The sequence below is a fragment of the Nonomuraea sp. NPDC050643 genome, assembly GCF_040654715.1.
Taxonomy (GTDB): domain Bacteria; phylum Actinomycetota; class Actinomycetes; order Streptosporangiales; family Streptosporangiaceae; genus Nonomuraea.
The window spans coordinates 1-56,013 of the sequence record NZ_JBFAIM010000069.1 but is presented as its reverse complement, the minus strand read 5'-3'; the positions used below and the strand labels follow the sequence as shown (position 1 = coordinate 56,013).

At 72.0% G+C, this 56,013-nt stretch carries 55 protein-coding genes (1 of these 55 only partly in view); 32 read left to right on the top strand and 23 right to left on the bottom strand.

The annotated features are described in order from the left end of the window. The 3 genes from AB0I15_RS53420 to AB0I15_RS53410 form a co-directional block, all read left to right on the top strand. On the top strand, positions 1 to 963 hold the 3' portion of the coding sequence (locus AB0I15_RS53420; protein ID WP_358114983.1) for a dihydrolipoamide acetyltransferase family protein. The gene continues 390 nt to the left of window position 1, outside the view; 963 of the gene's 1,353 nt are visible here — the last part of the coding sequence; its start codon lies off the left edge, out of view; the stop codon is at positions 961 to 963. A 20-nt stretch (positions 964 to 983) separates the two neighbouring features. Further along, positions 984 to 2,036: a histidinol-phosphate transaminase gene (gene hisC / locus AB0I15_RS53415; protein WP_358114980.1), complete on the top strand. Its 1,053-nt coding sequence runs from the start codon at positions 984 to 986 to the stop codon at positions 2,034 to 2,036. A gap of 106 nt (positions 2,037 to 2,142) precedes the next feature. Then, positions 2,143 to 2,715 (top strand): sigma-70 family RNA polymerase sigma factor, encoded by a 573-nt coding sequence (locus AB0I15_RS53410; protein WP_358114977.1) that lies wholly within the window; start codon positions 2,143 to 2,145, stop codon positions 2,713 to 2,715. Here the strand turns inward: AB0I15_RS53410 and AB0I15_RS53405 are convergent. The 4 genes from AB0I15_RS53405 to AB0I15_RS53390 form a co-directional block, all read right to left on the bottom strand. Next, a complete protein-coding gene (locus AB0I15_RS53405; RefSeq protein WP_358114974.1) occupies positions 2,706 to 3,173 on the bottom strand; it encodes a hypothetical protein in 468 nt (155 codons plus the stop codon). The genes AB0I15_RS53410 and AB0I15_RS53405 overlap by 10 nt on opposite strands. A gap of 38 nt (positions 3,174 to 3,211) precedes the next feature. Further along, entirely contained in the window at positions 3,212 to 5,200 is a 1,989-nt protein-coding gene (locus AB0I15_RS53400) for a hypothetical protein (RefSeq protein WP_358114971.1), read from the bottom strand. Continuing rightward, positions 5,197 to 6,795, bottom strand: coding sequence for a hypothetical protein (locus AB0I15_RS53395; protein ID WP_358114968.1), 1,599 nt, complete (start codon positions 6,793 to 6,795; stop codon positions 5,197 to 5,199). The genes AB0I15_RS53400 and AB0I15_RS53395 overlap by 4 nt, the downstream gene beginning before the upstream one ends. Positions 6,796 to 6,872: 77 nt before the next feature. Then, a complete protein-coding gene (locus AB0I15_RS53390) occupies positions 6,873 to 8,102 on the bottom strand; it encodes a S8/S53 family peptidase (RefSeq protein WP_358114965.1) in 1,230 nt (409 codons plus the stop codon). A gap of 91 nt (positions 8,103 to 8,193) precedes the next feature. Between AB0I15_RS53390 and AB0I15_RS53385 the strand changes: the two genes are divergently transcribed. The 4 genes from AB0I15_RS53385 (at position 8,194) to AB0I15_RS53370 (ending at position 13,222) form a co-directional block, all read left to right on the top strand. Further along, complete coding sequence (locus AB0I15_RS53385) at positions 8,194 to 10,935, top strand: CHAT domain-containing protein (protein WP_358114962.1); 2,742 nt, start codon at positions 8,194 to 8,196, stop codon at positions 10,933 to 10,935. 70 nt (positions 10,936 to 11,005) lie between these two features. Continuing rightward, a complete protein-coding gene (locus AB0I15_RS53380; protein ID WP_358114959.1) occupies positions 11,006 to 11,461 on the top strand; it encodes a MarR family transcriptional regulator in 456 nt (151 codons plus the stop codon). A gap of 35 nt (positions 11,462 to 11,496) precedes the next feature. After that, positions 11,497 to 12,414, top strand: a complete 918-nt coding sequence (locus AB0I15_RS53375) for an ATP-binding cassette domain-containing protein (RefSeq protein ID WP_358114956.1) — start codon at positions 11,497 to 11,499, stop codon at positions 12,412 to 12,414. After that, complete coding sequence (locus AB0I15_RS53370) at positions 12,374 to 13,222, top strand: ABC transporter permease (RefSeq protein WP_358114953.1); 849 nt, start codon at positions 12,374 to 12,376, stop codon at positions 13,220 to 13,222. The genes AB0I15_RS53375 and AB0I15_RS53370 overlap by 41 nt, the downstream gene beginning before the upstream one ends. 9 nt (positions 13,223 to 13,231) lie before the next feature. On the opposite strand, the gene AB0I15_RS53365 is transcribed toward AB0I15_RS53370, so the two are convergent. From AB0I15_RS53365 to AB0I15_RS53350, 4 genes are all read right to left on the bottom strand, one after another. Beyond that, positions 13,232 to 13,690, bottom strand: coding sequence for a hypothetical protein (locus AB0I15_RS53365; RefSeq protein WP_358114950.1), 459 nt, complete (start codon positions 13,688 to 13,690; stop codon positions 13,232 to 13,234). Positions 13,691 to 13,799: 109 nt separating this feature from the next. After that, positions 13,800 to 14,912, bottom strand: coding sequence for an NAD(P)-dependent alcohol dehydrogenase (locus AB0I15_RS53360; protein WP_358114947.1), 1,113 nt, complete (start codon positions 14,910 to 14,912; stop codon positions 13,800 to 13,802). A gap of 95 nt (positions 14,913 to 15,007) precedes the next feature. After that, entirely contained in the window at positions 15,008 to 15,658 is a 651-nt protein-coding gene (locus AB0I15_RS53355) for a response regulator transcription factor (RefSeq protein WP_358114944.1), read from the bottom strand. Further along, the gene (locus tag AB0I15_RS53350) at positions 15,655 to 16,425 is read right to left on the bottom strand and encodes a histidine kinase (protein WP_358114941.1); all 771 of its coding nucleotides are present in this window, start codon (positions 16,423 to 16,425) and stop codon (positions 15,655 to 15,657) included. Before AB0I15_RS53350 ends, AB0I15_RS53355 begins: the two co-directional genes overlap by 4 nt. A 593-nt stretch (positions 16,426 to 17,018) precedes the next feature. On the opposite strand from AB0I15_RS53350, the gene AB0I15_RS53345 reads away from it, so the two are divergent. The 9 genes from AB0I15_RS53345 to AB0I15_RS53305 all read left to right on the top strand — a co-directional run bounded on the left by AB0I15_RS53345 (position 17,019) and on the right by AB0I15_RS53305 (position 25,757). After that, the gene (locus AB0I15_RS53345; protein WP_358114938.1) at positions 17,019 to 17,582 is read left to right on the top strand and encodes an ATP-dependent Clp protease proteolytic subunit; all 564 of its coding nucleotides are present in this window, start codon (positions 17,019 to 17,021) and stop codon (positions 17,580 to 17,582) included. A 1-nt stretch (position 17,583) separates the two neighbouring features. Beyond that, positions 17,584 to 18,201, top strand: coding sequence for an ATP-dependent Clp protease proteolytic subunit (locus tag AB0I15_RS53340; RefSeq protein WP_358114936.1), 618 nt, complete (start codon positions 17,584 to 17,586; stop codon positions 18,199 to 18,201). A 142-nt stretch (positions 18,202 to 18,343) separates the two neighbouring features. Next, a complete protein-coding gene (locus AB0I15_RS53335; RefSeq protein WP_358114933.1) occupies positions 18,344 to 19,357 on the top strand; it encodes an Lrp/AsnC family transcriptional regulator in 1,014 nt (337 codons plus the stop codon). Next, complete coding sequence (locus AB0I15_RS53330) at positions 19,354 to 20,241, top strand: polysaccharide deacetylase (protein WP_358114930.1); 888 nt, start codon at positions 19,354 to 19,356, stop codon at positions 20,239 to 20,241. Before AB0I15_RS53335 ends, AB0I15_RS53330 begins: the two co-directional genes overlap by 4 nt. Further along, complete coding sequence (locus AB0I15_RS53325; protein WP_358114927.1) at positions 20,238 to 21,521, top strand: MFS transporter; 1,284 nt, start codon at positions 20,238 to 20,240, stop codon at positions 21,519 to 21,521. Before AB0I15_RS53330 ends, AB0I15_RS53325 begins: the two co-directional genes overlap by 4 nt. Continuing rightward, the gene (locus AB0I15_RS53320; RefSeq protein ID WP_358114924.1) at positions 21,518 to 22,285 is read left to right on the top strand and encodes an SDR family oxidoreductase; all 768 of its coding nucleotides are present in this window, start codon (positions 21,518 to 21,520) and stop codon (positions 22,283 to 22,285) included. Before AB0I15_RS53325 ends, AB0I15_RS53320 begins: the two co-directional genes overlap by 4 nt. Beyond that, positions 22,282 to 23,280 carry a 2-dehydropantoate 2-reductase gene (locus tag AB0I15_RS53315; RefSeq protein WP_358114921.1) on the top strand — a complete coding sequence of 333 codons (999 nt, stop codon included), beginning with the start codon at positions 22,282 to 22,284 and terminating at the stop codon, positions 23,278 to 23,280. Before AB0I15_RS53320 ends, AB0I15_RS53315 begins: the two co-directional genes overlap by 4 nt. Beyond that, positions 23,277 to 24,434, top strand: coding sequence for a M20 family metallopeptidase (locus tag AB0I15_RS53310; RefSeq protein ID WP_358114918.1), 1,158 nt, complete (start codon positions 23,277 to 23,279; stop codon positions 24,432 to 24,434). Before AB0I15_RS53315 ends, AB0I15_RS53310 begins: the two co-directional genes overlap by 4 nt. A gap of 561 nt (positions 24,435 to 24,995) precedes the next feature. Further along, entirely contained in the window at positions 24,996 to 25,757 is a 762-nt protein-coding gene (locus AB0I15_RS53305; RefSeq protein WP_358114915.1) for a TSUP family transporter, read from the top strand. A 110-nt stretch (positions 25,758 to 25,867) separates the two neighbouring features. On the opposite strand, the gene AB0I15_RS53300 is transcribed toward AB0I15_RS53305, so the two are convergent. Beyond that, the gene (locus AB0I15_RS53300; protein WP_358114912.1) at positions 25,868 to 27,010 is read right to left on the bottom strand and encodes an MFS transporter; all 1,143 of its coding nucleotides are present in this window, start codon (positions 27,008 to 27,010) and stop codon (positions 25,868 to 25,870) included. Next, positions 27,007 to 27,759 (bottom strand): DeoR/GlpR family DNA-binding transcription regulator, encoded by a 753-nt coding sequence (locus tag AB0I15_RS53295; RefSeq protein ID WP_358114909.1) that lies wholly within the window; start codon positions 27,757 to 27,759, stop codon positions 27,007 to 27,009. The genes AB0I15_RS53300 and AB0I15_RS53295 overlap by 4 nt, the downstream gene beginning before the upstream one ends. A 44-nt stretch (positions 27,760 to 27,803) precedes the next feature. Here AB0I15_RS53295 and AB0I15_RS53290 point away from each other — a divergent pair, with 44 nt between their 5' ends. From AB0I15_RS53290 to AB0I15_RS53275, 4 genes are all read left to right on the top strand, one after another. Then, complete coding sequence (locus AB0I15_RS53290) at positions 27,804 to 28,775, top strand: YafY family protein (protein ID WP_358114906.1); 972 nt, start codon at positions 27,804 to 27,806, stop codon at positions 28,773 to 28,775. A 79-nt stretch (positions 28,776 to 28,854) separates the two neighbouring features. Continuing rightward, positions 28,855 to 29,466, top strand: a complete 612-nt coding sequence (locus tag AB0I15_RS53285) for a LysE family translocator (RefSeq protein ID WP_358114903.1) — start codon at positions 28,855 to 28,857, stop codon at positions 29,464 to 29,466. Further along, a complete protein-coding gene (locus AB0I15_RS53280) occupies positions 29,463 to 30,191 on the top strand; it encodes an alpha/beta hydrolase (RefSeq protein WP_358114900.1) in 729 nt (242 codons plus the stop codon). The genes AB0I15_RS53285 and AB0I15_RS53280 overlap by 4 nt, the downstream gene beginning before the upstream one ends. A gap of 3 nt (positions 30,192 to 30,194) precedes the next feature. Continuing rightward, positions 30,195 to 30,407, top strand: coding sequence for a hypothetical protein (locus tag AB0I15_RS53275; RefSeq protein ID WP_358114897.1), 213 nt, complete (start codon positions 30,195 to 30,197; stop codon positions 30,405 to 30,407). Between the two features lie 26 nt (positions 30,408 to 30,433). Here AB0I15_RS53275 and AB0I15_RS53270 read toward each other — a convergent pair whose 3' ends face one another. Next, positions 30,434 to 31,282: a LysR family transcriptional regulator gene (locus AB0I15_RS53270; RefSeq protein ID WP_358114894.1), complete on the bottom strand. Its 849-nt coding sequence runs from the start codon at positions 31,280 to 31,282 to the stop codon at positions 30,434 to 30,436. A 94-nt stretch (positions 31,283 to 31,376) separates the two neighbouring features. Between AB0I15_RS53270 and AB0I15_RS53265 the strand changes: the two genes are divergently transcribed. Further along, positions 31,377 to 32,114 (top strand): SDR family oxidoreductase, encoded by a 738-nt coding sequence (locus AB0I15_RS53265; protein WP_358114891.1) that lies wholly within the window; start codon positions 31,377 to 31,379, stop codon positions 32,112 to 32,114. Here AB0I15_RS53265 and AB0I15_RS53260 read toward each other — a convergent pair. Both AB0I15_RS53260 and AB0I15_RS53255 read right to left on the bottom strand, forming a co-directional pair. After that, positions 32,101 to 32,577, bottom strand: a complete 477-nt coding sequence (locus AB0I15_RS53260; protein ID WP_358114889.1) for an SRPBCC domain-containing protein — start codon at positions 32,575 to 32,577, stop codon at positions 32,101 to 32,103. The two genes, AB0I15_RS53265 and AB0I15_RS53260, sit on opposite strands and share 14 nt — an antisense overlap. Continuing rightward, positions 32,574 to 32,879, bottom strand: a complete 306-nt coding sequence (locus AB0I15_RS53255) for a metalloregulator ArsR/SmtB family transcription factor (protein ID WP_358115052.1) — start codon at positions 32,877 to 32,879, stop codon at positions 32,574 to 32,576. The genes AB0I15_RS53260 and AB0I15_RS53255 overlap by 4 nt, the downstream gene beginning before the upstream one ends. Positions 32,880 to 32,977: 98 nt before the next feature. On the opposite strand from AB0I15_RS53255, the gene AB0I15_RS53250 reads away from it, so the two are divergent. Continuing rightward, positions 32,978 to 33,319 (top strand): VOC family protein, encoded by a 342-nt coding sequence (locus AB0I15_RS53250; RefSeq protein ID WP_358114886.1) that lies wholly within the window; start codon positions 32,978 to 32,980, stop codon positions 33,317 to 33,319. A gap of 9 nt (positions 33,320 to 33,328) precedes the next feature. On the opposite strand, the gene AB0I15_RS53245 is transcribed toward AB0I15_RS53250, so the two are convergent. After that, positions 33,329 to 34,207, bottom strand: a complete 879-nt coding sequence (locus tag AB0I15_RS53245) for a hypothetical protein (RefSeq protein WP_358114884.1) — start codon at positions 34,205 to 34,207, stop codon at positions 33,329 to 33,331. Positions 34,208 to 34,325: 118 nt separating this feature from the next. Here AB0I15_RS53245 and AB0I15_RS53240 point away from each other — a divergent pair, with 118 nt between their 5' ends. Further along, on the top strand, positions 34,326 to 34,811 hold the full coding sequence (locus tag AB0I15_RS53240; protein ID WP_358114881.1) for a CGNR zinc finger domain-containing protein: 486 nt from the start codon (positions 34,326 to 34,328) through the stop codon (positions 34,809 to 34,811). Between the two features lie 111 nt (positions 34,812 to 34,922). Here AB0I15_RS53240 and AB0I15_RS53235 read toward each other — a convergent pair whose 3' ends face one another. Then, the gene (locus AB0I15_RS53235) at positions 34,923 to 35,291 is read right to left on the bottom strand and encodes a cupin domain-containing protein (protein WP_358114878.1); all 369 of its coding nucleotides are present in this window, start codon (positions 35,289 to 35,291) and stop codon (positions 34,923 to 34,925) included. 49 nt (positions 35,292 to 35,340) lie between these two features. Continuing rightward, a complete protein-coding gene (locus AB0I15_RS53230) occupies positions 35,341 to 35,916 on the bottom strand; it encodes a dihydrofolate reductase family protein (protein WP_358114875.1) in 576 nt (191 codons plus the stop codon). Positions 35,917 to 36,015: 99 nt separating this feature from the next. Here AB0I15_RS53230 and AB0I15_RS53225 point away from each other — a divergent pair, with 99 nt between their 5' ends. Next, positions 36,016 to 36,486 carry a pyridoxamine 5'-phosphate oxidase family protein gene (locus AB0I15_RS53225; RefSeq protein ID WP_358114872.1) on the top strand — a complete coding sequence of 157 codons (471 nt, stop codon included), beginning with the start codon at positions 36,016 to 36,018 and terminating at the stop codon, positions 36,484 to 36,486. Positions 36,487 to 36,526: 40 nt separating this feature from the next. Here the strand turns inward: AB0I15_RS53225 and AB0I15_RS53220 are convergent, their stop codons facing one another. Both AB0I15_RS53220 and AB0I15_RS53215 read right to left on the bottom strand, forming a co-directional pair. Continuing rightward, a complete protein-coding gene (locus tag AB0I15_RS53220) occupies positions 36,527 to 37,288 on the bottom strand; it encodes an SDR family oxidoreductase (protein ID WP_358114869.1) in 762 nt (253 codons plus the stop codon). Positions 37,289 to 37,418: 130 nt separating this feature from the next. Continuing rightward, the gene (locus tag AB0I15_RS53215) at positions 37,419 to 37,964 is read right to left on the bottom strand and encodes an EF-hand domain-containing protein (protein WP_358114866.1); all 546 of its coding nucleotides are present in this window, start codon (positions 37,962 to 37,964) and stop codon (positions 37,419 to 37,421) included. Positions 37,965 to 38,141: 177 nt separating this feature from the next. Between AB0I15_RS53215 and AB0I15_RS53210 the strand changes: the two genes are divergently transcribed. Both AB0I15_RS53210 and AB0I15_RS53205 read left to right on the top strand, forming a co-directional pair. Continuing rightward, entirely contained in the window at positions 38,142 to 39,176 is a 1,035-nt protein-coding gene (locus tag AB0I15_RS53210; RefSeq protein ID WP_358114864.1) for a LacI family DNA-binding transcriptional regulator, read from the top strand. A 211-nt stretch (positions 39,177 to 39,387) separates the two neighbouring features. After that, positions 39,388 to 41,661, top strand: coding sequence for an ATP-binding domain-containing protein (locus AB0I15_RS53205; protein ID WP_358114861.1), 2,274 nt, complete (start codon positions 39,388 to 39,390; stop codon positions 41,659 to 41,661). Positions 41,662 to 41,714: 53 nt separating this feature from the next. Here AB0I15_RS53205 and AB0I15_RS53200 read toward each other — a convergent pair whose 3' ends face one another. Then, positions 41,715 to 42,176, bottom strand: coding sequence for a MarR family transcriptional regulator (locus AB0I15_RS53200; RefSeq protein WP_358114859.1), 462 nt, complete (start codon positions 42,174 to 42,176; stop codon positions 41,715 to 41,717). Positions 42,177 to 42,282: 106 nt separating this feature from the next. Here AB0I15_RS53200 and AB0I15_RS53195 point away from each other — a divergent pair, with 106 nt between their 5' ends. The 3 genes from AB0I15_RS53195 (at position 42,283) to AB0I15_RS53185 (ending at position 47,074) form a co-directional block, all read left to right on the top strand. Continuing rightward, positions 42,283 to 45,555 (top strand): efflux RND transporter permease subunit, encoded by a 3,273-nt coding sequence (locus AB0I15_RS53195; RefSeq protein ID WP_358114856.1) that lies wholly within the window; start codon positions 42,283 to 42,285, stop codon positions 45,553 to 45,555. A 685-nt stretch (positions 45,556 to 46,240) separates the two neighbouring features. After that, positions 46,241 to 46,834, top strand: a complete 594-nt coding sequence (locus tag AB0I15_RS53190; protein WP_358114853.1) for a DUF1707 domain-containing protein — start codon at positions 46,241 to 46,243, stop codon at positions 46,832 to 46,834. Between the two features lie 3 nt (positions 46,835 to 46,837). Then, positions 46,838 to 47,074 (top strand): hypothetical protein, encoded by a 237-nt coding sequence (locus AB0I15_RS53185; protein ID WP_358114850.1) that lies wholly within the window; start codon positions 46,838 to 46,840, stop codon positions 47,072 to 47,074. A 562-nt stretch (positions 47,075 to 47,636) separates the two neighbouring features. On the opposite strand, the gene AB0I15_RS53180 is transcribed toward AB0I15_RS53185, so the two are convergent. From AB0I15_RS53180 to AB0I15_RS53165, 4 genes are all read right to left on the bottom strand, one after another. Beyond that, the gene (locus AB0I15_RS53180) at positions 47,637 to 48,029 is read right to left on the bottom strand and encodes a VOC family protein (RefSeq protein WP_358114848.1); all 393 of its coding nucleotides are present in this window, start codon (positions 48,027 to 48,029) and stop codon (positions 47,637 to 47,639) included. Between the two features lie 18 nt (positions 48,030 to 48,047). Further along, positions 48,048 to 48,569, bottom strand: coding sequence for a hypothetical protein (locus AB0I15_RS53175; protein WP_358114845.1), 522 nt, complete (start codon positions 48,567 to 48,569; stop codon positions 48,048 to 48,050). Positions 48,570 to 48,707: 138 nt separating this feature from the next. Next, positions 48,708 to 50,081 (bottom strand): S1 family peptidase, encoded by a 1,374-nt coding sequence (locus tag AB0I15_RS53170; protein WP_358114842.1) that lies wholly within the window; start codon positions 50,079 to 50,081, stop codon positions 48,708 to 48,710. 167 nt (positions 50,082 to 50,248) lie between these two features. Further along, positions 50,249 to 51,148 (bottom strand): CAP domain-containing protein, encoded by a 900-nt coding sequence (locus AB0I15_RS53165; protein ID WP_358114840.1) that lies wholly within the window; start codon positions 51,146 to 51,148, stop codon positions 50,249 to 50,251. Positions 51,149 to 51,425: 277 nt separating this feature from the next. Here AB0I15_RS53165 and AB0I15_RS53160 point away from each other — a divergent pair, with 277 nt between their 5' ends. The 3 genes from AB0I15_RS53160 (at position 51,426) to AB0I15_RS53150 (ending at position 55,923) form a co-directional block, all read left to right on the top strand. Next, complete coding sequence (locus tag AB0I15_RS53160) at positions 51,426 to 52,622, top strand: right-handed parallel beta-helix repeat-containing protein (protein WP_358114838.1); 1,197 nt, start codon at positions 51,426 to 51,428, stop codon at positions 52,620 to 52,622. 155 nt (positions 52,623 to 52,777) lie between these two features. After that, a complete protein-coding gene (locus tag AB0I15_RS53155) occupies positions 52,778 to 52,993 on the top strand; it encodes a hypothetical protein (protein WP_358114835.1) in 216 nt (71 codons plus the stop codon). Positions 52,994 to 53,151: 158 nt separating this feature from the next. Further along, positions 53,152 to 55,923, top strand: a complete 2,772-nt coding sequence (locus AB0I15_RS53150; protein WP_358114832.1) for a TIM barrel protein — start codon at positions 53,152 to 53,154, stop codon at positions 55,921 to 55,923. Positions 55,924 to 56,013: the final 90 nt, after the last annotated feature.

The window sequence follows — 56,013 nt, the reverse complement described above, 5'->3', positions numbered from 1 at the left end:
GCCCCGCAGGCCGCCCACCAGAGCGCGCCGGAGCCCGCCGCCCCGGCCCTCGCCGCCCCGGAGACCGCCTCCGCGCCGGGATACGCGCCCCGCGTGATCTCGCCGCTCGTCCGCAGGATCGCCCGCGAGCACGGGCTGGACCTGGCCACCGTCCACGCCACCGGCCCCCGCGGCGTGATCCTGCGCCGCGACGTCGAACACGCCATCACCGCCGCCGGCGAGGAGCCCCCGGCCGCCGAAACCGGAGCGACGCCGCCCGCCACCACCCTGGTGGCCGAGCGCATCCCCCTGCGCGGCCTGCGGCGGACGGTGGCCGACAAGCTGACCCGCAGCCGTGCCGAGATCCCCGACGCCACCACCTGGGTGGACGTCGACGCCACCGGCCTGCTCACGGTCAAGGAGGAGCTCAAGCGGTCCCGCCCCGACCTCGGCATCGGCCTGCTCGCCCTCCTGGCCCGCATCTGCGTGGCCGCCCTGCACCGCTTCCCCGAGCTGAACGCCTCGGTCGACACCGGCCGCGCCGAGATCGTCCGGCACGGCCACGTCAACCTCGGCTTCGCCGCCCAGACCGACCGCGGGCTGGTCGTGCCGGTGGTCCGGGACGCGCACCTGATGACCACCGAGCGGCTCGCCGCCGAGCTGACCCGCCTCACCGGCCTGGCCCGAGTGGGCGGGCTGCCGCCCGCGGCGCTGACCGGGGGCACGTTCACGCTCAACAACTACGGGGTCTTCGGCGTGGACGGCTCCACCCCGATCATCAACCACCCCGAGGCGGCGCTCCTCGGCGTCGGCCGCATCATCGACCGCCCCTGGGTGAGCGGCGGCGCGGTCGTGCCCCGCAAGGTAGCCCAGCTCTCGTTCACCTTCGACCACCGCGTCTGCGACGGCGGCGCCGCGGGCGGCTTCCTGCGCTTCGTGGCCGACTGCGTCGAGAACCCCGCGATCCTGCTCGCCCACGTGTAGCGGAAGGAAGTGAGATCCCCGTGGTGCACGTGCGCCCCTCCCTGATCGAGCTCCAGTCGTACGTGCCGGGGCACAAGGCGCCCGGCGCCGTCGTCCTGGCCAGCAACGAGTGCCCCTTCGGCCTGCTGCCCGGCGTCGCCGCCCGGCTCGGCGAGCTGACCGGCGGCCTGTCCCGCTACCCGGACATGGGCGCCCGCCGCCTGCTCGACGCCCTGGCCGCCCGGCACGGCGTCAGCCCGGACCGCATCGCCGTCGGCGCCGGCTCCTCCGAGGTGTGCGGGCAACTCCTGCACACGGTGGCGGGGCCGGGTGGCGAGGTCGTCTTCGGGTGGCGCTCGTTCGAGGCGTACCCGATCCTGACCACCGTGGCCGGCGGCGCCGTCGTCCAGGTGCCGCTGCGCGGCCACGTCCAGGACCTCGAGGCCATGGCGGCGGCCGTGACCGGGCGGACCCGGCTGGTCTTCGTCTGCAACCCCAACAACCCGACCTCCACGTCCGTCGGCGAGAGCGCCCTGCGCGCCTTCGTCGACCGGGTGCCCGAGCACGTCCTGGTCGTCGTCGACGAGGCCTACCACGAGTACGCCGATCCGGCCGCCGTGCCGGACGCGCTCGCGCTGTTCGGCGACCGCCCGAACGTGGTCGTCCTGCGGACCTTCTCCAAGGCGTACGCGCTGGCGGGGCTGCGGGTCGGCTACTGCGTCGGGGCGCCCGGGATCATCGCCCAGGTCCGCAAGACGCAGACCCCGTTCAGCGTCAGCGGCCTCGCCCAGGAGGCCGCCGTCGCCGCGCTCCAGGAGCACGAGGAGGTCGCCCGGCGAGTGGCGCTCACGGTCGGTGAACGCGACCGCGTCACCCATGACCTGCGGGCCCTCGGCTACGACCCGCCGCCCTCCCAGGCGAACTTCGTGTGGCTGCCGCTCGGCCGGGACAGCGCGGCGTTCGCCGGCCACTGCCTCGGCAACGGCGTGATCGTGCGCGCCTTCCCGGGGGAGGGGGTGCGCGTCACCATCGGTCTGCCGGAGGAGAACACGGCCTTCCTCGCCCTGGCGGCAACCTGGAGCACCCGGCTCTGACGTCGTTTCCGTGAGACGATGGCGCCTCCCGGGAGGTCCCGCGCATAGCATGAACCCGAGTGTCAGCCGGAGAACACGATGGGTGACGGCGCGCCTGGGAGGCGGCATGCGAGACGATCCGCAGGTCGTGGCACTGGTCGTCCAGGCCCGCGAGGGCGGGCAGGACGCCTGGGACGACATCGTCGAACGATATTCGCCCCTGGTGTGGTCCATCTGCCTGCGCTATCGCCTAAACAACGCCGACGCGCTCGACGTGGCCCAGACCGTCTGGTTACGCCTGGTCGAGCACCTGGCGCAGCTCCGGGAGCCCGCGGCGCTGCCCGGCTGGATCGCGATGGTCACGCAGCGGGAATGCCTGCGCCAGAGCCGCGCCGCACGCCGCAGGCAGGACACCGAGCTGGTGCTCGACGTCGATCTCAAGGACGACTCCGCCGTGGTGCACGAAGAGGTGGAGCAGGCCCAGCGGGACCTCGCGCTGCGCAGCGCCCTGGCCCACCTGCCCGAATACTGCCGGACGCTGCTCGCCTGCTTCCTGAGCGAGGCGCCCCTGTCGTACGCGCAGATCAGCGAGAAGCTGGGGGTGCCGATCGGCGGGATCGGGCCGCAGCGGGCCCGGTGCCTGGCCAGGTTGCGGCGCAGCCCCTACCTCGTCGGGTTCGTCGGCCCCGATCAGGGCTGAGCGGGGTCGGGCGGCACCCAGGCGGTCGTGAGGATCTGCCCGCCGGAGACGCAGCGCAGGCGGAACGTCCCCGTCGGAGGAGGGCTCAGCGCGAAACCGCCGAACGCGTCGATCGGCGCCTTCACCACGTCGCCGTCGGGGAGCTGACGCTCGACCGTGCCGGGCAGCGGCGGCACGAGCTGGCCCACCAGCACGTCGGGGCCCACCTCGGCCTCGAGCGTGAGCTCACCGCCGGTCTCGAAGATCAGCGTACGCGGCCCGCCCCGGGTGACCGACACGAGGTCACGGTCGTAGGCGGAGTCGTAGACCAGCGCCGCCAGCTCGGCGTCGGGATCGTGCCAGGTGTAGACGGCCTTGCCGATCGCGGTCAGCTCCGGCGGCACCGCCGCGGCGGCTCGCGCGGCGTCCTGGAGCGCGGCAAGGAGCCGATCGTCGTCGGCCCACGGTGAGGTCGCCATGTCACTCGTCCTGTTCCGGTAGCCCGTCGGGTGGTCCATCAGTACGCCCGTCCCGCGCTCTGCAATCCTCCTACGGGACGGGCCTGCGCGGGAAGCAGGTCGGCCTCCGCCAGCCCGTGCTGGAAGAGCCAGCGCCCGAGCGTGACGTAGGCGTCGACGTCGCGGGCGCGCAGGAACTGGTTGAGCGTGGAGTGGCGGGGGAAGCCGGTGCGGTCCGTGGCCAGCGCGACGAGGTCGCTGGGCATGTCCTGGGTGATGTGGGTGCGCAGCAGGATCAGATAGCCGGCGGGGCTGTCGGGGGTGTCGTCCGGATAGGTGAACCTGATGCGTACGACCGGGTCGTGCGCCTCCAGGAGCAGCCCGTCGGCCTCGAACTCGACGCCCAGCTCGGTCCGCGCCAGCGCGATCATCCGCAGCACGTTGCCGAGCCGGAACTCGTCAACCGAGGCGTCGACGGCGAAGATCGTACGGCAGCGGCGGCGCAGCAGCTCGACGACGCCCGAGTTGTCCCAGTGGCCGCCGTCGGAGACGAACAGGTAGCGGTGCCTGGCCGACAGGCCGCCGAGCGCCTCACGCCAGGTGGACAGCGGGCCCGGCTGGTGCCAGTGCTCGGCCAGCCACCGCAGCGGCTGCGGCCCGGTGTGCTCCCGGGGCTTGATCGAGGGGTTGCGGAACCAGCGTCCCAGGCGCAGGTTGATGAGCGCGAGGGCGATGCGGGTGGCCCGGCCGGTGTAGCGGCCCATGTTGGGAGCGACGGCGGCGCCGGAGGCGGCCACCAGCGTGGCGGCGTCGAGCCTGCCGGTGAAGGCGGCCGGGTCGTGGTCGAGCGCGGGGCTGCCGACGTAGTCGGAGGAGAAGACGAACGACGCGCAGCCCTCCCCTTCCGCGGACTCGCTGGCGCGCAGGTTGACGGAGGCGCAGACGAGGAGGCGGGGCAGCCCGGCCGCGTGCAGCTCCTTGAGCGGCACGTGGGACAGGCGGATGGGCCTGCGGCCCGCCTCGCCGTCGCGGGTGCCGGCCGCCCGCACCACGTAGGCGCGGTCGAGGCGGCGCAGGTAGGTGTCGTGCAGCGAGGTGCGGTTGGCGTGCGCGGCGACGTGGAAGGCGAGCAGGATCAGCACCGAGGCACCGCCCACCGCGGCCGTCGTCTCGTACGGAAGCTGGCTGGCCTGCCCGACCGCCAGCAGCAGCGGCAGCACCAGGGCGGCGACCATGGAGATCGAGAACAGCGCCCGCAGGACCTGCAGCAGCAACTGGCGGACCGGCTTGATCGCGAAGCTCCACTGCGTGCGCATCACCGCCGCCGCCACGACGGCCAGCAGCGCGGCGAAGATCGCCAGGCGCGCCCCGGACGAGGCGTCGAACATGCGCGCGTCCAGCACGTGCGTGGCCAGGACGACGGCGTCCGGCAGCAGCAGCACGCCCACCACGGCGAGCACCACCCACCGCGCCCGGCGCTCGGCCAGGCCGAACCTCTTCTCGAGCAGCACCCCGGCCACCGCGACGACCGCCGCAAGTGTCCAGCGCTGCACCGTGAGATGCGCCGACAGCGCGTCGTCCACCGGCGCGAGCGCGTGAACGCTGCGGTAGAGCGAGCCCAGCAGGCAGCCCACCAGGACGGTCACGGTGACGAACGGCACCAGGTTGACCAGCAGGCTGAGCACGTAGCGGGTCAGGCCGAGGAACAGGTCGGAGAGGTCCTCACCGAGGTAGCGCAGGTTCCTGCGCAGGTGCTCCTCCTCGGCGGAGCCGCGGCTCCACGGCGGCGTCGCCTGCTCCTCGAGGGGGTTGCGCAGCAGCCACGCCCGCGAGGACAGGAACGCGGTCGCCATGTAGCTGCCGCCGGAGACCGCCGACACGTAGCGGGCGCGGGCCAGCACCCCCGACTCCTCGGCGACCTGGAGCGCGCCGAGCGCCAGGCAGGCGGCCCGGACGCCGCCGCCCGCCAGGGCGATCCCGATCTCGTCCACGTCGCCGGGGGCGTGGAGGTAGCGGTAGCGCGAGTAGGAGCGCGGCGGGGCCGTCACAGTGACACCTCCTCGACGCCCGAGGGGTAGACCGGCTTGATCCCGTGGACGCCGGGCAGCGCGTCGGGGGAGCTGTAGTGGCGCACGAACAGGGGGTGCAGGCAGTAGTCGCGGTCCGGGGACAGCGTCATCTGCCGGTCCACGGTGTAGGCGAACTCGGCCCGCAGGTAGTGCTCGGTCTCGCCCGCGTACTGGCCGAGGATGCCCAGGTCGGCCAGCATCTCGCGCATCTCGACGTAGTTGAGGTCGAAGTTCTTCCTGATCCCCGCGTGGTTGTACATCTGGTGCAGGAACCCGTCGTCGAAGCGGAAGGGCAGGTAGGGGATGATCCGCCGGGTCACGTCGGGAGCCCGCGGATAGCGGAAGCTGTGGGCCGAGAAGACCTCGGGGCACAGGACGGCCTCCGCCTCGGCGACCGCGCTGACCACGTCCATGGCGCGGATGCGCGGCCGGCCGGTCTCCACGATCGCCTGGTGCAGCGCCTCGCCGAAGATGTAGAGCACCTGGCGGGGCAGGAGCTGGGTGTGACGCAGGATGTAGGGGATCGTCTTCTCGGGGACGCCCCGGGTGTTGGTCAGGCTCGACGGGAGCACGCGTCCGAGCAGCCGCTCGTGCTCGTCGGGGCCCATGCCGCGCAGCTCCGCGGGGAAGTGGCGGGCCAGGAAGATCCGCAGGCGCATGCCGACCACCCGGAGCAGGTCGCGCCACTGCCAGCGCAGCATCAGCCGGCCGCTGAAGTCCTTGGGCGGGTTGGTGGACACCCGGTTCAGGGCCGGCCACAGCTCGCTCGGGAAGCAGCACTGGATGCGCACCGGAGACTGCGCGCTCCAGTACCCGGCCTGTCCGACCAGGTGGAAGAGTCCCTGCAGGATCCGCCTGATGTCCTTGGTGTGCTCGCTCTCGTCGTCGCGGATGTGGTCGCCGATGTTCTCCAGCGAGTCGATCAGCACGAAGACCGGGGTGGCGCGCGCCCGCAGGATGTCGGCGGCGGCCTCGATCACGTCGTTCCACGGCCGTTCGGCCAGCTTGAAGCCGTTGAGCAGGCTCTCCAGGCTGACGATCCGGACGCGGTCCTCCATGTGCTCGATCAGCCGGAGCGCGGCGTAGTCGAGGGCGTGGTCGGCCGATCCGTCGGCGGTGCGGCGCAGCTCGGCCGTCTCCCGCCACAGGATCTGGAACGCGCGGCCGGGATCCTCCGGACGCCGCTCCGACAGGACCAGCCGGGTGGCGATGGGCGCCCACAGCAGCGCCTTCCACAGCCGGGCCACGCCCTCGACGGGCAGGAACATCGACGCGCCGATCTGCCGGGTGACCGCCTGCATCCCGGCGAAGGCGTCGTCCGCGCTGAGGCGCACCGACAGGTTCTCGGGATGGAACTCGCGCGACAGCAGCAGCGCGGTCTTGCCCGAGCCGCGGCGCCCGACGATGAACGTCGGCGGGTTGTCCTCCGATCGCAGGTGAAGCTGCACGCGCGTGTCGTACAGGGCCTTCAGCACCTGGGTGTTCTGCGAGTCGGAGACGGCGATGGGGCCCAGGGGTTTCTGGATGGTGAACAGGCGGTCGATGTCACTGCCGTTTCCGTTGCCACTGGTCATCGTCCGTCACCCTCGATTGTCGGTGTGCTCACTCCTCCGGAGCGGGTGACGCGGGCGTTGATACGTGGCGCGGGCGCTTATAGCTGGAGGAGAAGGGCCTGGCCGACGCCCGGCACGAGGGTCGCCTGGCTCAGCACGGCGTTCTTGGCCTCCTCGGGGGTCCCTCCGTGCGCGGACAGGTGCCCGGCGATCATGCCGGCGACCAGGGGAGCGGCGAACGAGGTGCCGTCCCACCTGCTCATTCCCTTGAAGACCTGTACGGCGGGGGCCTTCGGGGGCTCCTGGTAGACGTACTCGCCGTGCGCGTAGGCGTTGACCATGCCTTCGCCCAGGGCGTAGACGTCCACCCAGGAGCCGTAGTTGCTGAACCAGGCGCGGTGCGCCTGATCCGGGCCCAGCGCGCCGACGGACACGGCCCACGGGTAGGCCGCCGGGTAGAAGGGGCGGTCGGTCGAGTCGTTGCCCGCGGCGGCGACCAGCACGACCCCGGGATGCGTCTCGTTGAAGACGTCGAAACCGAGCGAGGTCCAGTTGTTGCGCGTGTACGTGCCCGCGGACAGGTTCACCACGGCCGGGCCCTGCTGCTGGATCAGGTCGTCGAGCCGGGCGACGATGGCGCTCTCCAGCTCGCCGCCCGACAGCGAGAAGTGGTCGGCCACGTACACGTCGGCCTGCGGGGCCATGCAGCGGGCCACGCCGGCGGCGAACGTCCCGTGCCCCGTGAACGGCGGGATGCGCGCCAGGCCGCTGGGCAGGATCGGGCCCAGCGCGTCGATGTCGCCCTGGATCCCGCTCAGCCAGGCGGACAGGGGACCGTCCAGCCTGCCGGTGTCGGCCACCCCGATCAGGACGGGGCCGACCTGGGCGGCGGACGGGAGCTGCGCGGGCCACGGCTGAACCGGGGTGCCGATGGGCACCTCGGGCTCGGTGGCCGGGCAGAGCCTGGCGATGGTCACCACGTGGTCGGGGGTGGCCAGCGGGGTCTCGCCCTGGCGGGCCGGGTTGTCGTCGCCGAGCCGGTCGTCCAGCAGGTCGAGCGTCTGGGGGACGCTGAGCGAGCCCCGCTCGACGCCTTCGATGTTCATGACGACGAGGTCGCCGTAGGCCGGTTCGTCCGTGCGCGTGATGCCGGGGAGCAGTTCGTTGAGCTGCTCCACGTTGCGGCCGCGGTCCCTGGTGAGCAGCCGGCGCGACCGGTAGACGTAGTCGACGGTGCCGTCGTGGGTGAGGGCGACGTTGATCTCGATGCGCTCCCTGGCGAACGCTCTCTGCAGGAGGCGGTACTGCGCGGCGAAGACGGCGTCCATGGTGATCCCTTCACGTCGTCGAGCTGACCTGCCATCGGTTTCATCGAGCGGGGCCTTGCACTCGGTACGGAGATCCTCGAAAGTCATGCACATGGCTGCCGAACCGGCGGAAACCGGGACGACTGAGCTGCTCTCCCTCGCGCTTTCCCGTCCCTACGAGGCGCTGGACCGCGCGCGGGACCTGCTGGCCGCGGGTCTTCCGCCTCTGGAGGAGTCGGTCGCACGGCAGGCGATCGGCATCGTACTGCGGGAATTCGGCGACATCCACGCCGCGGTGGAGGAACTTCGGGCCGCCAGGGGTCTCGCTCGGGCCTCGGGGTCGCCCGAGCGGGAGGACGACGTGCTGGCCACCCTCGGTGTGGCGCTCGTCTTCGCCGGGCGCACGGCCGCCGGCCGCGAGGCGCTCAACGCCGCCGCGCGACGCTCCACGGGCCTGCTGCTCGGGCGCATCCTGCTGCGGCGCGGCGGCGTGCTGCTCGCGCTCGGCGAGCACCGCGCGGCCCTGCCCGACCTGAACACCGCGATCGCCGTGCTCCGCCTGGAACGCGACCTGCTCTGGGAGGCCAGGGCCCGGACCGAACGGGCGTTCTGCGCGCTCGCGCTCGGCTCGGTGCGCTCCGCGGTCACCGACCTGCGCCGCGCCGAGGAGCTGTTCTCCCGCACCGGGCAGGAGCTGGAGTCCGTGGACGCCATCGTGCACCGCGGGGTGCTCGCGCACCGCATCGGCGACCTGCCCGCCGCCCTGTCCTGCTTCGACACCGCCGCCGAGCGCTTCGCCCGGCTCGGCGCCGCCGACCCGGCCCTGAGCGGCCACCGCTGCGCGGCACTGCTCGCGGCCGGGCTGGCCGAGGAGGCCCTGGGCGAGGCCGACGCCATGATCGACCGGCTGGAACGCGCGCACGGGTCGCCGCTGAAGCGGGCCGAGCTGCTCCTGGCGGCGGCCGAGTGCGCGCTGGCGGCCGGCCGGCCCCCGGCCGCGCTCGACCGGGCCCGCGCCGCCGCCCAGCTCTTCGAGCGGCAACGCCGGCCCTGGTGGCGCGCGCACGCCCGGCTGGTGATGGCGCAGGCCCAGTTCGCCGCGGGGCCGCCGAGCGAGACCCTGCTCAGGGACGCCGCCCGGTGCGCGGACGGCCTGGCCGCGCTGTCGTCGCCGCGGCTGCCGCTGAGCCGGCTGGTGGCCGGGCAGATCGCGCTCGCGCTGGGCCGGACGGAGGAGGCCGAGGAGCACCTCGGCGTCGCGGCCCGGGCACGGTACCGGGGGCCGGCGCTCACCCGCACCGCGGGCTGGCTGGCCGAGGCGCTGCGGGCGGAGGCGGCCGGCGACCACCGCCGTCTCATGCGGGTGTGCCGGCGCGGCCTGGAGCTGATCAACGATCATCGGGCCACGCTGGGGTCGTCGGAGCTGCGGGCGCAGGCCACCGCGCACGGCGCCGAGCTGGCCCGGCTGGCGCAGCGGCACGCCCTGCGGCTGAACCGGCCGCGGCTGCTGCTGTCCTGGAGCGAGCGGTGGCGGGCGGGCGCGCTGCTGATCCCCCCGGTACGCCCGCCCGACGACGAGGACCTGCAGGCCGACCTGGCCGCCATGCGCATGGTCAACAGCCGTCTGGGGGAGGCCCAGGCCCGAGGGCTGCCGACGGCCGCGCTGCGGCGCGAACAGCTCCGCCTGGAGCGGGCGGCCAGGGACCGGGCACGGCGCGCCCAGGGCGGCGACCGGGTCGTGCCGTTCGCCTTCGACCTGCCCCGGCTGCGCGAGGAGCTGGGTGAGCGGCTGCTCCTGGAGCTCGTGGACGTGGCCGGTGAGCTGCACGTCCTGGTCTGCGGGGGAGCCGGGCCCGTGCGGATGGTGACGGCGGGCCGTACCGAGGAGGCGGGCCGGCAGGTGGACCTGATCAGGTTCGCCCTGGCCCGGCTGGCGCACGGGCGCTCGCGGCTGACGCCCGAACAGCTCTTCGGCCAGCTCGCCGCCGCGAGCCGGACGCTCGAACGGCTGCTGATCGCCGACGCGGCGCGGCTGCTCGGCGACCGGGAGGTGGTCATCGTGCCACCCGGCCGGCTCCAGGCCGTGCCCTGGGGGCTGCTGCCCGCCCTGCGGGACCGGGTGGTGAGCGTGGCGCCGTCGGCGGCGTTCTGGCTGCGGGCGCGCGGGACGCGGGCCGAGGGCAGCGGCGTGGCGCTCATCCGCGGCCCCGGCCTGCGGTCGGAGGGCGCCGAGGTCACCCACATCGCCCGCGAACTCCGAGCCCTCCAGCACACCGGTGGGGTCGGTGGGGCTGCTGGGGTCGATGGGGTCGCTGAGACCGCTGAGGTCGGTGGGGTCGCCGAGGTCCGTGGTGGCGCCGCCTCCGGTGGTGGGAGGGGGCCGGTCGTGCTCGGGGGCGGGAGCGCGACCGTCGTGCGCGTCCTGGAGGCGATGGACGGGGCGCGGCTGGCGCACATCGCGGCCCATGGCGACTTCCGTACCGACAGCCCGCTGCTGTCCTCGCTGCGGGTCGACGACGGCCCGCTGACCGTCTACGACCTCGAACGCCTGCGCCAGGCGCCCCGGCAGGTCGTGCTGTCGAGCTGCGACTCCGGCCGGGCCTCCTCCGCGGGCGCGGACGAGTTGCTGGGCCTGGCCGCCTCCCTCATGCAGCTCGGCACGACGGGCCTGGTGGCGAGCGTCGTACCGGTGAACGACGTCGCGGTCGTCCCGCTCATGATCGCCCTGCACCGCGAGCTGCGCGCGGGGGCGGGCCTGGCCGCCGCGCTGTGCCGGGCCCGCCGCGCCACCGGCGGCGGCGACCCCGTCGCGACGGCCACCGGCTGGTCCTTCCTCTGCCTCGGCGCTGGCTGATCCCACACCCCGAACCTGGACTGACCAGGACACTTCCCATTACCTCGTAAGCAGAGCTAACATTTTAGACATGAGTACCGAGGACCTGCCCGACGCCTTCGCCGGTGTCGTGGCCGGGATCCACCGGCTGATCCGGCGCAGGCTGCGCCAGGAGATGGCCGGGCCCCGGCTGCGCGGCGCCGAGGTCGAGCTGCTGCGGCTGGTCGCCGCCCATCCCGGCATCAGCGTCTCGGCCGCGGCCAAGGAGCTCTACCTGGCGGGCAACTCGGTGTCCACGCTGGTCAACCAGCTCACCGCCGCCGGGCTGCTGCACCGCGAGACCCGCAGCGACGACCGCCGCTCGGCCCGGCTGCTGCCCACCCCCGAGGCCGAGGCGCGGCTGCGGGCCTGGCAGGAGCGTCGCGCGGCGCTCGTACGGGAGCACGTGGAGCGGCTCGGCGAAGACGACCGGGCGGCGCTGGCCGCCGCGCTGCCGGCGCTGCGCAGGCTGGCCGACGGCCTGCGGGAGGAGGCGACGACGCCATGACGGGCGACACGCCACCGGAGGGGGACATGGGGAACATGACAGACACAGCGGACGCCGGGGAGAAGGGTGACGCGCTCACGTGCACCGGCCTGCGCTACTCCTTCGGCCGCTCCAAGGCCGTCGACGGGCTCGACCTGACCGTCCGCGCGGGCGAGGTGTTCGGCCTGCTCGGCCCCAACGGCGCGGGCAAGACCACCGCGATCCGCTGCGTGACCACGCTGCTGCCGGTCCCGTCCGGCATGGTCCGGGTCTTCGGCCACGACGTGGCCACCGACCGGATGGCGGTGCGCCGCCTGCTCGGCTACGTGCCCCAGCAGTTGTCGGCGGACGCGGGCCTGACCGGCCGCGAGAACGTCTCGCTCTTCGCGCGCGTCTTCGACGTGCCCCGGCGGGAGCGCGCCGCCCGTGTCGGCCAGGCGCTGGAGGCGGTCGGGCTCGCCGACGCCGCCGACCGCATGGCGGACACCTACTCCGGCGGCATGGTGCGCCGCCTGGAGCTGGCCCAGGCGCTGGTCAGCGCGCCACGCCTGCTCATTCTCGACGAGCCCACGATCGGGCTCGATCCCATCGCCCGCACCGGCGTGTGGGAGCACATCATGGCGCTGCGCGCGGCCGGCGGCATGACCGTCCTGGTCACCACGCACTACATGGACGAGGCCGACCAGTACTGCGACCGCGTCGCCCTGATGCATCAGGGCCAGGTGCGCGCGCTCGGCACGCCGCGCCGGCTCACCGACGACCTGCGCGCCCGCCGCGGCGGCGACGGCGCGGCCCCGACGCTGGAGGACGTCTTCCGCGACGTCGCCGGCAGCGACCTGGGCAACGGTCCCGGAAACGGCACTGGAAACGGTACCGGAAACGGCCCGGGAAGCGGTCTCGGCAACGGTTCCGGCGACGGAGGGGAGTTCCGCGATGTCCGCCGCACCCGCAACACCGCCTCCCGCGTCGGCTGACGGCGCGTTCGGGCTGCTGCTCGTCCCGCCGCGCTCCCGGCCCGCGTGGCGCCTGATCCCGGCCAGGGTCGTCGCGATGTGCGTGGTGGAGCTGCAGAAACTGCGCCACGACCGTACGGAGCTCTACACCCGCGCGGTCCAGCCGGCCCTGTGGCTGCTGATCTTCGGGGAGACCTTCACCCGCGTCAACGTCATCCCGACCGGCGGCATCCCCTACCGGGACTATCTGGCCCCCGGGATCATCGCCCAGTCCACCATGTTCATCGCCATCTTCTACGGCATCCACATCATCTGGGAACGCGACTCGGGCGTGCTGACGAAGCTCCTGGTCACGCCGACGCCGCGGGCCGCCCTGGTCACCGGCAAGGCGTTCGCCGCCGGGGTGAAGGCGATCATCCAGGCCGTGGTCGTGGTCGTCATCGCGGCGCTGCTGGGCGTGAGCATGAGCGCGAACCCGCTGCGCCTGGCGGGGGTGATCGTGGCCGTGCTGCTCGGCTCGGCGTTCTTCGCCTGCCTGTCGGTGACGATCGCCGGGATCGTCCGCACCCGCGACCGGCTGATGGGCATCGGGCAGGCCATCACCATGCCGCTGTTCTTCGCCTCCAACGCCCTCTACCCGACCACGGCCATGCCCGGCTGGCTGCAGGCGGTCAGCGCCGTCAACCCGCTCAGCTACGAGGTAGACGCGCTGCGCGGGCTGCTGCTCGGCATCCCGTCGAACCTGCCGCTGGACTTCGCGGTGCTGCTCGTGGCCGCCGTGCTCGGCATCACGGCGGCCTCGGCCCTGCTGGGGCGGCTGGCCCGCTGACGTCGATCCCTAGGGGATCTTGTACTCCTGTGCCGTGCCGCAGTAGCTGATCCCGACGGGCGAGTTGCTGAACCGGCACACCTGCACGACCACCCGGTCGATGGCCCGCACCCCCGTCGGGTCGGACAGCCCGAAGGCGAACTTGACCTGCTCGTTGTCCGCCTTGTACGCCTCGGAGTCCACGAGGTCGGCCCCGCGGAACCCGCTGAAGGTGACGGTCGAGTGCATGTCGTCGGGGAAGCAGACGGTCGGGAGGGCCTCGTCGGACAGGATCCCTTCGACGTTGACGAGGGGCCGGACCACCGGTCCGTCGTACCGTTCGAGCGTGCCCTCCGTGACTCCGCGGCGGCACCGGTCGCCCGAGTCCGCGGAGAAGTTCACCGCCGCCTGAGCGGCCATGGCGGGCGGGGCGGCCAGCAGCCCGGCGGTCAGTATCGCGCTCATCGTCAAGCCGGCGAGCAGACGCACGACATCACCTTCCTTTGTGCGAGGAGATCCGGTCACCCATCGTGGACAGCGTTTTCCCGCCTGCCAGTGCCCGCGGTCACACCCCGGTGAGATCGGATGACCCGAGGTCTCAGGCGAAGGTCAGGACCGGCTTGAGCGTGGTGCCCTTCTCGGAGTCCTCCACCGCCTGGTTGATGTCCTCGAAGGCGTACGTCTTGATCAGCCTGTCGAACGGGAAGCGGCCCTGCCGGTGGAACTCGACGAGCTGCGGGATGAACCGGCGTGGCACGCTGTCGCCCTCCACGATGCCGCGCACGCTCCGGCCGAACAGCAGCGTGGACATGTCGAGCGAGACCTCGGTGCCGAGGGCGGCGGCGCCGATCACGCCGCAGGTGCCGCCGTTGCAGAGCGTGTCCACCGCCTGCCGCAGCACGCTCGGGACCGCGGTGGTCTCCAGGGTGTAGCCGGGGCCGAGGCCGCCGGTGAGGTCGCGCAGCCGCTCCACCGGATCCTCGGCGGCGGCGTCGATCACGTGGGTGGCGCCCAGTTCCCTGGCCAGGTCGAGGCGGCGCTCGTTCAGGTCGATGGCCACGATCGTGGAGCAGCCGGCGATGACGGCCGCCATGACCGCGCTGATGCCGACCGAGCCGGCGCCGAAGACCGCGAGGCTGCTGCCCGCCGGGGGATCCAGCGAGTTCAGCACGGCGCCCGCGCCGGTCTGGACGCCGCAGCCCAGCGGGCCGAGCAGCTCCAGGGGAGCGTCGGCGTCCACCTTGACGACGTTGCGCCCGCTGGCCAGCGCGTGGGTCGCGAACGCCGACTGACCGAAGAACACGCCGTGCACGACATCCCGACCGCCGCCCTCCGCGCGCCGCAGGGGTGAGGTGCCGTCAGGGCGCGCGCCCGCGAAGTTGCAGCCGAAGAACCCGTCGCAGTACGCCGGACGGCCCTGGTCGCACATGCGGCAGCCGCCGCAGGAGTTGAACGTCAGCACGACGTGGTCGCCCGGCGCCACATGCCGGACCGCGTCGCCGACGGCCTCCACGACCCCCGCCCCCTCGTGGCCGAGCACGGCGGGCAGCGGCACCGGGTACCACTGGTCGCGCATGATCAGGTCGGTGTGACAGACGCCGGAGCTCACCATCCGCACGACGACCTCACCCGGCCGGGGATCGTCCAGCTCGAGCGGGGTCAGCGTGAAGGGGGCGCCTCGGGTCTCGGTCAGGGCCGCGGTGATGCGCACGGTACGACTCCTTCGCCGGTGGGGGTCTCTCCCCGGCAACATAGGCCGCACGCGCGCCGCGCGCCCCTGGACGGGCCGCCACACTTCCCTGCGGGTCAGGAATCCCGGGGGGAGACGAACCCGGACTCGTACGCGGCGATCACGGCCTGGGTGCGGTCGCGGGCGTGGAGCTTGGCCAGCACGTTGCCGACGTGCGTCTTGACGGTCTCCTGGCTGACGACCAGCTCGGCGGCGATCTCGTGGTTGGACAGGCCCCGGGTCATCAGCCGCAGCACGTGGCCCTCGCGCCCGGTGAGCCGCCCGATGCCCGGCACGCGGCCGGGGGAGGGCGGCCGGCGGCCGGCCAGCGTCCTGATCGCGGCGGGGAACAGCAGCGACTCGCCGGCCGCGACCGTCCGTACGGCCTGGACGAGGTCGTCGGGCCTGGTGCGCTTGAGCAGGAACCCGCCGGCGCCGGCCCGCAGCGCGTCGTAGACGTGGTCGTCGTTCTCGAACGTGGTCACCACGAGGACCTTGGGCGGGTCGTCGAGGGCGAGGAGGCGTTCGGTGGCCTGGATGCCGTCGAGGGCGGGCATGCGGACGTCCATGAGCACGACGTCGGGCCGCTCGCGGCGTACGACGGGGATGACCGCGGCGCCGTCGGCCGCCTCGCCGACGACGCGCAGGCCGGGCTCGGCGTCGAGGATGACGCGCAGGCCCGCGCGGATGAGGGCCTCGTCGTCGGCGATCACGACTGTGAGTGTCATGGGCTCGACCGTAGCGGCAGGCGCACGGCGATCCGCCAGCCGGCGTCGGTGGGGCCGGCCTCCAGGTCTCCGCGCAGGAGCCGGACGCGTTCCCGCATCCCGGTCACGCCCCGGCCGCCCGCCCCGAAACGGCGGTCACCGCCTCGGGCGGGGTTGACGACCTCCAGGCACAGGTCGTCGCCCTGGACGGCGGCGCTCAGGCGCACGTCGCCGCCGCCGTGCCGGATCGCGTTGGTGAGGGCCTCCTGCAGGATCCGGTACGCCTCCCGCGACACCACGGCCGGCACCCAGGACAGATCGCCCACCTCCTGCCGCACCCGCGCCCCGGAAGCGGTGACGAGCCCGTCCAGATCGGCCAGCGTCGCCTGCGGCCCCCGGCCCTCCGATCCGCCACCGGGGTCGTCCTCGCCCCCATCCTCGCCGTCGCGCAGCACGCCGAGCACGTGGTCGAGGTCCTCCAGGGCGGCGCGGGCCGACTGCTCGATGGCGGCCAGGGCGGTCCTGGCCGTGCCCGGGTCGCGGTCCAGGACGCGGCCGGCCGCCGCGGCCTGCAGGGTGACGACGCTGAGCGCGTGCCCGACCGAGTCGTGCAGCTCCCGGGCCAGCCGGTTGCGCTCGGCCAGCGTCCTGGCGTGCTCCTCGGCGGCGGCCAGGCGCTCGGCGGGGGTGGGGCCGAGCAGCACGGGGGCCAGCCGGGCCAGCAGCGCGCCCGCTCCGGCGCCGCCGCCACCAGGGCCGGTATCAGCGCCACCCCGCCCACCGCCCACAGCGCCGCGCTCCACCCCGGCGTGGCCAGGTTCCCCAGCACCGGCACCGATCGTCCCGTGAACGGCAGGACCAGGGTGAACAGCGTGAACGGCACGATCGCCAGCGTGCACCCGCTGACCACGCCCCCGATCGCCAGATGCAGCGTGAACCACGCCGCGGTGCGCCGCCGCTCCTGCCACGAGCGCCCCGCCTGCCGGGGCGGGGTCTCCACGTGCGCGCCGAGCAGGCCCTGCGCCGCGCTCAGCTCGAACCCGCGCACGGGCAGGAACAGCCCGGTCACCGCCACCACGGGCAGCACCGCCGCGAACACGCCGAGCTGGGCGGGCAGCATCAGGTTGGCGGACTCGCCCCGCAGCAGGCCCGAGATCAGCACGCCGACCATCATGTACGGCATCAGCAGCGCGCCCCCCAGGATGAGGCACGCCCATCGGCGGGGCAGGTTCCTTCTCACATCCGCGATTGTATGTCGATGATAATTCGCTCTCGGAGTAATGCGCCCTAAGAGAAATGCGCCCCCAGCGAAAAGCATCGGGAATTCCGGCCGATCAGCGTTAGCTTTTTTGTGGAATACCCGCACAGAAAGGCGTCCCTCATGACGGAGACCCAGCGCGCCGCGTGGCCTGACCAGCTCAGCAATCGCCTGCTCAAAGAGCGCATCGTCGTCCTCGGCCAGGAGGTCGACGACGAGATTTGCAACCGGCTCTGCGGGGAGCTGCTTTTGCTGGCGGCCGAGGATCCCAGGCGCGACATAACGCTTTACATCAATTCGCCGGGCGGGTCCGTGCAGGCGGGGATGGCGCTCTACGACATGATGCAGTTCATTCCGTGCGACGTGCAGACGGTGGCGATGGGGTTCGCCGCCTCGATGGGCCAGTTGCTGCTGACGGCCGGCGCCAAGGGCAAGCGCTACGCCCTGCCCAACGCCCGGATCGTCATGCACCAGCCGCTCGGCGGCATCGGCGGCTCGGCCACCGACATCCAGATCCAGGCCGAGAACATGCTCTACACCAAGCGCCGGATGGCCGAGCTCATCGCCCACCACACGGGCCAGCCGCTGGAGCGCATCCAGGCCGACTCCGACCGCGACCGCTGGTTCACCGCCCAGGAGGCGCTCGACTACGGGATCGTCGACCACATCGCCGAAGGGATGAACTGACATGAGCGGGCGTTACGTGCTGCCCTCGTTCACGGAGCGCACCTCCTACGGCATCAAGGAGATGAACCCGTACAACAAGCTGTTCGAGGACCGGGTCATCTTCCTGGGGGCGCCGATCGACGACACCGTCGCCAACGACGTGATGGCGCAGTTGCTGACGCTGGAGTCGATCGACCCCGACCAGGACATCAACCTCTACATCAACTCGCCGGGCGGCTCGTTCACGGCGATGGCGGCGATCTACGACACGATGCAGTACGTCCGGCCCGAGATCCACACGGTCTGCATCGGCGAGGCGGCCTCGGCGGCGGCGGTGCTGCTGGCGGCCGGCACGGCGGGCAAGCGGGCCGCGCTGCCGCACGCCCGGGTGCTGCTGCACCAGCCGCACGCCGAGGGCGGCCGCGGGCAGGGCAGCGACCTGGAGATCCACGCCAGGGAGATCCTGCGGATGCGCGACCAGCAGGAGGAGATCCTGGCCCGGCACACCGGGCGCGGCGTGCTGGAGATCAGGAAGGACATCGAGCGGGATCGCATCTTCACCGCCGAGCAGGCCAGGACCTACCGGCTGATCGACGACATCTACGCCTCGAGGAAGCGCACGCTGGCCCCGGCCCGCTGACCACGCCTGCCGGCCCACGACGCCTCCGGCAACGGCGCGCCCCTGCCAGGGACGCGCCGTTTTCCATGTGAAATGTAGATTTTCGGGGATAGCGTCACCTTTGCCTTGCATTTGAGGGATTCCGTCAGTAGCGATGGAGCCCATGCAAGAAGCCGTCCACATCGACGAGCTGGACCGCGCGATCGTCGCGGCCCTGCAGCTCAACGGCCGGGCCCCCTGGAGCCTGGTCGCCCGGCTCGTCGGCGCGAGCGAGTCCACCGTGGTCCGCCGCGCCGCCCTGCTCGGCGAGAGCGGGCTGCTGCGCGTCATCGGCGTGGTCGACGTGCTGCGCTGCGGGCTCGGCGTGCCGGTGCTCAGCCGGTTCCGCTGCCGGCCGGGCACCACCTACGACGTCGCCGCCTGCATCGCCGAGCGGCCCCAGGCCCGCTTCGTCGCGGTCGTGTCGGGCAGCGCCGACTGCGTGGCCGAGTTCGTCGTGCCCACCCACGCCGAGATCGGCCGGGTGATGGTGGCCGACGTGCCCGGCGGCGACCGGGTCACCGAGAGCGAGACGCACGCGGTCATGCGCACGTTCGTCTCCAACCACGATTGGAACCCCGGCGTCCTCGGCGAACGCGCCACCGCCGAGCTGCGCGACTCGGCCGAGCAGCCGTTCGAGGACCGCTTCCCGCAGAGCCCGTCCGAGCGGCTCGACGAGCTCGAACACGCGATCGTCCAGGCACTCGGCGAGGACGGGCGCATGTCGTACAAGGCCCTGGCCCAGGCCGTCGGCGCCAGCGAGTCGACCGCCAAACGCCGGGTCGAGTCGCTCGTGCGCCGCGGCTGCCTGCGCTTCCGCACGCTGGCCGAGCCCGAGGTGCTCGGGTACGCGGTGGAGTTCATGCTCTGGCTCGAGGTCGAGCCCGGCCTGCTCGAACGGGCCGGCCAGCAGCTCGCCGCCCACCCGGCGACCCGCTACCTGTCGGCCACCACCGGCCGCTTCAACCTCGTCGGCCAGGTGGCGCTGCGCCACTACGGCGACCTGTTCCCCTACCTGACCGACGACGTCGGCTCCCTGCCCGGCCTGCGCGCCGCCGACGTCACCCTCCAGCTCACCACGCTCAAACGCGCCTGGGTGCCCACCCCCGCCGCACGAACGGAGAACCCCGCATCATGACCGAACAGCAGCCCTGGCAGTGGGACGAGCAGACCTGGCGCGGCCACGTCGAGCGCGTGCGCGCCGGGCGGAGCCTGCGCCCCGGCTCCTGGCCGGGCGGCGCCCGGGTGGCCGTCGCGCTGTCCTTCGACTCCGACCACGAGACGATCCCGCTGCGCGACGGCGAGACCCGGCCGGGCAAGCTGGCCCAGGGCGAGTACGGCTCCCGCGTCGGCGCCCCCCGCGTGCTGCGCCTGCTGGAGCGGCACGGCATCCCGGCGTCGTTCTTCATGCCCGCGGTCTCCGCGCTGCTGCACCCCGGCGAGGTGCGCGACTACGTCGCCGCCGGCCACGAGGTCGCCATGCACGGCTGGATCCACGAGCGCAACACGACGCTCGACCCGGCCGACGAGCGGGAGCTGGCCCTGCGCGCCGCCGACACCCTCGAACGGCTCGCCGGAGCGCGTCCCGTCGGCATCCGCACGCCGTCCTGGGACTTCTCCGACCACACCCTGGCCATCACCCGCGAGCTGGGCCTGAGCTACGACTCCTCGCTGATGGCCGACGACGAGCCGTACGAGCTGCTGGCCGACGGGGAGCCGACCGGCATCGTGGAGATCCCGGTCGAGTGGATCAGGGACGACGCGCCGTACCTGATGATGGAGCGCTTCGGGTCGCTGCGGCCGTACACGCCGCCGCGGCAGGTGGCCGGGATCTGGCGCGACGAGTTCGACGCCGCGTACGCCGAGGGCGGGCTGTTCCAGCTCACCCTGCACCCGCACATCATCGGCCACCGCTCGCGCATGGTGGCGCTGGCCGAACTGCTCGACCACATCACCGGCCACGAGGGCGTCTGGTACGCCACCCACGCCCAGATCGCCGCATACGTCCGGGAGAACGCATGACGACCGTCGCCGAGACCCGGCTGACCCCGCAGCAGCGCAAAGCCATCGTGGCCGGCGCGATCGGCAACACCGTCGAGTGGGTCGACTGGGCGATCTACACCACGTTCGCGTCGGTGTTCTCGCGCCAGTTCTTCCCCTCCGACAACGAGACCGCGGCCCTGCTGTCCACCCTGGCCGTCTTCGCCGTCGGCTTCCTCATGCGGCCCATCGGCGGCGCGATCCTGGGCGCCTACGGCGACCGGTACGGCCGCAAGAAGGGCATGACGCTGACCATCTCGATGATGGCGGCGGCCGCTTTCGTCATCGCGATCACCCCCGGTTACGAGACCATCGGCATCGCCGCGCCGATCATCCTGGTGCTGGCCCGCCTGGTCCAGGGCTTCTCGGCGGGCGGCGAGTTCGGCACCTCCTCGGCCTTCCTGGTCGAGTCCGCGGCCCGCGGGCGGCGCGCGTTCGCCGGGTCCTGGCAGCAGGTGTCGGTGGGCGGCGGCGTGCTGATCGCCTCGGCCATGGGCACCGTGCTCACCTCGACCCTGGACGAGGCGTCGCTGCAGAGCTGGGGCTGGCGGATCGCGTTCATCATCGGCGGGCTGCTCGGGCTCGTCGGCCTGTGGCTGCGGGTGTCGGTGCCGGAGACCGAGGCGTTCGCCAAGGCCCGGTCCTCCGGCCGGACCCGCGTCAACCCCGTGGTCTCGATGTTCAGGGACCATCCGCGTGCCGCGCTGCGCGTGGTCGGCATCACCATCGCCGGGACGCTGCTCTACTACGTCTGGGTCAGCTACATGCCGACCTACGCCCACAACGACACGGGCATCCCGCTGAACCAGGCGCTGCTGGCCAACACGATCGCGGTGCTGGTGTTCCTGATCCTGCTGCCGTTCGGCGGGCTGCTGTCGGACCTGGTGGGGCGCAAGCCCACGATGCTCGCCTTCGCGCTGGGCTTCCTGGTGCTGGCCTGGCCGGCGTTCCACTTCCTCGACGGCGGGTTCGGTTCGCTGCTGGTCATCGAACTGGTCGGGATGGTGTTCCTGGTCGGCTACTCGGCCAACTGCGCGGTGGTCATGGCCGAGCAGTTCCCGGCCGAGGTGCGCACGACCGGGATCGGGCTGCCGTACGCGCTGGCGGTGGCGATCTTCGGCGGCACCGCCCCGTACATCACCACCTGGCTCAGCTCCAGCGGCTACCGCGACCTGGTCTGGCTGTACGTGGCCGGCGCCGCCCTCGTCGGCGTCATCGTCTACGCCACCATGCCCGAGACCAAGGGGAAGGAGCTCGCGTGAGCCGCCACGTACTGGTCACCGGCGCGGCCGGCGGCATCGGCGCCGCCGTCGCCGAACTGTTCGCCGGCGACGGAGCCCGGGTCACCGCCGTGGACGTGCGGGACCTGTCCGAACACGCCGGCCGGCTGCGCGCCCGCCCGATCACCGCGGACCTGTCCGACGCCGAGGCCGCCGCGGGGCTGCTGGAGCGGGCCTGGGACACCAACGGCCCGGTGGACGCCGTGGTCAACGCCGCCGGCATCTACCCGGCCACGCCGTTCCTGGAGATGACCGCCGCCCAGTGGGACCGGGTGCAGCACGTCAACGTCCGCGCCCCCATGCTGATCACCGCCGCGTTCGGCCGCGCCTGCGCGGCGAGCGGCCGGACCGGCTCGGTGGTGAACATCGCCTCCGGAGCCGCCCTGCGCGCCCGCCCCGGAGCCGCCCACTACTGCACGTCGAAGGCCGCGCTGGAGATGCTCACCAAGGCCGCCGCGGTCGAGCTCGGCCCGCTCGGCGTGCGCGTCAACGCCGTCAGCCCCGGCTTCGTCACCGTCGACAGCGCCGCCAACCCCGTCACCGAGGAGTACGCGGCCGCCGTCTCGGCCAACCCCCTCGGGCGGCGCGGCCTGCCGCCGGACGTGGCCACGGCCGTGCGCTGGCTGGCCGGCGAGGAGGCCGCCTGGGTGACGGGCGCGGTGCTGCGGGTCGACGGCGGCGCGTCCGCGGGCACCACCGCGCTGCCGCTGCACTGGACGGGAACGAGCGAGGTACAGCAGGCATGAGCTCCTACACGATCGTCGGCGGCGGCGCCATCGGCGGCACCATCGCCTTCCACCTGGCCCGCGACGGGCACGAGGTGCTGCTCGTGGACGCCGACGCGGCCCACGTCGAGGCCGTCCGGCGCGACGGCCTGATCCTGCGGCGCGCGGACGGCGACGAGTCCGTCCGGCTCGGCGCGGCCACCCCGGCCGAGGTGGACGGGCCGCTGCACCGGGTGCTGCTGTGCGTCAAGGCCCAGGCCACCGCGGGCGCGGCCGGGTGGATCACCCCCAGGCTCGCGCCCGGCGGATACGTCGTCTCCGTCCAGAACGGCCTCAACGAGCGCCTCATCGCCGGCCACGTGGGCCGCGAACGCGTGATCGGCGCGTTCGTCAACATCTTCGCCGACGTGGTCGGGCCGGGCGTCATCCGCGACGGCGGCCCCGGCGCGTTCGTGATCGGCGAACTGGACGGCTCCGCCAGCCCCCGCGTGGACCGGCTGGTCGCCGACCTGGCCGGGCTCGGCGTCAAGGCGACCGGGAACGTCAGCGGCTACCTGTGGGCCAAGCTGGGCTTCGGCGCCATGCTGAGCGCGACCGCGCTGGCCGACGCGCCCATGGCCGACCTGATCGACCGGCACCGGCCGCTCATGCACGCGCTGGTGGCCGAGGTCTTCACGGTCGCCGCGGCCCAGGGCCTGGCCCTGGAACCCTTCGACGCCTTCGACCCCGCCGCCTACCTGCCCGCAGCCACTGAGGTGCGCGAGCGGGCCACCGACCGGCTGACCGCGTGGCTGCGTACCCAGCCGAAGGACCGCAGCGGCATCTGGCGCGACATCGCCGTCCGGCACCGCCCGATCGAGGTGCACGACCACTACCGGGAGGTCTTCGCCCAGGCCGAGGCCGCCGGAGTGGCCACGCCGCTGCTGAGCGGCATGCTCGCCCGCCTGGCCGACGTCGAGACCGGCCGCGCCCCCATGAGCGAAGACCATCTGCGCGACCTGGAGGCCGCCCTGTGAACCCCGTGGAGCTGCGCGACTGGCTGTCCGGCCACCGCGCCGACCTGCTCGCCGACCTGTCCGCGTACGTGTCGCTGGAGACCCCCAGCAACGACAAGGCCCTGCTGGACACGGGCCTGGACTGGCTCGACGGCTACCTCACCGCCCGCCTGGGCGCCCCCGCCGCCACCCGCCGCACCTCCGGCGGACGCCACGGCGACATCTGCGTCAACGACTACCCCGCCCCCGCCGGCGGCCCCGATCACGCCACGCCCGTCCTGGCGCTGGCCCACTACGACACCGTGTGGCCCGCCGGCACCCTGGCCACCTGGCCGTTCACCGTCGAGGGCGACCACGTCACCGGCCCCGGCGTCTTCGACATGAAGGCCGGCCTGGTGCAGCTCGTCTGGGCGGTGCGCGCCCTCGAGGCCGCCGGGCTCCCGAGAGCGCCGCTGCGGCTGCTGCTCAACGGCGACGAGGAGATCGGCAGCCCCGCCTCGCGCCCCCTCATCGAGGAGGCCGCCCGGGACGCCGCCGCCGTGCTGGTGTTCGAGGCGAGCGCGGACGGCGCGGTGAAGACCGAGCGCAAGGGCGTCGGCATCTTCCGCCTGCGCTTCACCGGCGTGGAGGCGCACGCCGGGCTGGAACCCGCCAAGGGCGCCAGCGCGATCGACGAGCTGGCCAGGGCGGTGCGCCACCTGCACGGCCTGACCGACCTCGACGCCGGCACGACCGTCAACGTCGGCGTCGTCACCGGCGGCACCGGCTCCAACGTCGTCGCCGGGGCCGCCACGGCCGACGTGGACGTGCGGGTGTCCAGCCGCGCCGAGGCGGACCGGGTGGACGCGGCCCTCGCGGACCTGCGCCCGCACGACCCGCGCGCGGCGATCGCGGTGACGGGCGGCTGGAACCGGCCCGTCATGGAACGCGGGCCCGGCACCGCCCGCCTGTTCGAGCAGGCGCGCACGGTGGCCGCCCGGATGGGGCTCGACCTGCGCGAATGCTCGGTCGGGGGCGCAAGCGACGGCAACTTCGCCGCCGCGCTCGGCCGCCCGGTCCTGGACGGGCTCGGCGCGGTGGGCGCGGGCGCGCACGCCCGCCACGAGCACATCAGCGCCGACGGCATGATCGAACGCGCCGCGCTCGCCGCCGCCCTCCTGCACGCCCTCGCCTGACCGCCCACCCTTGGGCCCACCCTGCGGCCATCCTAAAGGCCATCTTTACGGCCATCCTTTACGGCAAGGCCAAGGTCACCGCACTCGCCGACGCCAGTGTCCGCCCGTCATGGCCGGTCGTGAAGGCTCACGGGTGGCTCGCCGTGACGAAGCGCACCCTTGACCGGCCCCCGTGGCCCGGCCGAGCACCGCCCAAAACGCGCCGAACACCACCGCACCACCTCCCACCGTCTCGGCGCGAATGGAGAACCCCGGCCCCACTGCGGCTGCGGGAGAGAGCGGTGCCGCAGGGCGCCGCGATGGTGATAGCGACGCGGCGGAGCACTACGAGGGTGCCGGTGACGCGGCGGGGCGCTGTGAAGGCGACGGCGACCGTGACGGCGACGGCGACGGCGACCGTGACAGCGACGGTGACCATGACGGTGACGGCGTGGGCGGCTGGGGTGGCGTTGGGTGGGGGTGTAGGTCGGGATTGGGTGTTGGGCGGGATGGGGCGGCGGGGGGAGTAAAGGGGGACTTGTACACTCCTGGGGGTTCTCGGGGGAATTGGGGGAGTGGCGCGTGCCGCTGGAGCAGGTCCTGTTGTTGCTGACCGCGGCGGCCGGAGCGGGGTGGGTCGACGCCGTCGTGGGCGGTGGCGGGCTGTTGCAACTTCCCGCCGTCCTCATGACCGGCATGCCGACGATCGAGGCGATGGCCACCAACAAGCTGTCGTCGGTGTTCGGCACCACCTCCGCCGCCGTCGCGTACGCGCGCTCCACCAAGGTCGACCGCGAGGTGGCGATCCCGGGCGCCGCGCTGGCCGTGGTGTGCGCCGGGCTGGGCGCGTGGGCGGCGGCCTCGATCACGGCCGACGTGCTGCGCCCGGCCGTCATGGTGGTGCTGCTGGCGGTGGCCGCGTTCGTGACGCTGCGCCCGGCGATGGGCGCCGTGCCGGTGCCGCACCTGCGTACCCGGCCCCGGGTGGCCGCCGCGGTGGCGACGGGCGGGGTGGGCATCGCCTTCTACGACGGCATCATGGGGCCGGGCACGGGAACGTTCCTCATCATCGCGTTCACCACCATCCTCGGGCTGGACTTCGTCTCGGCCTCCGCCTCCGCCAAGATCATCAACATCGGGACGAACGTCGGCGCGCTGGTGGTGCTCGGGTCGCAGGGTCACGTGCAGTGGGCGATCGGTCTCGGCATGGCGGTCTGCAACGTGGCCGGCGCCCAGTTCGGCGCACGGATGGCGCTCAAGCGGGGCGCCGCGTTCGTCCGGATCGTGCTGCTGTGCGTGGTCGCGGCCATGGTGCTCAGGCTCGGCTGGCAGCAGTTCGGCTGAGGCTCAAGCGCCCAAGCCCAAGCCCAAGCCCAAGCGCAGGCCCAAGCGCAGGCCCAAGCGCAGGCGCAGGCGCAGGCGCAGGCGCACAGGCCCAAACCCACATCGGCCCCTCAGCCGACCGGCTCCTCCGTGCGGGCCCGTAGTGCCGTTGCGGCCAGGGCGACGAACGCGGCCAGCAGCGCCGGGATGGCCAGGGCCGGTGGCAGTCCGGTCAGCTCCGCCACGCCCCCGATGAACACCGGCCCCGACAGGAACCCCAGGTAGCCGATCGACGCCACCCGCGCCAGCGCCCACCCCGCGTACGCCGGATCCCGGTGCCCCGCGGCCGAGAACACCTGGGGCACGATGCACGACAGCCCCGCCCCGAAGAGCCCGAACCCGGCCACCCCGGCCACCGGCAGATCGACCAGCAGCGCCAGCCCCAACCCCGCGGCGGCCAGCAGTCCGCAGCCGCGTACCAGCGTCACCGGCCCGAGCCGGGCGGCCAGCCGGTCGCCCGCCAGCCGGCCCGCCGTCATCATGATGGAGAACGCGGCGTACCCGGCGGCGGCGAACCCCGGCGACGCGTTCAAGTCCTCGCGCAGGTAGACCGAGCTCCAGTCGGCCGCGGCGCCCTCGCCCACCAGGCAGCAGAACGCGAGCACCCCCAGGAACACGACCCCCTTGGGCCGCCCGCCCCGCCCGCCTGTGACGGAGCCGCCCGCGGGCGCGGAGCGCAGCGCCCACCGCGCGGCCCACACCGCCAGCACCGCGATCACCGTCCCCACCGACCAGAACGTGACCGCCGGGGCCAGGTCGAAGTGCGCGAACAACCCGCCCGCCGTGGCCCCCGCGAACCCGCCGACGCTGAAGACCGCGTGGAACGACGACATGATCGGGCGCTCGTGGGCCCGCTCCACCTCGACGGCGTTGGCGTTCATGGACACGTCCAGGACCCCGTGCACGATCCCGAACAGCAGCAGCGTGCCCGCCAGCACGCCCAGGTTGCCCGCGTAGGCGGGCGGCACGAGCACCAGGCCCTGCAGCAGCGCCGCCGGGATCATGACCCGGCTGCTGCCGTGGCGGTCCACCAGGCGGCCCACCGCCGTCATGCCCGCCATCGCCCCGAGCGCGATGGCCAGCAGGGCGAGGCTCAGCTCGCCCTCACCGAGCCCGAGGCGCTCCTTGATGGCGGGGATGCGCGCGGTCCAGGTGCCGATCGCCGCCCCGGTCAGGAAGAACAGCAGGTAGACGGCCGTGCGTTCGCGCCTCACCCGGCCTCCTTGACCAGCACCCCGGCGGCCACCAGCGCGTCGCGTTCCTCCGGCGGGATGCCAGGGTTGGTCACCACCACGTCCAGCCGGGTGATCGGGCACACCGCGCCGAAGGCCGTGCGCGCGAACTTGCCCGCGTCGCACACCACGACCACCCGCCGCGCCGAGGCGATCGCCGCCTGCTTGACGGCCACCTCCGGCAGGTCGTGCGCGGTCAGGCCGTGCTCGGCGGACAGTCCGCAGCAGCCGATCACCGCCGTGTCGAAGCGCAGGGCCTTGATCGAGCTCTCGGTGAGGGGGCCCATGAAGTTCAGCTCGCCCTGGCGTACCTCGCCGCCGGGCAGCACCAGCCGCACCCGCGGCGCGGCGGCCAGCAGCGTCACCGCCTGCAGCGCCAGCGGCAGCACGGTCAGGCGACGGTCGAGCAGGGCGCGCGCCACCTCCAGCGCGGTCGTGCCGCCGTCGAGCACCACCGCCTCCCCGTCGGCGATCAGCCCGGCCACCTCCGCGCCGATGCGCCTCTTGGCCTCCACCGCCTCCCGTTCGCGCACGCCGAACGGCGGCTCCTCGCCGCGCAGCAGCAGCGACAGCGCGCCGCCCCTGACCCGGCGCACCACCCCCTGCTGGGCCAGCTCGTCCAGGTCGCGCCGGATGGTCATCTCCGACACGCCGTGCTCGGCGGCCAGTTCGGCCACGGACACGCTGTCGTGCGTACGCAGGGCGTTCATGATGGCTCGCACACGTTCCATGTGTTCATACAAACACGGAATATGTTCGCAATACAATGAGCGGCATGCGTGCCAGCCGCCTGCTCTCCCTGCTTCTGCTCCTGCAGACGCGCGGCCGCATGACCGCGCCCGAGCTGGCGGCGGAGCTGGAGGTGTCGGTGCGCACCGTCTACCGCGACGTCGAGGCGCTGTCGGCGGCCGGCGTCCCCGTCTACGCCGACCGCGGCCCCGCGGGCGGCTACCAGTTGCTCGACGGCTACCGCACCCGCCTCAACGGGCTGACCGCCGAGGAGGCGTCCTCGCTGTTCCTGGCCGGGCTGCCGGGCCCGGCGGCCGAGCTGGGGCTGGCGGAGGTGGCGGCCAACGCCGAGCTGAAGCTGCTGGCCGCGCTGCCGCCCGAGCCGCGCTCGCACGCCTCCCGGATGCGCGAGCGGTTCCTGCTGGACGTGCCGGGCTGGTATCGCTCGGCCGACGACGTCCCGCACCTGAGCGAGGTGTCGGAGGCGGTGTGGGATCAGCGGCCGCTGCACATGACCTACCGGCGCTGGGGGCGGCAGGAGGTCGACCGGGTGATCCACCCGTACGGGCTGGTGCTGAAGGGCGGCTCCTGGTATCTGGTGGCCGCGCCGCCGGACGGCGGGCCCCGGACGTACCGGGTGGCGAGGATCCTGACGCTCTCGACGCTGCCCGGCCGGTTCGCCCGGCCTGAGACGTTCGACCTGGGCGGGTTCTGGAAGGAGTACGCCAAGGAGTTCCGCGAGCGGATGTACACCGCCGAGGCCGTCATCAGGCTCGCCCCCGGGCGGGGAGACCTGCTGGCGTACACGATGGGCTCCGACGTGGTCGGCGCCGCGCTGGCCGCCGCCGGCGAGCCCGACCCCGAGGGACGGCTCACGCTCACCGTGCCCATCGAGTCGATCACGCACGCGCGCTGGCTGCTGCTGCGCATGGGCGCCGACGTCGAGGTGCTCGGGCCGCCAGAGCTGCGGGCGATGATGGGCGAGGCCGCCGCGGAGCTCGGCAAGCTCTACGGCTGAGGCGCTCCGTGGCCGGTCACGCCACGCCGTGGGCGAAAACCAGGAGAGTTCCGGCCGCCGGTCTGCGAGCATGCCCCGCATGTATCTTCTAGCTTTCGCGGGCGCCTGCGTCCTGGTGGCCATGGTTCCCGGGGTGAGCACCGCCATCATCCTGCGGCAGACCCTGCGCGCGGGCCGGGGCTCGGGCCTGGCCGCCACGCTGGGCAACGAGACCGGCATCCTGCTGTGGGGGCTGGCCGCCGCGTTCGGGCTGTCGGCCCTGCTGGTGGCCTCGCAGGTGGCCTACGACGTCATGCGCGTGGTCGGCGCCGGGGTGCTGATCGTCATGGGCGCGCAGGCGCTGTGGCAGGCCCGCAAGGGGACGCCGGCGCCCGAGGGGGACGTGGTGCCCGGGTGGCGGGGGCCCTACCTGGCGGGGGTCGGGACGTGCCTGGCCAACCCGAAGGCGGCGGTGTTCGCGATGTCGTTCCTGCCACAGTTCGTCCCGGCCGGGCAGAACGTGCCGCTGACGCTCGTGACGCTGGCCCTGGTGTGGGTGGCGGTCGACCTGCTCTGGTACGGCGCGCTCATCTGGACGGTGACCAAGGCGAAGGCATGGCTCGGCAGGCCCGCGGTCAAGCGGCGCCTCGAGCAGATCTCGGGCGTCGTGCTGATCGGGCTGGGCGTGCGGCTGGTGGTGGAGTCGCGATGACCGTCTGGCACGACGAACACGGCACCGGCGACCCGGTGGTGCTGCTGCACTCGACGGCGGCCGACTCCGGCATGTGGGACGAGCAGGCGGAGGCGCTGTCGGAGCGGTTCCGGGTGATCCGGGTGGACTTCCGGGGATACGGGCGCAGCCCTTACCGGGCCGACGGGCCCTACGGCGACGCCGACGACGTGGCCCGGGTGCTGGCGGCGCTCGACATCAGCCGCGCCGCGCTGGTCGGCTCGTCGGGCGGCGCCCGCGTCGCGCTGGAGCTGGCCTCGGCGGGGCTGGCCGGGCGGCTGGTGCTGCTGAACCCCGTCTCCGCGCTGGAGCCCACGGCGGACGTGCGGGCGTACTGGGCGGAGGAGGGGCGGCTCCTCGAGCAGGGCGACACGCAGGGGGCGGCGGAGCTGAACGCGGACGTCCTGCTCGGCCCGGCGGCCTCGCCGCGGGCCCGGGAGCGGCTGGTGGCGATGCAGCGGCACGCGTTCGAGATCCAGCACGGCATCGAGCTCCAGCAGACCGAGCGGGACTTCGCGCCGTCGGAGATCGACGTCCCCGCGCTGGTGGTGGCGGGGGCGCACGACCTGCCGTACTTCGTGGCCGGCGCCCGTCACCTGGCCACCGAGCTGCCCCGCGCGAAGCTGCTGGAGCTGGAGTGGGCCGGGCACCTGCCCGCGCTCGAACGTCCCGAGGAGATCAACGCGCTGCTGCTGGACTACCTTTAGTGCATGACGAACGACCTGGCGAGCCTCGTGACGCAGGCGCAGGACGACGATCCGCTGCGGGCTCTGCACGCGACCACCGCGCTGCGCCGTGAGATCGAACGCCTGGAGGCGGTCCAGGTTCGGCGGGCCCGGGTGGCCGGCCTGGCCTGGGCCCAGATCGCCGACGCGATCGGGGTGAGCAAGCAGGCGGTCCACAAGAAGTACGGCCGCCGCTAGCGCGCCGACCGCCATCCCGCACCGGCTCACAGGCGTGTGGCCGTGCGGATCAGCCCGGCGAGGGTCAGCGAGCGGCTGTGCGCGGGCCAGACGATGAGGGTGGTGACCAGCGGCGCGTCGATCACGGGCACGGCGGCGTGATCGGTCCACAGCCAGGCGCGGCTGGAGACGGGAATGACGACCATGGTGTGCCCGAGGGCGATCAACTGGGCGAGCTGCGACTGGTCGCGGACCTCGGGCCCCGGGCCGGGCGGATAGGTGCCGTCGTGGCGGGGCCAGCGCGCCAGCGGCAGGTCGGGGACGTTGCCGACCTCGGCCATGGAGATGGACGCGCGCGCGGCGAGCGGATGGCCGGCGGGCACGATGGCGACCTGCCCCTCGGTCAGCAGTTCCTCGCTGTCGAACCCGGCGACGAGGTCGAAGGGCCGGTGCACGAGCGCCGCGTCGGCACGGCCGTCGCGCAGGAGCCGTGGCTGCTCGCCGATGCCGCACAGCAGCACCTCGACCTCGGCCGCGTCGGGCTCGGCGGCGTAGGCGTGGAGCAGTTTCTGCAGCAGCTCGTGGTCCGCGCCGCTCTTCACCGCCAGCACCAGGCGGTTGCCGGGAGCCGCCGTGCGGCGGGTGCGGTTGGCGGCGGCGGCGGCCGCGTCAAGGGTCGCGCGGCCCTCGTGCAGCAGGACCTCCCCGGCGCCGGTGAGGGTGACGCCCCGGCGGTTGCGCTCGAGCAGGGTGACGCCGAGGCGCCGCTCGAGCCGCTGGATCGCCCGCGACAGCGGCGGCTGGGCCATGCCGAGGCGCTCGGCGGCGCGGCCGAAGTGCAGCTCCTCGGCCACGGCGACGAAGTAGCGCAGCTCGCGGGTCTCCAACAGGTCCACCGCTCCAGCGTACTGCGCTGTGATACCTGCGGAGTATCACAGCGCACCTGATGAGTGTTGGATACGCGCTCGCCGGCGGGACAGGATCGACCGCGTGAGAGAACAGAAGATCGCGCTGGTGACCGGCGCGAACAAGGGGATCGGGTACGAGATCGCGGCCGGGCTGGCCGCACTCGGCCACCGCGTGGGCGTGGGAGCCCGTGACGCGGCCAGGCGGGAGGTCGCCGTCGAGAAGCTGCGCGCCGCCGGGCTCGACGTGTTCGGGGTGCCGCTGGACGTGACCGACGACCAGAGCGTCTCCGCGGCCGCGGAGCTGGTCGAACGGCAGGCCGGGCGCCTGGACGCCCTGGTCAACAACGCGGGCGTCTCAGGGGAGACGGGGCCGGGCTGGGTACAGGACCCGACCGCGCTCGACCTCGGCGTCGTCCGCGCGGTCGTGGAGACCAACGTCATCGGCGTCATCCGGGTGACCAACGCGATGCTGCCACTGCTGCGCCGCTCGGCGGCGCCCCGGATCGTCAACGTCTCCAGCAGCGTCGCCTCCCTGACGCGGCAGGCGGATCCGGAGCAGGAGATCGGCCCGGTCATGGCGGCCTATGCTCCGACGAAGACGTTCCTCAACGCCGTCACCATCCAGTACGCCCGGCAGCTCGCCGGCACGAACATCCTGATCAACGCCTCCTGCCCCGGCCTGGTCGCGACCGACTTCACCGGCTTCCAAGGGCCCCGCACCCCCGAGCAGGGCGCCGCCGTCGCGATCCGGCTCGCCACGCTGCCCGACGGCGGCCCGACCGGCTCGTTCTTCGAGGACGCCGGCGTCATCCCCTGGTGATCGGGCCCGCGGTCCGTCCGGTGGGTCGACCGGTCTCCCACTGGCGGGCGAACCAGCCCAGGGCGATGTTCCAGGAGTAGCCGCGCCTGATCCGCCCGGCCACGTCCGGGGGTAGCGTGTCCAGGCCGCGGTGCTCCAGCAGCACCTCGGTGCCGCCCTCGACCGGGCTGAAGGCCACCTCGATCTCCATCCGGCCGCCCTCGTTGATGAGGTCGGCCCAGACGAGGCGGTGCGGCGGCTCCCAGGCGACGATCTTGCCGGTGTCGACGTGGCCGCCGTCGGACCACAGCTCGCGCAGGTAGCCGTCCTCGAACCGGATGCCGACCGCGCGGGCCGGGTCGACCCAGCTGTGGCGGCCGCGGACGTACCAGCGGTCGATCTCGTCGGTGAAGATCCGGAACGCGGTCACCGGATCGACCGGCACGGTGACGCCGGCCCGCACGGAGTTGGCTGCCGAGTTCACCGCTGCGTCCGCTCCACGTGCTCCTTGAACGAGCCGAGCTGCTCGGCCCAGAACGCCTGCACCTGGTCCAGCCACGCCTGCAGGGCCGCGAACGGCTCCTGCCGCAGCGTGTAGAGCCGCAGCCGGGCGTCGGCCCCACCGGCCTCGGCCTGCACGAGGCCGCCCGCCCGCAGCACACGCAGGTGCCTGCTGAGGGCGGGCGCGCTCATCTGCACGGCCTGCGCCAGCTCCCCGGCCGGGCGCGGCCCTTCGCGCAGCAGGTCGATCACCTTGCGCCGGGTGGGGTCGGCGAGAGCCGCCAGCGTGGCGTCAATTTCATTAACGTTGTTGTTAATCTTTGCCTGCTTCCGTTAGGCTTCTAATCCTTAACGATAGAGGCAATTATTGCGGAGGTATGTGCATGGCTGTCGAGCTGGGCTACTATACCCTGTCCGTACGCGACCTTGACCGGGCCGCCGCCTTCTACGGGCCGCTGTTCGGGTGGGAGTTCACCCGGGAACACGAGACGTACCTGCACGTCACGAACACGGCGGTGCCGATGGGCTTCGTCTCGGGCGGCCCGTCGAGCCAGCCGAACCTCTACTACCACGTGGACGACATCGAGGCGGCGCTGGAGCGGGTGCGGGAACTGGGCGGGAGTGCGGGGGAGGTGTTCGACGGCAAGTCGGGCCGCGGCTGCTCCTGCGCCGACGACCAGGGCACCGAGCTCAGCCTCTGGCAACCCGCCCCCGGCTTCGGCTGACCCGCCCCGCTAGTCGGGCGCCTTGACGGTGGCGATGCCCAGCGTGCTGGTCATCGGCAGCAGCCCGGCCTCGAACACCGCGCCCAGGAACGGCGACGCGAGCTGCGCCAGCCGTCCCGCGCGCTCCTCGCCGACCTGCCGCCACGGCTCGGCGGCCAGGTCGTCGGTCATCCTCTCGACCTGATCGCGCAGCGCCCGGCCCCGCTCGGTGGCCTGCCCGTCGGCCCCCACCAGCCCCCGCGCGGCCAGCCGGTCCCGGGCCTCGTCCCACTCCTGCTCGCTCCAGCCCCGCCCGGCGAAGTTCTCCACCGGCGCGGCCCCGATCGCCGCGAACGACACCAGTGACTCGCACCCGTCCAGCTCCGCGGCCTGCAGCGCCGCCAGATGCCCGTCGCCGCGGTGCTCGCGCAGCACGGTGGCCGCCTGCCACAACACCAGGTGCGGCTCCTGCGGCCAGGGCAGGTCCAGGTTGGCCGCCGCGAGCGGCCGCCCCTCCACCGGCACGCTCTCGGCGGTCCGCCTGGCCAGCTCCGCCGCCTCGGCCACGTCCGACCCGGCCACCCGATCGCCGAGCAGGTCACGGTAGGTCCTGTCGACCGCCTCCAGCCGGGCCCGCAGCACCGCCTCCGGCGCGGCGACCTCCCAGACGGCGGGCACATGCTCGGCCATCATGCGCGGGCTGAAGCTGTAGTAGGCGGCGGTGGCCAGCCGGGTGCCGGCCCGCCCGAGCGGGGCGGTGCGGTAGGCGAAATAGCTGGGCCAGCGCGACTCCACGTCGTATCCGAGCGCGGACGCCTCCCCGAACGCCTGGGGTGAGAAGTAGAGCACGGCGTGGACGGGTTCGAGCTGGTGCCACATGCGGCGGGCAAGCCTGGACGATGCGCTCACGGCAAATCCCTCACTGTCTAGATAAGCTATGTCAGTGACGATAGAGGCATGGCGCATCACTGGTCAATCGCAAATAGACAGTTATGTCGGGAGGTGGGCGGAGCTGGCGGTCGTCCTGGTGAACGAACTGGACGTCACGCAGGCCCGTGGCCGTCCCGCCGAGCCCCCCGCCGACCGCCGGGCCTCTCTGGAGGAGGCGTTCGTCCGCCAGGGCTGGACGCCCAGCCGCGCGCTGACCGGAGCGGACGCCGACCGGCTCGCCGAGGTCGCCGCCGAGCTCCACCCCGCCTTCGCCGGCGACGTCGCCGCCCTCAACCGGGCCCTGGTCCGCCACTCGGCCGTCCCGAACCTCCACGGCGACCCGCCCGTCCTGGCCTTCCACGGCCCCGGCGCGGACCTCGTGGACGCCTGGGCCGCCGACGCCGCCACGGCCCTGGCCATGGTGATCGGCGTGGGTCAGGGGGTGCGGTTGCGCTCTTGCGAAGCGGGCGGCTGCGACCTGGTCTTCTTCGACGTCACCAGGAACGCCTCCCGTCGTTTCTGCGGCCTGTCCTGCCAGAACCGGGCCAAGGCGACCGCCTACCGCGCCCGCCGCCGCGCATGACGCACGCGCGACACCGGCCACCGGCCCCGCGGCGGGCCTGCGGTGCAGAGCTCCGCGTCGGTCACCGCGCCCGCGGTCGTGGCGGTGACCGGTGTGCGCGTGGTCGATCGGCTACGAGCCGGACCCGGCCGCTCGGGCGTAGTCGGCGGCGCCGCCCGCGAAGTCGTACATGATCACCTGCTGGTCGCCCACCACCCAGGCGTCGTGTCCGGGCGGGCAGACGAAGACCTCTCCCGGGCCGACCTCGGTCTCGGTGCCGTCGTTCATCCGGAGGCGCAGGCGCCCCTCCATCACGAAGCCGTTGTGGTGGACCTGGCACGAATCCGTCCCCGCGATGGGTTTCACCGACTCCGACCAGCGCCAGCCGGGCTCGAACGTGGCCACCCCGAAGCACAGCCCGCTCAGGTTGCAGACCTCCAGATGCCCCTTCGGGAAGTCGCGGCGCTCGTCCGGCTTGTCGATGCTCTTGACCTCGATCATGACGTTTCCCCCCTTCCGTCACATCCAGTCTTACACCGGAAATATGCCGCTACAAGGAGCTTGACCTGGGAAAATGCCCTGTCCAGGGCCGCTCGACGGCGTACGTGGACTGGACGACGCCCGCGCCGAACACCCTGGTCGACAGGTGTGCCAGCGGCACGTCACCCCCCACCGGCCCGAACAGCGGCAGCCCCTCGCCCAGCAGCACCGGCACCGTGGTGATGGTCAGCTCGTCGATCAGCCCCGCACGCAGGAAGGCGCGGACGACCTGGCCGCCGTCGACGTAGACGCTCTTGGTCCCGCGCTCGGCCAGGCCGCGCAGCAGCTCCTCCATGCTCCGGTACACCGTGACGCGCGGGTCGTTCCCGGCTTCCAGCGTGGTGCTGAGGACGGCCACGTGCTTGCCCTCGTGCGGCCACGGATCGTACGTGAGGCCGGGCTCGTACGTGCCCCGCCCCATGACGACGGTGTCGATCCCGTCGCTGAACTCCCGGTAGCCCAGATCCCCGCCGGTGGCCGCGCCCCGGGAGGTGAGCCACTCGAGGTCGCCGTCCGCACGGGCGATGAACCCGTCGAGGCTGACCCCGATGAACACCGAGCACCTGAACGGCCGTTCCGAAGCCATGCGCGTCTCCTCATTAGTAAATGTATGTTCGTTTATAAACTAGCCCATTGGTGGACCGAAGGGGCTGATTCTGTCGGCGGAGGCGTCCATGATGGGGCCATGGCTTCATGGCAGGAGTTCGATCGGCAGGCGCCGGAGCTGGCCGAGGTGGCGCGGCGCCTGATGGACGCCTACAAGCACAAGGTCCTGGCGACCCTGCGCAAGGACGGCTCGCCCCGGGTCAGCGGGGTGGAGACGAGCTTCCGCGACGGCGAGCTGTGGACGGGCTCGATGGGCAGGGCGGTCAAGGCCGCCGACCTGCGGCGCGATCCCCGGATGGCGATCCACGTGACGTCGGCCGACCCGCAGGGGTCCGACCCGTCCACCTGGGAGGGCGACGTCAAGCTGGCCGGCCGGGCGGTCGAGGTCACCGACGAGGAGACGCGCAAGTCGTTCGAGGTGCTCGAGTCCGACTCGCACCTGTTCCGGATCGAGCTGGTCGAGGTCGTCTGGACCAGGGTCGCGGGCAACGAGCTGGTCATGGACACCTGGCGCGAGGGCGTCGGGGTGCGCCAGATCCGCCGCGAATGATCTACAAAGTAAAGGCGCCCGGCCGGGAGGCGCCGCGCGGTCAGTGGACGGAGAAACCGCCGTCCACATAGAGCATCTGCCCGGTGACGAACGCGGAGGCGGCGGAGGCCAGGAACACCGCCGCGCCCGCGAAATCCTGCGGCAGCCCGTTGCGTCCCACCATGTGCCGGGCCGCGAGCGCCTCGACCCGGCCGGGGACGGCCTGGGCGGCGGCGGTGAGCGGGGTCAGCACGAACCCGGGGATGATCGTGTTGACGCACACCCCGCCGGCCGACCACGCCTCGGCCTGGGAGCGGGTCAGGCCCGCGACGGCCGCCTTGGCGGCCCCGTAGGCGCCGCTGTCGCCGAAGGCGCTGATCGACTGCTGCGAGCCGATGTTGATGATGCGGCCCCACCCGCGCCCGGCCATTTCCGGGCCGAAGTGCTGGCCGAGAAGGTAGGGCGCGGTGAAGTTGACGGCCAGCGTGCTCTCGTAGTCGTCGAGGGTGAGGTCGGCCATGGGCTTGCGGATGTTGTTGCCCGCGTTGTTGACGAGGATGTCGATGTCGCCGGCCGTCTCGCACACCCGCCGCACGCCGGCGCGGTCGCCGAGGTCGGTGCCGATGACGGAGACGGTGACGCCCTGCTCGCGCAGTCGGGCGGCGGCCTTGTCCAGTTCGTTCTGTCTGCGGGCGGCGATCACGACGTCGGCCCCGGCGCGGCCCAGGGCCTCGGCGATGGCGTACCCGATTCCGGAACTGCCGCCGGTCACCAGCGCGCGCCGGCCGGTAAGGGAGAAGAGCTCCCGCAGATAGTCGGACATGGGTCGTCAAGCTAGCATCCCCGCCCGGACGGGAAACGGACGGGGACCCGGCCGCGTCGGCGTGCCGGCATGCGCCCGCGAACACATGCCGGCACGCTTCAGCGCCATTCCGGAGGAATAGGCGGAGCGCCTAAGCCTGCGTAGAGGGACGTCCCAGAAGGAAATCGCCGACGGTGTCGAGCCCTTCCGAGGTGAAGAACTGGCGGACCGCCTGCCGGAATTCCTCGGCCGACACCGAGCCGTCGGCATTGAGATCGAGTTTCCGGTAACCCTCCAGCACGCCGGATTCGTCGGCCATGGATCCCTGGTAGAAGGCCAGATAATCCTCCTTGCTGATGATGCCGTCGCCGTTGCGGTCGGCGATGCGGGTGATGACGTCGACGATGCGCCCGGCGCCCTGCTCGTAGAAGGCGGGGCCGGCGGCCATGCCGGTCCTGATCGCGGAGATGAACTGGTCGATGCCGAGTTCGTCGCCGGTCTTCGTCTCGAACTGGCCCCACCACGCCTGGAACGCCTCGTTGATCTCGGCTTCCTGTTTCTTGTCGGCGTGCAGGCGGGTGGTCAGTTGCCCGGCGATCGCGGCGAAGTCCGCCCAGGAAAGGCGGTCGTCCTGCGACACGTCGAGTGCTTTGAACGCGAGCGCGATTTTGGCGTCGAGTACGTTCGAAGGGTTCATTCTGGGTCACCTCTTGATACGACGGCGGAACAAGAGGGTGCATCGCCATGAAACTGCCGCCGGTGACGCCGGTCAAGGGTCCCATTACGGACAGTGGGGATTTGGGACAAGTCCTTGCCGCACCCGGCGGGGCCGGGTGGCTCGTACAATCGGCACGTTCTGAAGAGAGGCGGGCCGATGACCACGGGCGGGCGGCGGCGGAGGGTGACGATCGCCGATGTGGCGCGCCATGCCGGGGTGTCGACGACGGCGGTGTCGAAGGTGCTGCGCAGCGCGTACGGGGTCAGCCCCGCCATGCGCGACCGCGTCAAGGCCGCGATCGAGGAGCTCGGCTACCGGCCGCACGCGGCGGCGCGGGCGATGCGCGGCAGCACGTTCACCATCGGGGTGCTGCTGCCCGACCTGCGCAACCCGTTCTTCCCCGAGATCATGGACGGCCTGTACGACCAGCTCGAGGGCACCGGCTACCAGGTGATCATCGTGCTGGGCGGCCGTGACGCCAAGGCGGAGACGCGGGCGATCGACGCGCTGGTGGACCGGCAGGTCGACGGCCTGCTCATGGTGGCTCCCCGGGTGTCGCGGACGCGGCTGGAGGAGGTGGGCGGGCAGCTCCCGATGGTGGTGCTCGGCCCGCACGAGAAGTCGGCGCTCTACGACGCGGTGCTCGACGACGACGAGATCGGCGCCGAACTCGTCGTACGCCACCTCCTCGCCCTCGGCCACCGCCGCATCGCCCACATCGGCCACCACGAGCACACCGGCCGCCGATCCGCGGCGATGCTGCAGACGATCAGGGCGGTCACCTACGAGCGGGTGATGCGCGAGCACGGGCTGGACGACGAGATCGCGGTCGCGATGACCGCCTACAGCGAGGAGGGCGGCTTCGAGGGAGCCCGCGAGCTGCTGGCCCGCGAGCCCCGCCCGACGGCGATCTTCGCGGGCGCGGACCTGGCGGCGTTCGGCGCGCTGACGGCGCTGCACGAGGCGGGCCTGGCGGTGCCGGCGGACATCTCGCTGGCCGGTTACGACAACACCCGCACGGCCGCGCTGTCGGACATCTCGCTGACCAGCGTGGACCAGGACGGAGGCGTCATGGGCCGCACGGCGGGCCGGCTGCTGCTGGAGCGCATCGAGGGCCGCACGTCGTCGGTCACCTTCTCGGTCACGCCCACCCTGGTCCCGCGCCGCTCGACCGGCCCACCCCCGGAGTAGCGCCGCCGCAGGGCGTTCGCCCGCGGGCTGGGCGAGCCGGGCGCGGACATGACGGGCACCGGCGCTGCCGGCTTCGCGGGGAGCTGCTCCCGGACAACCCGATCGCGGGAACAGCGGAGGGTTTGCGCGCGGACCCGCGCGGGGTTAAGCTCGAATACTGCGCATAACAACGCGAGCTTTCACAGCCCTCCCGATAGGAGTATACCAGGGAATGACTAATCGTCAAGATGGTCTCGCGCAAGCCCTTGACACCGAGCAGCGCACTGTGTCGTGGCTGTACGGCCTGCTCGACGTCGCCCGCCTGCGCGCCCAGACGACGCTGCGCGAGGTGTACGCCAGAGGTGGCGGATCGGGAACACGCCAGGCGATGGTCGAGCGCGAGGCGATGGCCGCGGAGCAGTCGCGGCGGCTGGCGCAGCTCAACGCGGTCGAGCGGGGCCTGTGCTTCGGCCGCGTCGACGACGGGTCGGGGCGGAGCACGTACATCGGCCGGGTCGGGCTTCGGGACGAGGGGCACGAGTCGGTCCTGATCGACTGGCGGGCCCCGGCGGCGCGGCCGTTCTACGTGGCCACGGCCACCGATCCGGGCGGGCTGGTGCGCCGCAGGCACCTGCACCTGAAGGACCGCCTGGTCGTCGGGATCGACGACGAGGTGTTCGACCTGGAGCGGATGAGCGACGGCGACCGGCGCGCGCTGGTCGGCGAGGCGGCGCTGCTGGCCGCGCTACGGCGGGGCCGCACGGGGCGGATGGGCGACGTGGTGGCCACCATCCAGACCGAGCAGGACCGGGTGATCCGGGCCTCGCTGCAGGGGGCGCTGGTGGTGCAGGGCGGCCCGGGGACCGGCAAGACGGTGGCGGCGCTGCACCGGGCGGCGTACCTGCTCTACACCCACCGCGACACGCTGGAGCGGCGCGGCGTGCTGGTGGTGGGTCCCAACGCGATGTTCCTGCGCTACATCGGCCAGGTGCTGCCGGCGCTGGGGGAGACGCAGGTGGTGATGACCACGGTGGGCGAGATGTTCCCGGGCGTGCGCGCGGTCGCGGCCGACGGGCCGGCCGCGGCGGTCGTCAAGGGCGACGTGCGTATGGCCGAGGTGGTCGCGGGGGCGCTGGAGCTGCGCCGGCGCGCCCCCGAGGGCGATCTGGTCGTGGAGCTGGACGGCCTGCGGCTGCGCGTGCCGCACACGACCTGTGTACGCCTGCGCGACCGGGCCAGGGCGGTGCGCCTGCCGCACAACATGGCCCGCAAGCTGTACGTCACCGAGATGCTCAAGGAGCTGGCCAAGGCCGAGGCGCGGGCGCTGGAGGAGTCGCTGCACATCGAGGAGCTCGACGTCGACGAGCCCGAGCTGACCGAGCCGCTGGACCTGGAGGCCGACCTCGACGAGCTGGACCTGGAGCTGGCCTCGCGCCGGCTGTGGGGCGAGCCGCCGGTGCGGCGGGCGGTGGAGGACCTGTGGCCGGAGCTGACGCCGCGGCGGCTGGTGTCGGAGCTGCTGGCCTCGCCGGAGGCGCTGTGGTCGGTGGCCCCGCCCGGCCTGGACTGGCAGGAGCTGGTCCGCCCCCTGGAGGCGGAGTGGACGGTCGGCGACGTGCCGCTGCTCGACGAGGCCGCCGAGTTGCTGGGCGAGGACGACTCGGCGCGGCGGGTGGCCGGCCGGCTGGCCGAGGAGGAGTGGGCCGAGCAGGAGCTGTACGCGCAGGAGGTGCTGGAGTCGACCGGCGTGGCGGACGAGGGCGTCTTCGACCGGGCCGACGTGCTGGCCGAACGGCACGCCGACGACGGCGCGGGCCTGACCACGGCCGACCGGGCGGCGGCCGACCGGTCCTGGGCCTACGGCCACGTCATCGTGGACGAGGCGCAGGAGCTGTCGCCGATGGCCTGGCGGATGGTGATGCGGCGGGTGCCGGCCAAGTCGCTGACCGTGGTGGGCGACGTGGCGCAGACGGGGTCGGCAGCGGGCGCGCGGTCGTGGGGCGAGGTGCTGGACCCGTTCCTGAAGGGGCGCTGGCGGGAGGAACGGCTGCTGGTCAACTACCGCACACCGGTGGAGATCATGCGGGTGGCGGCCGACGTGCTGGCGGCGTACGCGCCGGAGCAGGAGCCGCCGGACTCGGTGCGCGAGGGCGGGGCCGAGCCGCGGGCGGTGCGCCTGCCGGTCGCGGGCCTGCCGGAGCTGGTGGCCTCGGAGCTGGCGGAGATCGGTGAGGGGCGGCTGGGCGTGGTGGTGCCGGACGCCCGGCACGCGGAGGTGGCGCGGGTGCTGCCGGAAGGGGATCTGGACGCGCCGGTGGTGGTGCTGACGGTGACGCAGGCCAAGGGGCTGGAGTTCGACGCCGTCGTGGTGGTGGACCCGGCGGGCATCATCGGGCAGTCGCCGCAGGGCGGGCAGGACCTGTACGTGGCGGTGACGCGGGCGACGCGGCGGCTGACGGTGGTGCACGAGCGCGACCTGCCGGCGGTCCTGTCGCGCCTCACCTAGAAATCTACATTGTAAAGGCGCCGGGCCGGTGCGATCGCGCCGGCCCGGCGCCCTCAGGAGCCTTCGTCGATGAGCTTGGCGGCCACGTCGCGGATGGTCCGGGTGACGTGGTCGAGCGCGTGCAGGGTCGCGGTGTCGAGGTGGTCGAGGATGCGGCGGTAGTGGTCGAACCCGGCGTTGTTGATCTCCTCGACGAGGGCGGCGCCGGCGGGGGTGAGCTCGACGCGGCGGACGCGGCGGTCGTGAGGGTCTTCGTGGCGGCCGACGAAGCCCTGGGCGACGAGGCGGTCGACGATGCCGGTGACGGTGCCGAGACCGACCCCGAGGCTCTGGGCGAGATCCTGCCCGGAGGCGGAGCCGTTCATGGAGACGATCAGGATGACCTTGAGCTGTCTCATGGTGAGATTGGAGCTGAACAGCGGGCTCTGGTGCTGGGCGAACAGTCTCCCGAGGCCGCGCTGGGTTTCGGTGATCCGGCGGATCAGGTCTTCGCGTTCGTCGTCTTCGTTGGTCACGCTCACCTCTCGCTTCCTGAGAAGGTTATCAGGATTGCTTGAGCGGTCTAAATATTCGTGTAAAGCGAAGTGTTAGTCTGGGGCGAACTCTTTGGAGGGGGAGTCCATGACCGCTTTCGCCCGGTTGAGCCTGGTCAACCGCAGCCTTGTGATATTGGTCGCGGTCGTGCTCAGCGCCTTCGGCGCGTTCACGATCCCGCAGTTGAAACAGCAGTTGCTGCCGTCTTTGTCGTTTCCTGGGGCGTTCGTGGTGGCGCCGTACGCGGGGGCCTCGCCGGAGATCGTCGAGGACCAGGTCACCAAGCCGATCGAGGACTCCTTCCAGGGCTTGACCGGGATGGAGCAGATGACCTCCACCTCGAAGGAGGGCATGGCGCAGATCCAGGTGGCCTTCGAGTACGGCACGGACATCGAGTCGTCGCTGAACAAGATGCAGCAGGCCATCAGCAGGGTGCCCCTCCCGGACGGGGTGGATCCGCAGGTGGTGGCGGGCAACACCGACGACATCCCGGTGCTGGTGCTGGCGGTGGGCGACGGCGGTGACGAGCGGGCGATGGCCGACAAGCTGCGCCGGATCATGGTGCCGGAGTTGCAGGGCGTCGAGGGCGTGCGGGAGGCGGCGGTCACGGGCACCCGTGACGAGGTCGTGACGATCGAGCCGGACGCCAAGAAGATGGCGCTGGCGGGGGTGTCGGCGGCGCAGATCCCGGAGGTGCTGCGGGCGAACGGCACGCCGATCCCGGCGGGCACGCTGACCTCGGACAGCAAGTCGCTGACGGTGCAGGTCGGCTCGCGGGTCGACTCGGTGGCCAAGCTGAAGGCCCTGTACCTGACGCCGGCCCAGCCGGCGGCGACCCCGCAGACCCAGCCGCAGCAGAGTCAGCAGCAGGGCCGCCCGCAGACCGGTCAGCCGGGTCAGGGCCAGTCGGCCCCGGCCCAGGCGCAGGCGGCTCTCGCTCAGCAGCAGGCCCGGCCGAAGCCTCTCAAGCCGGTCAAGCTGGGCGACGTGGCGAAGATCTCCCGTGGTCTGGCGGACGCGACGACGATCACCCGTACAGACGGCAGGACGAGCCTGGGCGTGTCGGTGACGATGGTGCCCGACGGCAACGCGGTCGCGATCTCGCACGCGATCGGCGAGAAGCTGCCCGAGCTGACCAAGGCGCTGGGCGACTCGTCGGAGACGGCGGTGTCGGTGGTGTTCGACCAGGCGCCGTACGTGGAGGAGTCGATCGAGAACCTGACCACCGAGGGCCTGCTGGGGCTGGCGTTCGCGGTGCTGGTCATCCTGGTGTTCCTGCTGTCGGTGCGCTCGACGGTGGTGACGGCGGTGTCGATCCCGCTGTCGGTGGTGATCGCGCTGATCGCGCTGTGGGCGGGTGACTATTCGCTGAACATGCTGACGCTGGGCGCCCTGACGATCGCGGTGGGCCGGGTCGTGGACGACTCGATCGTGGTGCTGGAGAACATCAAGCGACATCTGGGCTATGGCGAGGCCAAGCTGCAGGCCATCCTGACGGCGGTGCGTGAGGTGTCGGGCGCGGTGACGGCCTCGACGCTGACCACGGTGGCGGTGTTCGCGCCGATCGCGGTGGTGGGCGGCATGGTGGGTGAGCTGTTCTCGCCGTTCGCGATCACGGTGGCGGTGGCGTTGCTGGCCTCGTTGCTGGTGTCGCTGACGGTGGTGCCGGTGCTGGCGTTCTGGTTCCTGAAGGCGCCGGATCTGACGCCGGAGCAGGCGCGCAAGCAGCGCGAGGAGGCCGAGGCCAAGGAGCTGCGCTCGCCGTTGCAGCGGGCGTACCTGCCGGTGCTGCGGTTCGCGACGCGGTTCAAGCTGGTGACGGTGCTCATCGGCGTGGCGGTGTTCGTCGGCACGATCGGGCTGGCCGGCGGGCTGCAGACGAACTTCCTGGACTCCTCCGGGCAGAACACGATCTCGCTGTCGCAGCGGATGCCGGTGGGCACGGACCTGGAGACCACCGACAAGGCGGCCAAGCAGGTCGAGGGTGTGCTGTCGGGGCTGGACGGCGTGGAGACGTACCAGGTGAACGTGGGCGGTGGCAACGCCATGCAGGGCGGTGTCGGCGGTGGCGCGGACCGGGCGTCGTACTCGGTCACGGTCAAGGAGGGGTCGGACACCGCGAAGGTCGAGCAGTCGCTGCGCGACGCGATCGCGGGCCTGTCGGGCGTCGGCGAGGTCACGGTCGGCGGGGCCGGCGGGGGCGGGTTCTCCTCCGACTCGATCGATGTGATCGTACGGGCGCCGGACACCGAGGCGCTGCGCACCGCGACGGACTCGGTCAAGGCGGCGATGGGCCAGGTGTCCGGGCTGCGGGACCTGTCGTCGAACCTGGAGGCGAGCGCGCCGCGGGTGGAGGTCGTGGTGGACCGGCAGGAGGCCGCGGAGCGGGGCCTGTCGGAGGCGCAGGTGGGCCAGGCGGTGGCGCAGGCGTTCCGCGGGGCGCCGCTGGGGCAGATCACGCTGGACGGCCGTACCAGTGACCTGGTGCTGCGCGGCGCGGACGCGCCGGACGACGTCAAGGCGATCGAGGACCTGAAGCTCGCCACGGCGGGCGGGATGGTGAAGCTGTCGTCGGTGGCCGACGTGCGCGAGGTGGCCGGTCCGACGCAGGTGACCAGGATCGACGGTGAGCGTTCGGCGACGGTGTCGGCCAAGGCGGACGCCGCCGACCTGGGCGCGGTGACGCAGGCGCTGACGACGAAGCTGGACGCGGTGGCGCTGGAGTCGGGGGCCTCGTACGAGATCGGCGGCGCGTCGGCCGACCAGGCGGAGGCGTTCTCGGACCTGGGCATGGCGATGCTGGCGGCGATCGCGATCGTGTTCCTGATCATGGTGGCGACGTTCCGCAGCTTCATCCAGCCGCTGATCCTGCTCGTGTCGATCCCGTTCGCGGCGACGGGCGCGATCGGGCTGCTGGTGGCCACGGACACGGCGATGGGCGTGCCGGCGCTGATCGGCATGCTGATGCTCATCGGCATCGTGGTGACGAACGCGATCGTGCTGATCGACCTGATCAACCAGTACCGGGATCAGGGCATGGGCGTGGTGGAGGCGGTGATCGAGGGCGGCCGGCGCCGCTTGCGGCCGATCCTGATGACGGCGGTGGCCACGATCTGCGCGCTGACGCCGATGGCGCTGGGGGTGACGGGTTCGGGCGGGTTCATCTCGCAGCCGCTGGCGATCGTGGTGATCGGCGGCCTGATCTCCTCGACGCTGCTGACGCTGGTGCTGGTGCCCACGCTGGTGGTGGCCATCACCCGCAAGCGTGATCGGGGACCGCGTCCGCCGCACACCGGTAAGCGGGTACGTGAGAGCGCCGAGGAAGCCGGACGGGAGGATCTGGCCGGTCAGCCTGCGTGACGCTCTTGAGCCATGGGCCGCCCGGCGGGGCTACCACATCCCGCCGGGCGCGTGGCCGGAGGGCAGGAGCGGTGCGGCGGACCCGCTCCGCCACTGCGCGACCCGGGACCCGCGGCCGACAGCGGGCCGGCCCCTGGTACGCGGTCCCATGCCCCATGGCGGGCTACCGAATCGACGCGGTCCCGCTTCCCGCCCGCTGGCGCGGAGGTCGGCGACGGGAACGGCGGCGCTTTGCTAGGTGATGGTGCTTTCGGTAGATCGGGTCTGTGATGGGAGCGGTTGTACTCCGAAGCTCACGAGTAGCTCTGTCGGGATAGGGCGGATGGCGCTGGAATCGCGTTCGCCATACGCAGCGGGGGGCGCGTTCCCGTGGCCTTGCGCGCGAAGTGGATGCTGACGAACAGTGCGATCACCGCGACGAGCAGACCAAGGACGGATGCTACCTTGTCGGCGACGTCGAGTCAGGAGGGCATAAGAGCGGCCCTTGGGAGGTCATAAAATGAGCGGGTTGATGGTCATATTGCATCCCGAGCGATGCGGGCGTGTCTCGTATGTGGCTCAACTGTGTTCGTCCACGCTTCATGATCATTAACAACCCCCCATGATGCGGGTTATGGGGGCAATACGGTGGTGATCTCCCCGGAACCCCCGGAGGAGCGTTATCCCCTACCCGAAAGCGGACGCGATGGACGCAAACCAGCAGCCGACCCCCCTCCGCCCTGATCAGGTGCGTGTCTCGCATGACGAGCGCGAAGCGGTCGTGGAGCGGCTGAACACGGCGGCGGCCGAAGGACGAATCGACTTCACCGAACTGGAAGTGCGGCTGGATTCGGCACTGAACGCCAAGACCTACGCCGACCTGGCACCCCTCACCGCCGATCTGCCACAGGAGGTCCCAGCGGAGCCGCTGGTCCTCAAGGGAGGCCTGAACGGCGAGTCGCGGACCGGGCGCTGGCGGGTACCTGCGCAGATCACCGTGTACGGCGGCATGGGGAGCGTCAAGCTCGACTTCACCCAGACTGAATGCCGACTGCCCGAGATCGCGATAGAAGCGCACGGGCAAACGGGCGGCGTCACGATCGTCATCCCCGACGGGTGGGTGGCGGATACCTCGGAGATGAGTCCGGGCCTTGGTGGATTCAGGGACAAGACCACATCGGAGCGGCTCTCTGGGACGCCGCGGATCCGTCTCGCCGGCAATGGTGGCGCCGCGGGCGTGGTCATCCGCCACCCGAACAGCTGGGAACGCCGGACACAGCGCCGCAACCAGGGGCGTTGAGCCATGACGGGTCCCGACGCCAAGTTGTACGCCGCAGTGCTGCGACGCACCTACACCCGCGGGCCCGACGCCACCCCGGAAAGCCTCTCCGCCGCGCTGCAGACCCGCGCCCCGGAGCCCGCCGTCCTGTACGAGGTCGCCGGCCCCGAGCTGGAGCGGCTCGCCGTCGGCAACGCTGTCCTGCAGGAGGCACTCACCGAGATCGCCACCCGCACGAGCCCGACCGAGCGCGCACCGTGATCGCCTAGCTACTGCCGAGCCCGGGGCAACCTCGCCTTTCCACCGAACCTGCTCGGCTACGTCCAGGGCCTGACGAAGGCGTGGCTGCAGTCCTACGGCTCCCCGAGCACCCGCGCCAGCCACAGGCGCGAGATCGAGCGGTGGTTCAGCTCCTGCACCGAGACCGGGCTCGACCCGCTGCAGGTGCGCAAATCGCACGGCGAAGGGGAGAGCGTGCTGCCGGTGCTGGAGGGCGACGCGGGTCACCGCACGCGGCCGAAGTGCCGGCCCACTCCGGCGCTACGAGACGAGGTTCGAGCTGAAGAGGGCCAGGGCTGCTCCTGTACCGAATGCGGCCAGGGTGCGCCCTCGGGTTGATATGGCTTTATGACGGTGAATTATTGGCCGGACCTTGAAGGGCATCGATCTCGCCAGTTCTTCATCCATGATGCGGCAAAAACTACAGGTTCGGCATGGGTGCGTGCCCACGCTGGTGGTGGTCATCACCAGCAAGCGTGATCGGGGGCCGCGTCCGCCGCACACCGTGAGAGCGCCGAGGAAGCCGGTCCGTCTTTCGGTGTCTTCACCCTGGGGGCTGGCACACGCAGAACTCGTTGCCGTCGGGGTCGGTGAGTACGTACCACGTCCAGCCGTCCTCCTCGATGGGGTCGCCGGTGGTGTGCCGTCCGCCCAGGGCGACCAGCCTGGCCACCTCCGCCTCCACGTCGGGGACGCGCAGGTCCAGGTGCAGCCGGTTCTTGGTCACCTTCGGCTCCGGGACCCGCTGCAGCAGCAGTTCGACGCCGTTCCCGCCGGCGGGCCGCAGGCTTCGATAGCGCCCTGCCGAGCCTGGTTCGACGTCGTAGCCGAGCGCCCCACACCAGAACGCCGCCGACCGGTCCAGGTCGGCGCAGTCCAGGACCACCGCCAGGACGACGTCGTCTCGCCCGCCGAATCGGGCCGGCCCACCAGTCATGGCAGCACGCTACGCGCCTCAGTACCGGACGCAGTCCTGCTTGGCCAGAACGAGGCTCATTCCGGCGACCTTGTTGTCCGAAACGTGGAAGATGTAGAACGCCTGCCTGTTGCCCGGCACGTCGGCGGTGGGGTATCCGCCCGGACCGCGCCGTAGCCGGGGGTAGGCGGCCTTCAGTCGCGTCCTGCTGGAGCCGAGGCCGATGCCCTGCGGTGTTCTGAGGCCAGGGGGTGCGACGATCATGGCCAGGCCGCGCCTCTTGGAGATGTACACCCCTACCCGGTATTCGCCGTACGGGTTCTCCTTGAGGTCCCAGCCCGTGCACCTGGGGGAGTCACCGACGGTTTTGCGGGTGATCCGGCCGGTCGCCCTGGCCTTGGCGGCGGTCATGCCGAGCTTCAGGGTGCCGTACCCGTACGGCCCCAGCGTCGCCTTCCGCTCGGCGAATGCCGGGGAGGCGACGGCGGCCGGCATGACGCCTCCGGCGAGTGCCAGCACCAGCGCCGAACGGCCGATGAGCTGGGCCATCGTCTGCTTCACAACACTTCCTCCGTGATCTTTGACTTGATCACCTTAGTGAGGGTCTGGAGTGGTTGTGGAGTGTTCGCGGGATTTCGAGCAAGCGCGCCCACCGGCCGGGGACGGGCGGCGTGCGTGCCCACCCCCGGTTGAGGGTGGCTACTTCGTCCAGACCTTGTAGTTCCTGGCGTCGTTGAACCTGAACGTCGGCGTCCAGAAGGTCGCCGAGGGGTCGCCGCCGGTGGTGAGCCCGTAGGCCTTGCCGCCGTAGTAGAACGGGCCGCCGCTGTCGCCGCCCTTGGCGATGCCCGCGTTCATCTGCACGAGGCCCTTGCGGGCCTTGCCGTCGGACCAGCTTCCGCCGGTGACGTTCCGGTACTTCACCGTCGCGCAGGTGGCGCCGGTGTTCCAGCCGTACTTGCAGATCATGGTGCCGACGGCCGGTCGGCTCATCGCCGCGGAGGTGGCGTAGCGCGCCAGGTTCTTCGCGTAGTAGAACGTGCGCGTCGCCGTCCCGCCGCCGTGGGTGTAGTAGCCGAGGTCGCCGTAGGTGCCGATGTGCGTCCACACCTTCTTGACGGTACGGGTGCCGCCCTGCGTGGGGTGGTTGCGGTAGACCCAGGTCGCCGGGTTGCAGTGCCCTGCCGTGGCCAGGCGCTTGGTGTTCGACGTGGCGTACTTCAGGTTGAATCCGCTGGTGCAGTTGCCGGCGTCGGTGAGATAGCCGCCGCCGCGGACGTAACTGTCGTAGGGCTCGTTCGGCTGGTCGACGATCGTCACGTTGACGACGACGCCCTCGATCCCGGAAGGAGGCGCGGAGACGCTCTTCACCGTCTCCTTGGCGGCCGGGGTCAGTATCGCCTCGACCTCGACCGTGCCGGATCGGATGTCGTAGGCCGTTGACGTGCTCGCGATCTGGGGGTCGGCGCTGAGCTGCTCGTTCACGCTCTCACTGGCCGCCGCGAGCTCGGCCTCGGAGAAGCCGCGGTCGCTCTGCAGCCGCACCTCCACGGGCAGTGTCCTGGCCAGGGCCAGCGCCGCCTCCGGGGTCTCGCCCTTGAAGGCGATCCAGGCCGACGAGCCGTCCTCGGCCATGGCGGCGCCGGAGAACTCGGCCCCGAAGTCCGCCTCCAGCTTCTCGGCCACGTCGGAGAACCTGGTCTGCCAGCCGCGCCGTTCGATCGTCTGCGCGAGGTCGAGCCCTTGATCTGTGGCGTACTGCGTGAGATCGGTGAGTTCGGCGGCGGTCAGGTCGTCCACGTTCAGCTCAGGTACGGCGACAGGCCCATCCGGCTCGTCCTCCACGGTCAGGGACGTCCGGGCCTGCGCGAAGTACTCGGTCAGCGCCTGCGCCAGCGGGACGCCCCGGGCGGCGGCGTCGGCCTTGATCCGGTCGAGCTGGGGTCTGTCGATCTTCGGCTGGGTGTCGGCGGCCAGGACCTGGATCTCGGCACCCGAGGTGGCGGACGCCGGGACGGTCAGCAGGGGGACGCCGAGTAACGCGAGCAGCGCGACGGAGGCGGACTTCTTCACGGGCCCAACTTTCAGTGGAGTCGACGGATCAAGATGATCATAGTGGTCAAGATCCACTTCTCCTGGCAAAGGCCGCAGATGCCCACCACGCCCGGCAGCAACCGACCTGGAGGCCGGTCGGCGGTCGTCCCCGGTCGGTTCGAGAACGCCCGCGGACACTCGAGGGATCAGCGGGCGGCGAAGTCCTGCGTCCAGTAGATCTGCCCTTGTGAGTCCTTGGCCGCACCCACGCCGATGAAGGTGTACGAGCAGTCCATGATGTTGCGCCGGTGGCCCGCGCTGTCCATCCAGCTCTCGACCACCGCGGCCGCCGAGCGTTGCCCCATGGCGATGTTCTCGGCCCAGGCCGAGCCGGTGAAGCCGGTCGCGCGGATGCGGTCGGTCATGTCGCGGCCGTCCCGGGAGTCGTGGTCGAAGTAGTCGTTCTTCGCCATGTCGGCCGAGTGCCCGAACGCGGCCTTGCGCAGCTTCGCGTCGTGCTTGAGCGGATCGCAACCGCCTTTGGCCCGCTCGGCGTTGGTCAGCCGGACGACCTCGTTCTCCGCCGCCGTGCCGACGGACGTGGCGGGCTCCTCGGCGGCCGGTTTCCTCGGCGTCGTGGGAGTGGGCGTGGGAGTGGGGGTCGCGCAGGTCAGCCGTGCGGCCTTGGACGTGGCGGTCTCGCCCCGGTAGTCGGTGGCGACCGTGTAGTACGTGCCGGGCTTGCAGGGCAGCCGCAAGGTGATGCGGCCCTTCCTGGTGGCGCCGCTCTTGACCACGGGATCGTCGCCGGGAACGGCGCGCTTGACGCGGATGCGCAGCAGCGCCGGGCGGACACAGTCGCGGCGGGCCGCCGACGCCTGGATGGTGAGTGCGGAGATGCCCGGACCGGCCACGCTGACGCGGCACTCGTCCGATTCGGGGATCGGTTTCTTGGTCCGGGCCGGCGTCGGCGCCGGCGTCGCATCGTCCTCGTGCGGGGTCGCCTGGGCCACGGATCCGGCCGTACCGCTCTGCACTCCGCCCGTGGACGGGGTGCAGGCGGCGAGGCTGGCGGTGGCGGCGAGTATCCCAAGGGATCTACGCATGGAGTTCCTCCAGTGACGACAGACACGCACAATCCCCGCATTTTGCCATAAAAAGGACATTCGTCCTGTACGGCTCTCTTGCGGGGGTCCGCGGAGCACGAGGCATCCCGCCGGCCTGGCCCACCCGTCTAAGGGCGTTGCCCGGGCTTGTCCACCATGGCGATGAAGGAGGTGTGACAGAAGGGCAGGATCGATGAGACCAAGGCATGTCCCTCAATTGGCACACATTTCATACTGATCTTGCAGGTAAACGATCTTTATTCGTCCTGGAGATGAAGTGCAGAAATCAGCGTTCACCCTGGTCTCGGCCGCCGTACTGGCACTGGCCGTCACCGGGATCGCCGTCATAGCGCAACCGACCCCCGCCGCGGCCGCCCGGAAAGAGGTGCAGTGCACCGGGACGGACGACGCCACGACCATCAACAACGCCATCGCGGCGTCGAAGGCGGGCGACGAGATCGTGATCTTAGGACGCTCCGTGGCGGCGGACGAGCCGGCCGTATGCGTCATCAACAAGGCCATCGTGCTGCGCGGAGATCGCACGTATCGCGGTGACTCGCGAACCGGCCTGAGGATCAAGCAGGCGGACGGCGTGAACCTGCCCGCCCTGCTGGCCTCGGACACGTGGGACGCGAATCAGGCGTATTCGGGCACCCCCATTCGCCTGGAGCGGCTCACCCTGGACGGCAACCGCGCCAAGAACACCACCGGGACCGTCGGCCTGATGCTGCGCTCCTGGGGGAGCAGGATCTCGGACGTACAGATCGAGCAGACCTCCTCCGACGCCATCCGTCTGAGCAACCCGTCGAAGAACGGGACGACCATCGACTCCGCCACCAACACGATGGTGAACGGGGTGATCAGCGACGTCTACATCACCGGCTCCGGCGGCGCGGGCCTCAAGGTCCTCGACCCGGCGGGCGGTGTGATCACCGACTGGACGTTCACCCGCTCCTGGGTGCGCGACAGCGACACCAGCGCCGTCGAATCGGACAACGCCGCCGGCTGGCTCCTCAGCGACCTGCACCTGTACGGCAACGCGAGCAGCGCCCTCGACCTCAACCGCTGCTTCGGCACCTCGATCCAGGGCAACTACATCGAGGATTTCGGCTACAAGGCCACCACGGAAAGGGCGTGGCTGTACGGCATCCGCTGCGTCGTCCAGCAGGGGGCGACCACGACGATCTCCAACAACAAGATCCACAACTTCCGCGACGAGGGCAAGACGCCGCCGACGGGCCCCTATTACTTCTACATCGCCGTGGACGGCGTGGAGTCGGGCGCCGGGAACGTGGTGGTCACCGGCAACGCCATCCTGGGCAACGGCACCGCCGACCAGACGGGGCTGCAGTACGAGAGGAAGAGCGGCGCGTCCCTGACCGTCGCCTCCACCGGAAACCTCGTCAAGAACGTCACCAAGCCCCTGGTCAAGGTGCCGAATGACGCGACGGTGGTGGTGAACGCGGGTCTTTGAACCCACCCGCCCTGGACGGTGATACCCGGCTTGCGGGCGTGATGGCGAGGCGTGTTCGGCGTTCCTGCGGGAAGTCCTGCGACATGACCAATCATGCGCGACCCAGCGTTCCGGACCTCTTACGTCACGCGCGTCAGTTCTATGAACTGGCCACCTTGCTGAACCACGACGGGGACTTCGCCCGCAAGTTCGGCGCCGCCGTCCAGGCCGACGACGAGGCGGAGCTCGGGAGCCTGCTCGCCCCCTTGGGGATAGAGCGCGTCTCGATCTCGTCCGGGGCCGCCGATGGCTCCCAGCAGCGGACCTACGACCCATGCGAGCGGTGCTGGGAGTACGAAGGCAAGACGGTCTGCATCCCGATATGCATGTAGGGGGCGAGGCCGGACAAGTCATCCTCTGGGATCGGACATCCGCGCTGCCCTTCATCTTCACCGCCGGGTGATTCGAGGCCCTTTCGCGCGTCGCCGACAGGGCATATAAGTAAGTATCTAGTTCGTTCGTTAGTCGACGCTAGGAAGGTGAGACGCCCATGCTCACCGCCGGCATGGCAAGTCCTGTCACCAGCCGCTCCGCGGGTGCTTCACTGGCGCTCGCGACGGCCTGCCTCTCCGGCACCTTGGAGGACAAGCTCGCGGCCGCCGCCGCGGCGGGCTTCAACGGGATCGAGATCTATGAGGGCGACCTCATCGTGTCGAACTGGTCGCCGGGCCGGATCCGGCAGGAGTGCGCCGACCTTGGCCTGGCGATCCACCTCTATCAGCCGTTCCACGACTTCGAGGCGGCGCCGCCCGAGACGTTCGAGGCCGATCTCCGCCGGGCGGAGCGGAAGTTCGACGTGCTGGAGCAACTCGGCGCGACCACGCTGGCGGTCTGCTCGACGACCTCCGCCGACGCTCTCGACGACGACGACCTCGCCGCGGAGCAACTCCACACGCTGGCCGGCCGGGCCGCGCGGCGCGGCCTGCGCATCGCGTACGAGGGCCTGGCGTGGGGCCGGTTCGTGAACACCGTCGAACACGCATGGCGGATCGTTCGGCGCGCGGGCCATCCCGCGCTCGGTTTATGCCTTGACAGCTTCCACCTGTTCGCCCGTGGCGACGACCCCGCGAAGATCCGCGCCGTGCCCGGTTCGAAGGTGTTCCACCTGCAGCTCGCCGACGCGCCGCTGCTGAACATGGACATGCTGGAGTGGAGCGAGCACCACCGGCTGTTCCCCGGGCAGGGCGTCTTCGACCTGGCCGGCTTCGTGGCCCACGCGCTGGCCACCGGATACGACGGCCCCCTGTCGATCGAGGTGTGCAACGACGTCTGCCGGCAGGCGGATCCCCGGCATGTCGCCGTCGACGCGATGCGCTCACTGCTGTCGCTGGAGGAGACGGTCGGCGCGCTCGGCCCGGTGGCGGTCCGCGAGCGCGTTCGGCCGGCCGCCCTGCCGCCGGCTCCGCGGCTCGACGGTCACGTGTTCACCGAGCTGGCCGTGGACGAGATCTCCGGCCCGATCGTGGCGCAGGCGCTCACCGCACTCGGGTTCGTCCATACGGGCCGGCACCGTTCCAAGCCGGTGCAGCTCTGGTCGCAGGGCAAGGCCCGGATCCTGCTGAACTTCGCACCGCAGCGGACGGTGCCGGCGGGCACCGCGGCCATCTGCGCCCTGGCGGTGGAGAGCGCCGACCCGGCCGGCTCGGCCCGGCGGGCCGAACGGCTGCTGGCGCCCGTGTTACCACGCGTCCGGCAGATGGAGGAGGCCGACCTCAACTCCGTGGCGGCCCCCGACGGAACGGCCGTCTTCTTCTGCCGGACGGGCGGGGACGACAACTGGCTCGACGACTTCACTCCCACCGGCCGTACGGCCCGCGGCGACGCCCTGCTGACCGGAACGGATCACGTCTCGCTCACCGAGTCGGTCGACGACTTCGACCAGGCCGCGCTCTTCTACCGTGCGGTGCTCGGCCTGCGGGCGACGCAGACCACCACGCTGCCCGCGCCGTTCGGGCTGATCCACAGCCGGGCCGCGACCGACCCGGAGCACCACGTCCGGATCAGCCTCAACACCGCGCCGCTACGACGGGGCGACTGGTCACCGGCGGTGCCGAGCCCGCAGCACATCGCCTTCACCACCGACGACGCGATCGCCGGCGCGAAGGCCATGCGGGCGCTCGGCGCGCCGCTGCTGGCGATTCCCGACAACTACTTCGATGATCTCGACGCCCGCCTGGCGCTGCCCCAGCACCTCCTCACGGCGATGAGAGAGCACTCCATCCTCTACGACCGCGATCAGCACGGCGAGTACCTGCACTTCTACACCGAGATGCTCGGCGCACGGATCTTCTTCGAGGTGGTGCAGCGCATCGGCGGCTACTCCGGCTACGGCGCCGCGAGCGGCGCGGCGGTGCGCATGGCCGCGCACCGCAGGCGCCGGCTGACCACGCTGAGGGAGCCGCCCTCCCCGGCCGGCGGCGACCACCGGCACGACTACTCACTGGCGCACCTGACGGCGCTGAGCCTGTCGCCACCCGAGCTGGTGAGCGCCGCCGCCGACGCGGGCTATCGGTACGTGGGCCTGCGCATGACCCGGGTCACACCGCATGAGCCGCATCACCCCCTCGCCACCGACCCCGCCCTGATGCGGGCGACCAAGGTCCGGCTCGCGGCCACGGGAATCGAGGTGCTCGACATCGAGCTCGCCCGGATCGCCCCCGATGACGACCCCGCGGACCTCCTGCGCTTCCTGGAGGCCGGAGCCGAGCTCGGCGCCCGTCATGTCATCACCCAACTTCCGGACCCGGACTTCACCCGCAAGGCCGACCGGTTCGCGCGGCTGTGCGACCTGGCCAGGCCGCTCGGCCTCACCGTCGATCTGGAGTTCCCGTCGTGGACCCAGACGCCCGACCTCACCGAAGCCGTCCGTGTCCTGCGGTACGCCGGCCGGCCCAACGCGGGCATCCTCGTCGACCTGATCCACTTCGCGCGCTCCGGCTCCAGCGTGGCCGACCTCCGCGACCTGCCACCCGAATGGTTCCGCTTCGCCCACGTCTGCGACGCACCGGCCACGGCGCCGGCCACGCAGGAGGACATCATCCACGCCGCCCGCTTCGAGCGCCTGTTCCCCGGCGAGGGCGGCATCGACGTGCACGGCATCCTCGCCGCCCTGCCACCCGGGATCCCCTACGCCCTGGAGATCCCGCGGGCCACCCTCGTGGCCCAGGTGGGCGCCAAGGAGCATGCCCGCCTCGCCATCACCGCGGCCCGGCGTCACCTCGACGCGGTAGCCCGGCGGGCGGGCCCCACGGAGGCGGCCTAGTGCCGCGTCAGGCCACGTTTGCCCTCTTCACGATGCGGCGTAGGCGAGGGTTATCGGTGTTGCGGTTTCGCCAGGCGATGTAGCGGCGGA

Coding starts and splice junctions, on each gene's coding strand:
- AB0I15_RS53410 (WP_358114977.1), top strand. CDS start 2,143: ATGCGAGACGATCCGCAGGTCGTGGCACTGGTCGTCCAGGCCCGCGAG.
- AB0I15_RS53405 (WP_358114974.1), bottom strand. CDS start 3,173: ATGGCGACCTCACCGTGGGCCGACGACGATCGGCTCCTTGCCGCGCTC.
- AB0I15_RS53395 (WP_358114968.1), bottom strand. CDS start 6,795: ATGACCAGTGGCAACGGAAACGGCAGTGACATCGACCGCCTGTTCACC.
- AB0I15_RS53390 (WP_358114965.1), bottom strand. CDS start 8,102: ATGGACGCCGTCTTCGCCGCGCAGTACCGCCTCCTGCAGAGAGCGTTC.
- AB0I15_RS53385 (WP_358114962.1), top strand. CDS start 8,194: ATGGCTGCCGAACCGGCGGAAACCGGGACGACTGAGCTGCTCTCCCTC.
- AB0I15_RS53380 (WP_358114959.1), top strand. CDS start 11,006: ATGAGTACCGAGGACCTGCCCGACGCCTTCGCCGGTGTCGTGGCCGGG.
- AB0I15_RS53375 (WP_358114956.1), top strand. CDS start 11,497: ATGACAGACACAGCGGACGCCGGGGAGAAGGGTGACGCGCTCACGTGC.
- AB0I15_RS53370 (WP_358114953.1), top strand. CDS start 12,374: ATGTCCGCCGCACCCGCAACACCGCCTCCCGCGTCGGCTGACGGCGCG.
- AB0I15_RS53355 (WP_358114944.1), bottom strand. CDS start 15,658: ATGACACTCACAGTCGTGATCGCCGACGACGAGGCCCTCATCCGCGCG.
- AB0I15_RS53345 (WP_358114938.1), top strand. CDS start 17,019: ATGACGGAGACCCAGCGCGCCGCGTGGCCTGACCAGCTCAGCAATCGC.
- AB0I15_RS53340 (WP_358114936.1), top strand. CDS start 17,584: ATGAGCGGGCGTTACGTGCTGCCCTCGTTCACGGAGCGCACCTCCTAC.
- AB0I15_RS53335 (WP_358114933.1), top strand. CDS start 18,344: ATGCAAGAAGCCGTCCACATCGACGAGCTGGACCGCGCGATCGTCGCG.
- AB0I15_RS53330 (WP_358114930.1), top strand. CDS start 19,354: ATGACCGAACAGCAGCCCTGGCAGTGGGACGAGCAGACCTGGCGCGGC.
- AB0I15_RS53325 (WP_358114927.1), top strand. CDS start 20,238: ATGACGACCGTCGCCGAGACCCGGCTGACCCCGCAGCAGCGCAAAGCC.
- AB0I15_RS53315 (WP_358114921.1), top strand. CDS start 22,282: ATGAGCTCCTACACGATCGTCGGCGGCGGCGCCATCGGCGGCACCATC.
- AB0I15_RS53295 (WP_358114909.1), bottom strand. CDS start 27,759: ATGGAACGTGTGCGAGCCATCATGAACGCCCTGCGTACGCACGACAGC.
- AB0I15_RS53290 (WP_358114906.1), top strand. CDS start 27,804: ATGCGTGCCAGCCGCCTGCTCTCCCTGCTTCTGCTCCTGCAGACGCGC.
- AB0I15_RS53285 (WP_358114903.1), top strand. CDS start 28,855: ATGTATCTTCTAGCTTTCGCGGGCGCCTGCGTCCTGGTGGCCATGGTT.
- AB0I15_RS53280 (WP_358114900.1), top strand. CDS start 29,463: ATGACCGTCTGGCACGACGAACACGGCACCGGCGACCCGGTGGTGCTG.
- AB0I15_RS53275 (WP_358114897.1), top strand. CDS start 30,195: ATGACGAACGACCTGGCGAGCCTCGTGACGCAGGCGCAGGACGACGAT.
- AB0I15_RS53250 (WP_358114886.1), top strand. CDS start 32,978: ATGGCTGTCGAGCTGGGCTACTATACCCTGTCCGTACGCGACCTTGAC.
- AB0I15_RS53235 (WP_358114878.1), bottom strand. CDS start 35,291: ATGATCGAGGTCAAGAGCATCGACAAGCCGGACGAGCGCCGCGACTTC.
- AB0I15_RS53230 (WP_358114875.1), bottom strand. CDS start 35,916: ATGGCTTCGGAACGGCCGTTCAGGTGCTCGGTGTTCATCGGGGTCAGC.
- AB0I15_RS53225 (WP_358114872.1), top strand. CDS start 36,016: ATGGCTTCATGGCAGGAGTTCGATCGGCAGGCGCCGGAGCTGGCCGAG.
- AB0I15_RS53220 (WP_358114869.1), bottom strand. CDS start 37,288: ATGTCCGACTATCTGCGGGAGCTCTTCTCCCTTACCGGCCGGCGCGCG.
- AB0I15_RS53215 (WP_358114866.1), bottom strand. CDS start 37,964: ATGAACCCTTCGAACGTACTCGACGCCAAAATCGCGCTCGCGTTCAAA.
- AB0I15_RS53210 (WP_358114864.1), top strand. CDS start 38,142: ATGACCACGGGCGGGCGGCGGCGGAGGGTGACGATCGCCGATGTGGCG.
- AB0I15_RS53205 (WP_358114861.1), top strand. CDS start 39,388: ATGACTAATCGTCAAGATGGTCTCGCGCAAGCCCTTGACACCGAGCAG.
- AB0I15_RS53195 (WP_358114856.1), top strand. CDS start 42,283: ATGACCGCTTTCGCCCGGTTGAGCCTGGTCAACCGCAGCCTTGTGATA.
- AB0I15_RS53190 (WP_358114853.1), top strand. CDS start 46,241: ATGGACGCAAACCAGCAGCCGACCCCCCTCCGCCCTGATCAGGTGCGT.
- AB0I15_RS53185 (WP_358114850.1), top strand. CDS start 46,838: ATGACGGGTCCCGACGCCAAGTTGTACGCCGCAGTGCTGCGACGCACC.
- AB0I15_RS53180 (WP_358114848.1), bottom strand. CDS start 48,029: ATGACTGGTGGGCCGGCCCGATTCGGCGGGCGAGACGACGTCGTCCTG.
- AB0I15_RS53165 (WP_358114840.1), bottom strand. CDS start 51,148: ATGCGTAGATCCCTTGGGATACTCGCCGCCACCGCCAGCCTCGCCGCC.
- AB0I15_RS53150 (WP_358114832.1), top strand. CDS start 53,152: ATGCTCACCGCCGGCATGGCAAGTCCTGTCACCAGCCGCTCCGCGGGT.